The organism is Aquimarina sediminis, assembly GCF_002895435.1.
In the GTDB taxonomy this organism is placed as follows: domain Bacteria; phylum Bacteroidota; class Bacteroidia; order Flavobacteriales; family Flavobacteriaceae; genus Aquimarina; species Aquimarina sediminis.
Genome location: NZ_POYJ01000003.1, coordinates 1 through 57,671, shown reverse-complemented (window position 1 = coordinate 57,671; position 57,671 = coordinate 1). Strand labels below are relative to the sequence as shown.

The 57,671-nt window shown below is 34.8% G+C and carries 38 protein-coding genes and 2 pseudogenes (1 of these 40 running past the window's edge); 2 read left to right on the top strand and 38 right to left on the bottom strand.

The features are described 5' to 3' along the window. The 9 genes from pbpC to C1X07_RS08875 form a co-directional block, all read right to left on the bottom strand. Positions 1-1,993, bottom strand: partial view of a penicillin-binding protein 1C gene (pbpC, locus tag C1X07_RS08915; RefSeq protein WP_241507222.1) — the 5' portion only. Its footprint begins 377 nt before the window's first position; only the first 1,993 of its 2,370 coding nucleotides appear in the window; its start codon is at positions 1,991-1,993; its stop codon lies off the left edge, out of view. Between the two features lie 17 nt (positions 1,994-2,010). Continuing rightward, complete coding sequence (locus C1X07_RS08910) at positions 2,011-2,928, bottom strand: bifunctional metallophosphatase/5'-nucleotidase (protein ID WP_103069663.1); 918 nt, start codon at positions 2,926-2,928, stop codon at positions 2,011-2,013. Then, positions 2,918-3,688 (bottom strand): 5'-nucleotidase C-terminal domain-containing protein, encoded by a 771-nt coding sequence (locus C1X07_RS08905; protein WP_103069662.1) that lies wholly within the window; start codon positions 3,686-3,688, stop codon positions 2,918-2,920. Before C1X07_RS08905 ends, C1X07_RS08910 begins: the two co-directional genes overlap by 11 nt. Before the next feature lie 168 nt (positions 3,689-3,856). Beyond that, positions 3,857-4,147, bottom strand: a complete 291-nt coding sequence (locus C1X07_RS08900; RefSeq protein ID WP_103069661.1) for an antibiotic biosynthesis monooxygenase family protein — start codon at positions 4,145-4,147, stop codon at positions 3,857-3,859. Positions 4,148-4,207: 60 nt separating this feature from the next. Next, positions 4,208-5,434: a DUF4272 domain-containing protein gene (locus C1X07_RS08895; protein ID WP_103069660.1), complete on the bottom strand. Its 1,227-nt coding sequence runs from the start codon at positions 5,432-5,434 to the stop codon at positions 4,208-4,210. Between the two features lie 189 nt (positions 5,435-5,623). Further along, positions 5,624-11,149 carry an alpha-2-macroglobulin family protein gene (locus tag C1X07_RS08890; protein ID WP_103069659.1) on the bottom strand — a complete coding sequence of 1,842 codons (5,526 nt, stop codon included), beginning with the start codon at positions 11,147-11,149 and terminating at the stop codon, positions 5,624-5,626. 118 nt (positions 11,150-11,267) lie between these two features. Further along, a complete protein-coding gene (locus tag C1X07_RS08885) occupies positions 11,268-12,152 on the bottom strand; it encodes a hypothetical protein (RefSeq protein ID WP_128755228.1) in 885 nt (294 codons plus the stop codon). Positions 12,153-12,432: 280 nt separating this feature from the next. Next, on the bottom strand, positions 12,433-13,506 hold the full coding sequence (locus C1X07_RS08880; RefSeq protein WP_103069657.1) for an isoaspartyl peptidase/L-asparaginase family protein: 1,074 nt from the start codon (positions 13,504-13,506) through the stop codon (positions 12,433-12,435). 3 nt (positions 13,507-13,509) lie between these two features. Next, positions 13,510-14,493: a toll/interleukin-1 receptor domain-containing protein gene (locus C1X07_RS08875; protein ID WP_103069656.1), complete on the bottom strand. Its 984-nt coding sequence runs from the start codon at positions 14,491-14,493 to the stop codon at positions 13,510-13,512. Positions 14,494-14,792: 299 nt separating this feature from the next. Here C1X07_RS08875 and C1X07_RS08870 point away from each other — a divergent pair, with 299 nt between their 5' ends. Then, positions 14,793-15,128, top strand: a complete 336-nt coding sequence (locus tag C1X07_RS08870; protein ID WP_103069655.1) for a hypothetical protein — start codon at positions 14,793-14,795, stop codon at positions 15,126-15,128. Between the two features lie 84 nt (positions 15,129-15,212). Here C1X07_RS08870 and C1X07_RS08865 read toward each other — a convergent pair whose 3' ends face one another. The 28 genes from C1X07_RS08865 to C1X07_RS08740 all read right to left on the bottom strand — a co-directional run bounded on the left by C1X07_RS08865 (position 15,213) and on the right by C1X07_RS08740 (position 56,886). Next, complete coding sequence (locus C1X07_RS08865; protein WP_103069654.1) at positions 15,213-16,529, bottom strand: ATP-binding protein; 1,317 nt, start codon at positions 16,527-16,529, stop codon at positions 15,213-15,215. Positions 16,530-16,550: 21 nt separating this feature from the next. Next, positions 16,551-18,113, bottom strand: coding sequence for an eCIS core domain-containing protein (locus C1X07_RS08860; protein ID WP_103069653.1), 1,563 nt, complete (start codon positions 18,111-18,113; stop codon positions 16,551-16,553). A gap of 15 nt (positions 18,114-18,128) precedes the next feature. Then, positions 18,129-18,893, bottom strand: coding sequence for a ParA family protein (locus C1X07_RS08855; protein WP_103069652.1), 765 nt, complete (start codon positions 18,891-18,893; stop codon positions 18,129-18,131). A 245-nt stretch (positions 18,894-19,138) separates the two neighbouring features. Then, the gene (locus C1X07_RS08850) at positions 19,139-20,551 is read right to left on the bottom strand and encodes a vanadium-dependent haloperoxidase (RefSeq protein WP_103069651.1); all 1,413 of its coding nucleotides are present in this window, start codon (positions 20,549-20,551) and stop codon (positions 19,139-19,141) included. 64 nt (positions 20,552-20,615) lie between these two features. Continuing rightward, positions 20,616-21,188, bottom strand: coding sequence for an Hsp70 family protein (locus tag C1X07_RS08845; RefSeq protein WP_103069650.1), 573 nt, complete (start codon positions 21,186-21,188; stop codon positions 20,616-20,618). Positions 21,189-21,259: 71 nt separating this feature from the next. Next, positions 21,260-21,685 (bottom strand): hypothetical protein, encoded by a 426-nt coding sequence (locus tag C1X07_RS08840; RefSeq protein WP_103069649.1) that lies wholly within the window; start codon positions 21,683-21,685, stop codon positions 21,260-21,262. A gap of 40 nt (positions 21,686-21,725) precedes the next feature. Then, positions 21,726-25,769 carry an eCIS core domain-containing protein gene (locus C1X07_RS08835; protein WP_103069648.1) on the bottom strand — a complete coding sequence of 1,348 codons (4,044 nt, stop codon included), beginning with the start codon at positions 25,767-25,769 and terminating at the stop codon, positions 21,726-21,728. Then, positions 25,766-27,436, bottom strand: a complete 1,671-nt coding sequence (locus C1X07_RS08830) for a hypothetical protein (RefSeq protein ID WP_103069647.1) — start codon at positions 27,434-27,436, stop codon at positions 25,766-25,768. Before C1X07_RS08830 ends, C1X07_RS08835 begins: the two co-directional genes overlap by 4 nt. 14 nt (positions 27,437-27,450) lie before the next feature. Next, positions 27,451-30,909: an eCIS core domain-containing protein gene (locus C1X07_RS08825; protein WP_103069646.1), complete on the bottom strand. Its 3,459-nt coding sequence runs from the start codon at positions 30,907-30,909 to the stop codon at positions 27,451-27,453. Positions 30,910-30,987: 78 nt separating this feature from the next. Continuing rightward, positions 30,988-31,692, bottom strand: a complete 705-nt coding sequence (locus tag C1X07_RS08820; protein ID WP_103069645.1) for a hypothetical protein — start codon at positions 31,690-31,692, stop codon at positions 30,988-30,990. A 14-nt stretch (positions 31,693-31,706) separates the two neighbouring features. Continuing rightward, entirely contained in the window at positions 31,707-32,375 is a 669-nt protein-coding gene (locus C1X07_RS08815) for a hypothetical protein (RefSeq protein ID WP_128755227.1), read from the bottom strand. A gap of 61 nt (positions 32,376-32,436) precedes the next feature. After that, on the bottom strand, positions 32,437-32,610 hold the full coding sequence (locus C1X07_RS25000) for a hypothetical protein (protein WP_164914126.1): 174 nt from the start codon (positions 32,608-32,610) through the stop codon (positions 32,437-32,439). Between the two features lie 213 nt (positions 32,611-32,823). Next, a complete protein-coding gene (locus C1X07_RS08810; protein ID WP_103069643.1) occupies positions 32,824-34,455 on the bottom strand; it encodes a contractile injection system tape measure protein in 1,632 nt (543 codons plus the stop codon). A 4-nt stretch (positions 34,456-34,459) separates the two neighbouring features. Then, on the bottom strand, positions 34,460-41,518 hold the full coding sequence (locus tag C1X07_RS08805; RefSeq protein WP_103069642.1) for a hypothetical protein: 7,059 nt from the start codon (positions 41,516-41,518) through the stop codon (positions 34,460-34,462). Between the two features lie 6 nt (positions 41,519-41,524). Further along, entirely contained in the window at positions 41,525-46,138 is a 4,614-nt protein-coding gene (locus C1X07_RS08800) for a baseplate J/gp47 family protein (protein WP_103069641.1), read from the bottom strand. Positions 46,139-46,155: 17 nt separating this feature from the next. Further along, entirely contained in the window at positions 46,156-46,578 is a 423-nt protein-coding gene (locus C1X07_RS08795) for a GPW/gp25 family protein (RefSeq protein WP_103069640.1), read from the bottom strand. Positions 46,579-46,675: 97 nt separating this feature from the next. Beyond that, the gene (locus C1X07_RS08790; protein WP_103069639.1) at positions 46,676-46,966 is read right to left on the bottom strand and encodes a PAAR domain-containing protein; all 291 of its coding nucleotides are present in this window, start codon (positions 46,964-46,966) and stop codon (positions 46,676-46,678) included. Between the two features lie 13 nt (positions 46,967-46,979). After that, a complete protein-coding gene (vgrG, locus tag C1X07_RS08785) occupies positions 46,980-48,767 on the bottom strand; it encodes a type VI secretion system tip protein VgrG (protein ID WP_103069638.1) in 1,788 nt (595 codons plus the stop codon). After that, complete coding sequence (locus tag C1X07_RS08780) at positions 48,764-49,468, bottom strand: CIS tube protein (protein WP_103069637.1); 705 nt, start codon at positions 49,466-49,468, stop codon at positions 48,764-48,766. The genes vgrG and C1X07_RS08780 overlap by 4 nt, the downstream gene beginning before the upstream one ends. Continuing rightward, positions 49,468-49,620 carry a DUF5908 family protein gene (locus C1X07_RS24995; protein WP_164914125.1) on the bottom strand — a complete coding sequence of 51 codons (153 nt, stop codon included), beginning with the start codon at positions 49,618-49,620 and terminating at the stop codon, positions 49,468-49,470. Before C1X07_RS24995 ends, C1X07_RS08780 begins: the two co-directional genes overlap by 1 nt. Before the next feature lie 14 nt (positions 49,621-49,634). Beyond that, entirely contained in the window at positions 49,635-50,108 is a 474-nt protein-coding gene (locus C1X07_RS08775; RefSeq protein ID WP_103069636.1) for a phage tail protein, read from the bottom strand. Positions 50,109-50,121: 13 nt separating this feature from the next. Continuing rightward, entirely contained in the window at positions 50,122-50,589 is a 468-nt protein-coding gene (locus C1X07_RS08770) for a phage tail protein (protein WP_103069635.1), read from the bottom strand. A gap of 51 nt (positions 50,590-50,640) precedes the next feature. Then, on the bottom strand, positions 50,641-51,603 hold the full coding sequence (locus tag C1X07_RS08765) for a hypothetical protein (protein WP_103069634.1): 963 nt from the start codon (positions 51,601-51,603) through the stop codon (positions 50,641-50,643). Between the two features lie 39 nt (positions 51,604-51,642). Continuing rightward, on the bottom strand, positions 51,643-52,542 hold the full coding sequence (locus C1X07_RS08760) for a hypothetical protein (RefSeq protein ID WP_103069633.1): 900 nt from the start codon (positions 52,540-52,542) through the stop codon (positions 51,643-51,645). A 37-nt stretch (positions 52,543-52,579) separates the two neighbouring features. Then, positions 52,580-53,977, bottom strand: a complete 1,398-nt coding sequence (locus C1X07_RS08755; protein ID WP_103069632.1) for a phage tail sheath family protein — start codon at positions 53,975-53,977, stop codon at positions 52,580-52,582. Between the two features lie 27 nt (positions 53,978-54,004). After that, positions 54,005-55,342 (bottom strand): hypothetical protein, encoded by a 1,338-nt coding sequence (locus C1X07_RS08750; RefSeq protein WP_103069631.1) that lies wholly within the window; start codon positions 55,340-55,342, stop codon positions 54,005-54,007. After that, on the bottom strand, positions 55,335-55,979 hold the full coding sequence (locus tag C1X07_RS08745; protein WP_103069630.1) for a DUF4255 domain-containing protein: 645 nt from the start codon (positions 55,977-55,979) through the stop codon (positions 55,335-55,337). Before C1X07_RS08745 ends, C1X07_RS08750 begins: the two co-directional genes overlap by 8 nt. Positions 55,980-56,208: 229 nt before the next feature. Then, positions 56,209-56,886, bottom strand: coding sequence for a LuxR C-terminal-related transcriptional regulator (locus C1X07_RS08740; RefSeq protein WP_206604224.1), 678 nt, complete (start codon positions 56,884-56,886; stop codon positions 56,209-56,211). A 259-nt stretch (positions 56,887-57,145) separates the two neighbouring features. On the opposite strand from C1X07_RS08740, the pseudogene C1X07_RS08735 reads away from it, so the two are divergent. After that, positions 57,146-57,544: pseudogene (locus C1X07_RS08735) on the top strand (PA0069 family radical SAM protein); the annotation flags it as partial. A gap of 21 nt (positions 57,545-57,565) precedes the next feature. Here C1X07_RS08735 and C1X07_RS25505 read toward each other — a convergent pair. Further along, a pseudogene (locus C1X07_RS25505) lies at positions 57,566-57,671 on the bottom strand (IS982 family transposase); the annotation flags it as partial.

Genomic DNA, 57,671 nt, shown 5'->3' with positions numbered 1-57,671 from the left:
TAATATTTGCTATAGGCTCACAGGACGAATTTACTTGATATTGTCGGGTAGTATCCAGATGTATTAATTGATGATATGGGCATGGTTTTGTTCTTACGCCAGACACAGGAACGTACATTTGCTTAGTTGGGCAATTACCACCTGCCAAATGACCACTCTTAGTACATACGGTTACGGTAAGTAGGTCATCATAAGGAGCAGGAAACCATTCAGAGTTTGGAACCAAATTGAACACGTCAAATAAAACAGGAGCGGCGGCATTTAGCCCTGTGAGTTCAGGACGCCCTTCGCCATCTGCATTACCAATCCAAACACCTACTACATATTTTTTACTGGCACCAATTGCCCATGCATCTCTATTTCCGAAACTGGTTCCCGTTTTCCAGGCAATCTCTCTGGATGAATCATAGAATTCCCAAGCCTCATCACCTTCGGGTCTATTTACCTTTTTCATTGCCTCAAAAGTCAACCAAATACTTCCTGCCCCGTATACTGGTTTTTCTTGTATTTTTTTACCAAAATCAACTTTTTTACCAACTATAGTAATGGGTTCAACAAATTCTTTGGCATAATATGCACTAGATGTGCTTTGGTAATGATTTAAAGTTCCTGCAAAACCAGCATAAGTCTTACATAAATCCCAAAGGTTTCCTTCTGCTCCTCCTACAATTAATGATAATCCATAGTGATCTGCCCCATATTTTAGACCTTTGATTCTAAACGCATTCATCTCATCTCTGAATCGCTGCAATCCATATTGTTGCAATAACCGAACTGCTGGAATATTTAATGAGCGAGCAAGTGCTCGATTAGCTGGTGTGGCTCCACTATACCCTTTATCAAAATTTTTAGGTTTATATCCTGAAATTACTGTGGGTACATCAGATACCAACTGCTCTGGTAATAACTCTCCTTTATCCATCATTGCTGCATACAATAAAGGCTTCAAGGTACTTCCGGTACTACGTCCTGCCTGAATAATATCGACATCTTTTTGATGAGATCCATCTGTAGGAGTATTACCAACATAACTCATAACTTCTCTGGTATCTACATCCAGAACCAAAACGGCCATATTATGAACCTCATTTTGCTTCAGTATCTCGTAATGTTTTTTTACAACCCTATTAACTTGTTTTTGTAGTATGGGATCAATTGTAGTCTGTATTCTTTGTCCCGAGTTTTCTTTTGCAAGCCGTTCTAATAAATGTGGTGCAGTTTGCGGTAACATATAAGGCTTTTGTGGTAGTCCTTCACTTATCGACAATTCATAGGTTAATGAATCGATAGTTCCTTCTTTCAAAAGTGTAAGAAGTAATCGATTCCTCTTTTTCAATAATTTCTCTTGATTTTTTCCTGGGTAAATCAATGAAGGTGCATTAGGCAAAACCGCTAGTGTTGCACTTTCTGACCATGACAGTTGATATGCAGGTAGTCCAAAATATCTCCAGGCCGCCATATCAACCCCTACTACATTTCCGCCAAAAGGAGCATGAGAAGCATATAATTTTAAGATGTTTTCTTTAGAAATTCCAAATTCTAACCTTGTGGCTAATAATAACTCTTTTGCTTTCTCAAAATAGGTGCGTTTTTTACCTTTTCGGGCTAAACGAATTACCTGCTGAGTAATTGTGCTCCCTCCTCTTACCACTCTCCCTGCACTTATATTCTCACCTATTGCCTCTATCATTGCAACCGGATTAAACCCAAAATGACGATAGAATTGTTGATCTTCAAAAGCTATTATACAGTGTTTAAATTTTTGGGGAACACTATCGGTTTCTGGAAAACGCCACTGCCCATCGGTTGCAATCTTGGCTCCTAACAACTCTCCCTTTCGGGTTTCTATCACTGTAGCTGTAGGATCATTAAATAATAGACCCGGCATAGAGAAATAATATACCATCAGTAGTAATCCTGCACCTATACATCGTTTTGGGTGCTTTTTGATATAATTTTTTAAGTGTTGAAGCAATACTTTGGTAATTTCCAATCTTTTTGTAAAATAGTTTAAACGGCTATAGATCTCCCTTCGGCGGTCTTATCTCCCAGGGCATCAAAATAGAAATCTATTTGTCCCATATATACCCCACTTTTACCACATTGGTTAATTAGCACTTTTTCTCCTACAGAATTATCAACGATAATGGGTTTTGGTAATAAGGTATGTGTATGCCCCCCAATAATCAAGTCAATATCTTTCGTTTTTTTGGCTAAATGGATATCCGAAACTTTATCTGAGGCATTTTTGTATTCGTATCCTATATGCGAAAGACATATCACAAGATCACATTGCTCTTCCTTTTTTAACACTCTAGACATGTCTTGTGCTATTTCTATAGGACTCAGGTACTGGGTTTCTTTGTATAATTTTTTACTTACTAAACCATCTAATTCTACTCCCAAACCAAAAACTCCAATTTTAATCCCGTCTTTAATTAAAACTTTATAAGGTTTTACCAAACCATCCAGCACTGTGTTTTTAAAGTCATAATTAGCAGAAACAAAATCAAAAGTGGCATTAGGTAATTGACTTAACAGTCCATTGATTCCATTATCAAAATCATGATTGCCAATGGTTGCCAGATCATAGTTGAGTTTTGACATGAGTTTAAATTCTATTTCTCCTCCATAATAGTTAAAATAAGGGGTTCCCTGAAAAATATCTCCAGCATCTAACAAAATAGTATTTGGGTTTTCTTTTCGCACTTGTTCTATAACTGAAGCTCTTCTTGCAAACCCTCCTAGTCCAGGGTATTTGTAATGATTATCTGGCAACGGATCTATCTGGCTATGTACATCATTGGTATGTAGCACAGTAATACTTTTTGACAAAGGTTTTGAACAAGAGGTCAAGCTTAATCCTCCTAAAGTTGTAAAGGCTGTTGCCGAGGCTACTTGCTGTATAAATGTTCTCCTATTTTGCATAACTCATTCTTTTATCCAATTGCACTTTTAAGGTATCTACTGATTTAAAATAATCAATCATTGCATTTCTTAACTTATAATCTGTTTTATATAATTGAATAGGATTTACAAAAAAACTCATGCTATCTCCTCCTTGTTGTAAATAATCCGTTGTAAGCACTAAATACGTTTTTTCTTTATCTAAAGGCAAACCATGAATACTCAATTCTTTAATTTCTTTGGTGTCTTTAGCGAAGCTTAGTTTTAGATTAGCAATAGGATGGGCCCGTTGCCTATCAATCAGATAAGAAATAAGCTCTTTTACTTTTTTATATGACAATTCTACTACTACTAGTTCATTTTCAAAAGGCATTACCTCAAATGCCGTCCTTGCTGTTACATTCCCCTTTAGAATAGGAGACCTCATACCACCATAGTTAAATAGTACAAAATCAATTTCTTTATTGTTTCTTTTTTTGAAAATAGGTATTACTTGTTGCAAGGCAATATCTGCAGTAAGATTACCCAATGCACTTTCTAATCCTTCTCCATGTTTGGTAAAATCGATTGGAGCTATACAAAGTGTAGAATCCAAGGTTTTATTCAAATGGTCTCGAAAAGGTGCTATAAAAGAATCTATCTTTTTATCTACAACTATGGTAGAATCAATTTTTTGTTGCTTTGCTGAAACCTTATTTACCAACATAGGTTGTTGTTTACAGGAACTTACACTTACTAACGCCAAAAAGATCAGAAATAGCTTATAGAATCTAATATTCATTATACATGTATTATTTAGACAATGGTAATAAAAAAAATGATATGTCTGTTTAAGGTTAGGTTAAAATAACTCTTTCCCAAAACTCCATTTATCTATTATAATATACCTACTCGAGATCATTTTGCCTGAACCTTTCATTTCACAGATTATCAGTTTATTCAAGTGCATTTACAAAACAGATTTATAATGTTCTACAACAGGAAATGGGTCATAAAAATGATGTAGTAACTTTTTCCATACTTGGTATTCGCTAGATTTTCTAAAACCAATTTCATGATCTTCTATAGTCTGCCATTCTACCAAAAGTACATATTTATCCTTTTCTTCAATACATTTTAATAGGTCATGCCTAATGTAACCATTCATAGACGAAATGATTTTTTGTGCCTCTTTAAAAGCTTTTTCAAACATTTCTGACTCTCCTGCCTTGATATGTAAATTTGCTTGTTCTAAAATCATTCTATATTCTTCTTAATTAGTTTTACTTAATACTTACTATATCGATGTTACTTCATTTTTTCAGGTATCACAAGAGATATCATCCCAATCCTGATCCATATATTGTATCAACCAATTCAACGCATAATGTCTTTCATAAACAACTCCAGGGTGCATATTATGTACTTCTTCACCCTTTACTCGCGCATCTACACTCGCCCAATCTAGTCTATAGTATAAATCATTTGCATCCAAAATTTCTGATTTTAATCTCGAAGAATCTATACTATTTATAAATAGATTAGGGTCTATATCTTTGCCTATTGGATATTTTTCTGATGGTATTTTATCTAACGCTGCTAGCGTATCAGGAAATCCAAGGTTTTCAACAATTTCTAATGCCCACATTAAAACCCAAATACATTCGCATTTCCAGGTTTCATAACTTTTGGTTTCATCAGTTGGGTTATTTAAAAAATCGATCTCTTTTGGAGTTGCTTTCTCCAAGAGATTATATTTTTCGAGGTATTCTAAAGCTTGCTCTCCAGTAATATTATTAAACGCAACCATATTTGTTGTAGCCAGCAGGGTAACTCTTTCTGCAATTTCTTTAGGGGTCCGAATACTAATGTCTTTTTCAGATTTAGTAAAAGGAAGGTTATTATTTATTTTGATTTGATGCTCTTTCAAGAACACTTCACTTTTAGACTTTCTCTTTTTTTGATCTTCTGAAGGTTCTTTTTGCTCTCCATCAAAATAGACCGCATTAATTTTAACATCCAGATTGTCTATTTCAGAATTTCCATTTGTATCCAAAATCAGATTCAAATCTTTGTCCAAAAAATGCTGAGTTTCTGATTTGCTAATATTGGTATCTGGTTGTGTAAATACGATCCCATCGCAGGACTGGCAAATATTTTGAGTTAATATTCTTAATTCATCATCCAGATTGCCATGAGATAGGATTGGAAATTCACTGTTAAGTGTTTGTATTTTTTGAAATAATAACCCTTTAATTTTTTCATTAGCAGCTGGCAAAGAAGATACAAAGCCAGACATTCCAGATAAATTTTGAGTTAGCGGAGAATCAATTTCTGAAATTTGATAAGAAGGCTTGCTTCTTTCTCTATACGAGATTTGAAATTCTTTCTTAGGCTTAAAAAGCCCATCTTTTATAGCTACTTGTATTACTCTTTGTTCATCCTGTTTTGAGGTAGAAACTTTACTTTTAGGAAACACTTTTTGTATCTCCGGAATAATGTTATCAAAACATAATTCATGTGAATATATGGTACAGTAATTTTTCATTTTTAGTTTTTGATTGTGTAAAATATAAAAGTAAGAAAATCAGCTTCCTATTTTTCTATACTAATTTTAAGAGATTCGTTCATGCAATTGATCTTACTTTAAAAAAATGAATAACTATATTGAAACAATACTATTTACATTTCTATAAAAACAGATCCTATACTAAGGTTTTTCTGAGATGCTTATATTTTACTTCACCACTTCAACCCATTTCCCTTTACTTCTCACCAAATAGTCATTATCATACATGGCTTCACACTGGATGCCTGGCAGATAGTATTTACCTAGATAAGATGCATTAAGCAAAATAGTCATTGTTTTACTTTCTCTTGGTTTTAGATCAAAATAGAAGTTTACTCTATCATCACGTATATCAGTATGTGTTACTGCGTTAGCTTTAAACGATCCAAAATCAGTAAATCGAGTATTTATTATTTCCCATCCAGATGGAAAGATCTCTGTAAGTGCAATATCTTTTACTTTTGATCCGGTGGTATTCGTAATAGTTACTTCTGCTACAAAATCTGTTCCTTGTGTAATTAGAATTGGATTAATAATATGACCGTCTCTGGTTTTATAATCTATAACGGTCTTAAAGTTGTTTTGTATTACTTTTTCTTCACCTACGGGTAAAATTCCACTAGTCGCTATTTGCACAAAAATGGTATTATCTTTATTATTTTTAAGAACCAGCTTATTATCTTTTAATATCGATACATCACCCGATGTAGATAGTGTTTTATTTGTATTAACACTGTTCGATTTTCCATTCAAGGTGTATTTTACATTCACTCCTTTTCCTCCCACATAGGTTGCAAATTTTGCCATTGCCATTAATGCATATGATGTAGTTTGTGTACTCATCCATCTTTTGGAAGATAATTCTTTTGCCAGATTCACTGCTACTTGTTGCGCTTTTGCCTTTTGATCCAGTGCTACCAAAGTTTCTAATGCCATGGCACGATTACGATTAGTAGAGCCATACGTATAATAATCATTTCTTCCAGGTTGAAAATCGATATTTGCGGCATTCAACAATTGATTTGCTGCGGTAGTTTGTCCAACTAGTGCATATCCTGCGGCTAATCTTAATTTAGCATTATTAGACAGGTTTGACACCTCTCTCAATCGATTCATTGACGACAAATCCGGACTACCAGCAAGTGCTAATGTATATAAACGATAGGCTTGCGCCAGATCGTTATTACCACTTCTCCATCTCTTGGCTTGCTGCTGCTGATAGTTTATCCAATTACTTTTAAATCCTATTGGCAATACATACCCTTGCTTATTTGCTTCTAATAAGAAATGACCAGCATAGGTTGTACCCCAATCATTAGGACTACTATATCGTGGCCAATATGACATCCCACCATTTGGTTGAATGAAGCGTTTTAATCTATGGATAGCAGCTTCAACATTTTTCTGTATTTTTTGCTTCTTTTCTGATGATAAACTAAACACATCCGCAAGATATAGTTGTGGAAATGCAGCCGATGTTGTTTGTTCTACACAACCATGTGGATAGCGAATCAGATAGCTCAATCTACTTTCAAAATTCATTGGTGGTAATGACGAAAATTCTATCGTCGCACTATTGCTACCTACGATTCCAAAGGCAGCAAAATCTATTTCTTGTTCACTATTAGGTTCCAAAATAACAGAACTTACTTCTGTAGTCATTGGATTAGGGTTCATAATATTGATAGGAACCTTATACGATGCCTTTTCTCCACCTCCACTGGCGACTACTTCTATATCTGTTATCGAAGCCCCTTCTAATACCTGAATATCAAAATATGTCATTTTCTCATCAGGCTTTGGGAACGATAGCTTTTGTTGTGTTTCTCCGATTACTGTAAATCCTTTATTTGGTTTTATAGTAACAGTCACATTTTTAACTTTATTTTCCATCGCAAAAACGGTAACTGGTATTGTTACTTTTTCTCCCGGAGTAATTTTTCTGGGAATCGAAGTTAATACCATTAATGGTTTACGCACGGGTGTTGTCTTATCTGTACTACCATAGGCTGCCGTTTTTGCATCTGAAGCAATAATCATGGTACGCACAGACCCTATATATTTAGGAATTTTAATTTTGTGCGCTCTCGTTTCTCCTTTTTTAAGTTCAAAAGGTCCTTCAAAAACTACCATTGGTTTAAAGCGATTGGCTTTTTTAGACTTGCTTCCTCCTGCTTCAGCATCTCCACCAATACTAAATACTTGATTAATACTTCCGCCATAGGCGCCTATTACCTCATCATATATATCCCATGTTTTTACTCCTAATGCTTCACGAGCATAGAAACTACTCCATGGATTTGGGGTTTTAAATCGGGTAAGATCTAATAAACCTTCATCTACAATAGCAATAGAGTATGTCATTGCTTTGCCTTTAGTTTCACCTACTTTCAATGTTATTGTTTGTTCTGGTTGAAGTACATCTGGCATGGTTAGCTTAGGTTGTACTCTTGTATTTGGATCTTCTACAGATATCGGAACCACACCGTATAAACGTATTGGCAAGTCATTTGCTGTTGTAGCATGAGGTTGCAATAATGTTATATTGATATATACATTAGGTGTATATATATCTTCTATAGGCAATTCGAACTTAGTTTCTCCTTTTTGAGGTATCACCCATTGCGAAGACAATACTTCTGTCCCATTTTCTACTGTTACTAATGCTCTTCCTCCTTCACTAGATGGAAATGTTATAATTGCCTTTTCTCCAACATTATAAACCTTTTTATCTGTAGAGAACAATAACATTGTGGCTGCAGAAGGATCACTTTTTCTTGATTTCCCTGCCCAACCTGGCCAATCTATGTACATTACTTTACCGGTTGCATGTCCTCCATTTGGATCAACGACTCTAACCAGATATCTTCCCCACTCAGGGTATTTTAGTTCGAAATGAAAATTTGCTTTCCCATTACTAGCTGTTGTTACCTTAGTTTTGAAAACCTCTTCATGATACGAGCTTCTGTTATAAGATGATAAGTTATCTGATGATGTATCCCACCACCATCTCCAGTCTACTTTATATATATAAACTTCAAGATCTTTTGTGGCTTTAGGGCTACCTTTCTCATCGACAGAAACGACTTCAAAATTATGTTTTGTGTCTGTCAATAGCATTCCACGAGCCTTATCTCCTTTTGGAACATTTATTCCAACATAAGTGTTATATGGCGAAAACTCTTTTGAAATTACATCAGTACTAAAATCTCCACCATTTTCATATACTTTGGTAATAAAAGACGCTTTTAGCATTCCAGCTGCTTTATTTTCGAGCCTTGGTTTTAGACTAAAGTTCGCTTTTCCTTCTCCAGAGATTTTACCTTTAAACACTTCCTGTTCTTCTGTTCCAAACTTACGGGTAGGGTCATCAAAGACATATCCCGGAAATGTTTTGAAACTCGTTTTGCCAGGGGTAAACCTAACATTTATATCTGTTTGTAATTTTTTTGCTATTGCTCCATGCAGCCACAATACTTCTAGATTACCTTTTACATTTTTATTGGCAACGAGTATTTTATCATCAAAAGTAGTTTTGATCTTAAGACGGTTTGGCTTTATGGTTTCTATCTTTAGTGTTTTGCTAAAACTTGCCCCTCCTACATTAATTTTAGCTTGCCAGTTTCCGGTAGGTGCATCATCAGGTGTATTAACAACAAATTTGTAAAAATTATTAACTCCATTTGTTTTTGTTTCCTGATTAGTTACTTTTCCATAAGGATCTCTCAACTCAAATTTTACAGGGTGTCCTTTGGGCAACTTGTTTGCATTATCATTAAGCATAAAAGACAAAAACAAAGTATCTCCCGGGCGCCATACACCTCGTTCTCCATAAATAAACCCTTTGATTCCTTTTTGCAATCTTATACCAGACACATCAAATTTACTAACCGAAAGTGCATTACCATCATTAAGTCTTACATAAGTTTGTTGTTTTCCTGATTGCGCAATGGCAAAATACGCCGGGCGATCAGCATCAAAACCTGTTGTCCCTTCTGCATCGGTAGTAACAACGCCCATTTCTTGTTGTTGGTAGTTGTAGAATGTTACTTTTACACTAGACAACGGGTTGGTAGTTACAATATCATTTACTGTTACTTTGTAAGAATTATTAAGACCTTTCTTTATGATTACTCCCAAATTGGAGGCTAATATATTTGCACTAATTTTTTTATCTCTATAGTAAGAATTACTACAAGGGTTTTCTCTTTCTTGCCAATTGTAGCCATAGTAATCATCATAATAATATTGTGAACTATCCCAGAAACTTGGTTCTTCTTCGCTATCATAATTCTCTGTCAATTCGCTAATTGGAGTATCGTCAGCCACCTGACCTTCACATTTGTAGAGTGAATATGCCTGTCGATAATTAAGTTCTATTCTATAAATTGCTCCTGGATCTGGTGTGATTAATTCTTTTAAATCAATTGCAAAAGCATTCCATTTACTTAGATTTAAAGATGCATTCTCTTGAAGATTGATTAGTTTTTTAGCAATTGGTCTTGCAACACTTCTTAAGTCACTAGAACCATTAAGATTATTGTTTTGTAAAAACTGAAGCACATTATCTTGATAAACTTTAACTACCTGTACTTCTACAGCACGAAGATTAATTGCTTCAAAATTAAGCTTCAGATTATCTGAGGTTGGTAATATTACACCACTTTGCAATAAACGAATCTCTGGATTTGGTTGCTGAAAGGATATATTCTCTGTATAGGTATTCTTAAGCTTATAGTTATCTGTACTTTGAATTCCTTCAAAAACTGAAACTTCTAATGTCCCTTTTAGTTCTTGTTTTGGATATACCTTTAATACATTTCCGTTTACTGTGTATTTTAAATTTCTTTCTCCTGAGATCGTTACTAGTCCATCAAAATTTTGGTTTTTCTTTAGCGGGTCAGAAAAATTAATTTCTACATATTGATTATCAGCATTTGCAACAGAAATACTGATTACAGAGAAATTGTTTTTTCCAGGTATTGATAAAACATCTGTTCCTTCTGTATCGATATCAAAAGATTTACCAGACCATTTGATTTCTATTTCCGAATCTTCATCAAAACGTTGAATACTATCAATTCTAAAGCTAAACTGTCGACTCTTATCAAGAGATTCACCAAATTTTACTGTTAGCTTCTTTCCTTTTTGTGTAGCACTAACCAATTGTTTTGCTACATCAAATTTCATTTGATCACTTGATGTAACTGTTCCGTCGATATATTGCCAGTCTTTACTATAGGATTGAAGATTATCTGTAATTACAGAAAACTGTTGTTTTAACGTCTTGACATTAAAAACAAATTCTTCGTCCAAATCTTCTTTAAGATCTTTGACAAGGTCTTCGAGATTTAGCGTAAATGTATACACAGTATCTTCATCAAATGCTTCTTCTGGCTGAAAGGAAATAGTTCTATTATTTACTGCTACAACCTTACCTTTTACTTGTGGAGATACTTTTAGAATCCCCTTGGGAAGTTCTTGGTTATCACCCCAACCTCCAACTGGTGTTTGTAGCACTACATATACATCATCTAAAACAGAAATCACTCCTGAAGATACATCAGAAATATAATCTTGATATTTATTCAATTCTGAAGCATTCGCTTCAGCCAAAGATTGATCGTCTTTTTTTTTACAAGAAAATACTACCGCTACCAATAGTAACAAGTAGAGAATACGTGGTAATTTCATAGAATAGATGTTTAGCTGATTAAAGGTAGTATATTTTTGATTGTATTCAACATTGTAATGGCATACTTTAGATCGTAAATTTCATTTTTGTATTTTCCTATAAGGATACTAAATTCGCTTACTGGCAATTAGTGATAAATATTGGCGTATTATCTACTCTAAACTCGTGATACTTAGATAAGCTTATTTTAAGTGCTTCATATTCATAAATGATTTCCATATTTTCAAAAAACTCCTCTTTATCCATAAACTCATCTCCTTCTATATAACATTGAGGATTAATGTATGCTCCTTTTTCTTTATCAAAAATGTGATTTTCGTTAATATTTCCTTCGAATAAATGATAAGAAGGATTACACAAAATCGTTTTGTTAGAAGCATTTTTACTTGCTACCCTCCTAATAAAATCTATATCTTCTCCTTCTTTTGGTAACTGTTGTTTTGTCGAATACCCATTTTCATCCAGATATAATCTATTATGTTTGAATGTTGCGTAAAAAGGATATGCCTCATCTTCATTTTTACAGAAAAAAGCAATAAAATCATTAAACCCTTTGGTGTTGAAGTCATAAATAAGAGTTTCCATTTCTTCTTTTAGAACCATAAAAGAAATCGTTTCTGTGGTAGATCTAAAGTTCTTTACATAAGGGTAGTTAAAACAATTTGCATTTTCATTAAATACCTTTTTCATAATATGCTTGTCGTCTTTAGTCTTTTTTAGACTAATAAAACTGGAAGCTTCTTCAAAACCTTCAAAAGAGATTCTTACTGTATTACCGATATTTTTATTATATCTTCCATAGAGTTCAAATTCATTTTTTTTAATATCGGGAGTAAATAAGATGGTAGTATTACTAGTCAAACTCCATTCACCAACCTGCACTCCTCCAAAATAAGTAATCACAAATTTTCCATTTTCTAAAACAAAAAGATGATTCCCTCCTTCGGGAGAAGAAGAGCCTAACGAATATAATCCAACTACATCCATATCGTTTTGGGCCATAGTTTTGCCAAACATGCACATCATCACTAAAATTAATATTCTTATCATCTGATAAAAATATGGTGATTTCTTTGCTCATCTCCCCCTGAAAATAGTGAATCTAACACCCCTTGTTTTCAGCTAAAACAAAAGTAATTTACTTACATCAAGTGTTTCTATAGTATTGCTGAGCAGAAAGAAGAGGCTGTCAAGAAAATAAATTTTCTGGACAGCCTCTTCTTGCACTATAAATTAACACTAATTGTATACTTGGTTATCTGCTTAGAAAACCATAATAATTTTATTCTTTTTTATAAATACCTACTTCAAGTTCACCATTGGCATTCATTGTAGCACGATACATTCCTGCGGTATTAAACTCCATGGTTACGTTCCCTTTATGGTCAATTGCTACAATTCCTCCAGTACCTCCCAGATCAGTAAGCTTTTTCTGGATCACTTCTTGAGCAGCATCTTTAAGAGAAAGTTCTTTATACTCCATTAATGCCGAAATATCATGCGCAACCATTGCGCGTATAAAATACTCTCCCCATCCAGTACTAGATACGGCACAGGTAGCGTTATTCGCATAGGTTCCTGCTCCAATAATTGGAGAATCTCCTATTCGATTCCATTTCTTATTTGTCATCCCTCCTGTCGAAGTTCCTGCTGCCAGATTTCCATGTTTATCTAATGCAGCGCATCCTACAGTTCCGTATTTAGCATCTTTTATTACCGGATCATAAAAAGCAGTAGTTTTATTGGCTTCTTTATTTTTTAATTTTTCTTTAACTCTTTCTAAAGATTTCATTCGCTCTTCGGTAAAGAAATATGCCGGATCAACTATTTCCAGATTTCTTTCCTTGGCAAATAATTCTGCTCCACTTCCTGATAATAGTACATGTGGAGAATTTAGCATTACCTCGCGAGCCAAATTAATTGGATTTTTAACCGTTTTTACTCCGGCAACTGCTCCAGCATTAAGAGTACTACCATCCATAACAGAGGCGTCTAGTTCATTTGTTCCTTCATTAGTAAAAACTGCTCCTTTGCCCGCATTAAACAATGGAGAGTTTTCGAGGACATTGATTGTTTTTTCGACAGCCTCCAGACTTGTCCCTCCATTCTTAAGAATGGTATGTCCCACTTTGATAGCTTCTTCTAATTTTGCTTTGTAAGCAGCTTCTTTTTCGGGAGTCATATTTTTTTTCAAAATTGTTCCTGCTCCTCCATGAAGTACGATTCCGAAACTATCTTCAGGTTTTTGAATTTCTTCTTTTACGTCTTCAACAACGGTTGTTTTGGCTGTTTCTTTAGGCTGTTCTTTACAGGCTAAAAACATAATAAAACTCAAAAAGATGGCGACTCTACGCATGACTTAAGGTAATTTGTGTTTATAATAATCTATTAAAGCTATTCTTCCTTGAAAGAATCTAAAGGTTAAATGTATAATATTTCCTCCATTATCTTCTATACATATAGATTTATTTAACTCAAAGCCATACGGTTGGGGTTTTCCTTCTTCTATGGCAATATTATCAGCGTATAACGACACTTTACCATTTGGTTTTAAAACTGGTTCTATCTTACCATTAATCCCAGGTATCTCTCCTGATTTGTTTAGAATTAGAGAGCCATAGTTCTGTGTATTTTCAATCCTTACTTCGATATCTTCTTTTGGGTTAACATTTTTGAACAAGACCGCCGGATATTCTGGGTGTGCTATAAGAACAGTATATAGTTTACGTGTTCGAATAATGAAATGTGCCAGACCTTTTTCATCAGAAAACCCTTCTAGATAAGTTGAATTATTAGCTACTAATACTACTTTGGCATTTTTTATCGGTTCTTTATTCTCATTTATAACATTGATTGTAAAAATAAAAGGTTTGGGGTTGATCATTGTAGAAATTTTTGACCATCTACTTTTTAAATACGCCTGGTCTTTTTTTAGTTTCTTTTCAATCAATCCTGCAAATTCATCTGGGGTTCTATTCTTTAAATCGACATAACCAATTGTTTTTAGAATCCCGGGTATCTCGGTATCATCAAATCTTGCTGGCAAAATATACTCTCTACTTTCTTGAAATGCTCTTGCCTGCATGGACACCCTTTCATGATTAGTCCATAATTTTTTATTATAAAATCCAGAGATAAACATTACTGTATACCTTGCCCTGTTTTGGTAAATTTCTGACAGGTATTCGTATAAATTCTTACCCCACAAATTAGTTTCTTCAAATAGATCATAAAAGACTTTAATCCCTTTCATCTGCAAACTATTTGCCACTTTCTCTACATATGCCCTATTCTCTCCTGCAAAAGATAGCGCAATATCATATTCATAATTCTTGTTCCTCATCACTGACATCTTTTTCTTTTTAATCTAAAAACTGACTTCTTCACTAAAAACTTATAGTACAAAATTACTTTCTTTATTTGGAATATTTCCTATAAAAACTGGAAATATTCCAACAAAATATTTACTTGTAAACCGTACTTTTTTATACAATTTTTCTATTGGTTTTACGTTACCCTGTCGAGCATAACTGGCTGATTTAAAACCTTATTTATCAAAATTCACTGAAAGCAGTGTGCTATTAAAAATTGGTATCTCATACCTTTATTACCTAATTCGAAACCCGTATTCTACCGAAGTATATGGAACATAAAGTATTTAGACAGTTCCAATCTTTTTTTACTCTTGTAAGCTATTTAATGTGCCTGCTTATAGCACCTTCTATAAGTACTTCATGTACATCTGATTTGGATTCCTATGTTCCCATTGAAGTAGAACTTGAAATATTTGTTTCAGAAACTTTATCAGGAAACCCTCGTCAGGGTATTTCTGTTGCTATCTATCATACCGAAGATGATGCAAAAAGAAGAAGAAACACGATTGTATCTTCTTCTACAAATGATGATGGAATTACTAGTTTGGATAATATTTGGAAGCAGGGAAAAGATACTTGGTTAGAATCGATTCTTTACTTTTAAAAGATATAAAACACACGAATGAATTAATGGTCGGATTTAATCAATTTAGAATAAGCATTCTATAATACCATTTCTGACTTAAATTTACCTCATAACCCTTCCTCCTTTTTGGTATTCTCGCTTCACACCATTCAAAATATAGGATTCATATATGGTTTTCTTATTATCTCGTAATGCACATAGACATGCATACTGAACAATATTCATAATCTCTGCTCCCGATAATTCGAATCGTTGCGCAACATTTCCTAAATCTACATCCTTATGTAATTTTACATTAGAAGGAAAAGCTTTTTTCCACAATAGTAAACGTTCCCCTGATTTTGGAAGCGAAAAATGAATAATAGATTGAAAACGTCTTACAAAAGCATCATCTATATTACTTTTAAGGTTTGAAGCAAGAATAACTAAACCTTTATAGTTTTCTATTCGTTGCAAGAGGTAAGACACTTCCTGATTAGCATATTTGTCATGAGCATCTCTTACATTGGTTCGCTTACCAAACAATGCATCTGCTTCATCAAAGAAGAGGATGTTTTCAGTTTTTTCGGCTTTTACCAATAGATTAGCCAGATTTTTCTCTGTCTCTCCTATAAACTTAGATACCACCATAGAAAGATCTATTTTGTATACATCTTTACCGGTGTATTTACCAAGTAAACTGGCAGTTAATGTTTTTCCTGTTCCCGGAGGACCATGAAACAATGCTCTGTAGCCTGGTTTTAGTTTTTTGTGCATCCCCCACTCGTGAAGCAAGGTATCTCCGTGCGTTATCCATGTTTGAAGTTCTTGTATTTGTTGATGCGTTTTTTCACTCAATACAAGATCATCCCATTTCATCTCCGTTTCTATAATCTGAGCAGGAAACTTCATACTAAAAGCCGGTTTACTGGCTTTTCCTGTTACCAAAAGCTCTACATATTCTTGTGAAAAAACTATTTTACCACTCATTCTAGGTTCAGCGTCAGGCGCATCTTGTAACCATAATATACGATGTCTGGCAAAAAAGTGATCAGAACCAAACAATTCCAAAATTTCTTTTCTTTTCTCCACGTCATCACCCGCCAACAAAAAAAGAGCGGTCTCTCCTGTAGGTAAAAAACCACGGAAATTTTTACCTCTTACTCCACCCAATTGAGGGAAATCACCTGTTAAGGATAGTTTTTCTTGTATGATACTATCCAGTAAATTACTATACACATGTGGACATAATGCAATGAGTAATAAACTTTTTTCATCATCTCCCAAATTTGCTTCTTTAACAATACTGGGAATATCTAGTTTCCAATCCTTTATTGGTGGTATCTTGGGCTCTACAACCTCAATTTCTTTGTTAAAGTATGTTTCTAATTGATATTCTACTAGTTTTTTGAGATAATCGAATTCTGGAAAATAGATCATGAAATTTTTGTTTAAACTAGATTAACAAGTTTCCGCCTTTATTTTGTTGCATGGGTTAACTCCTCTTCCTTTTTTCTTTCCTTGATGTTTTAAACGATCACAGCATAATTTTGGTAAAATTTTGGGATCGTAACTAACAACGACTTTGGTTAATCCTTTTACAGAATGATAATTTAGTTGCTGTAATTCCCTTGTATTTCCCATGCTTTTACCTTTACCCCAATCTACATGTACACAGCTATGAGAACCTGTATCTAACCCTCCTGAATGAATGGCTTGACCTCCATTAAAAAAGATAGCATATGACATTGATGAATTTAAATCCTTAGCATATTTTTGTCGAGGTCCCTCTCCTTTGGATCTGTCAAGGTCTCCTCCATCAGATTTTGTATACGGCATATCATTATACCCTACTCCTTCAATTCGGGTCACTGTGAACTTACCTGAATCAGTATAGCCTTCATTGTGTTTTCCTCCGGAAATAGGAAATGAGATAAATTTTGGTATTGGAAAAGGAACTCCAAATGGTGGGATAGGTATCCAGTCCATCGGTTTTATAGAATTCGGGTAATAAAAAGCAAAAAGGTTTCCTGTGGGCATCCAATCCCCATCATCATCCACACTATATCCATCAAAATGTATATAGATCTTCTGAATCCACGGTTTTTTTTCTTTATCTTTCTTCTTATTAAAATTCTCTTCTTGTAACGCTCCTGTATTCTTTTTTTTGGGATCTGTTGGATCGGTATTAAAATTAAAAGCCTTTTTACTTCGGTAAGGTTGGATGATTTCCTTTTTGCGTTTCAATTGATTGTTTTGTTGCACCACATGAGTGAGTTCATGTGCCAACAGTCGTTTCCCTTCAGTAGTATCTGGGCTATATTTTCCCGAATTAAAATACACATCATTCCCATGAGTAAAGGCCTTGGCTCCTAACTCTTTGTTCATATCTACTGCATCTTGATCCGTATGTATATTAACAGTACTAAAATCTGTCCCAAAAGAAGCTTCCATTTCGGTTTGCATAGCTTTGGATAAAGGGTTGCCTTTGCCAGATTTACTTTTGAGCTGTTGCGTAATTTTTGGACTTGCAGTTTGCGCTGTCCCGTCACTTTTTGTTTGTAATGCTTTAGGGTCTTCCTGTTCCTCGTCCATTTTGTTAATCATTTCCTTTTCTTCATCACCTTCCATCTTACTAACCATCTCCTCTTCTGGATTTTCCATTCTCTGGATTTCAGGCTTTTCTTGTACGAGCTTATCTTCTTCCATTCTTTGCTCTGCTGTACCTAGTTTTTCATCCTCCTGTGGTGTTGCTAATGATTCTCTTTGAATACTACTAATCTCTTTATTTTGTATATCGGGTTTTGCCGTTTTATTAACTACGGTATCAGCCATTGAATCGGCTTCTTTTTCGTATTTATCTCCTGGTTGACCAATGCTTAATTTAGTCTGTACAGCACCTCCATTGGACACGCTAAAAAATGGTTTTTTAGCTTCTTTAGAAAAAAAGGGAGCTTCCTTATTTTCTTTTCCTTCATTATTGTGGGGAACTTTATTTCTTCTACTGGAAAATACACTTTTCATCTCTCTACATCTATTTTAATTAAATTTTGATAAAAATTCTGAGGTAAGCTCACTATAATCTTTGGCTCCATTGGTATTTTTATCATAAGTAAAAATATCCATCCCTTTTTCTTGCGCGTTTGCCAGGGCAATATTGCTTCGAATATGTGTCTTAAAGATCATATTTTCTGAAAATTCTTTTTCAAGTTCTTCTCTGACCTGTCGGTTCATTTTTTTTCTTTCATCATACTTGGTCAGTACAAATCCTAATAATTTAATTCTCTTATTTAGTTTTTTAACCAGTTTAAAATGGTTTAAAAAACTTCTCACGCCTTTTAAAGGTAAGAATTCTGCCTGTAAAGGGATTAAAACAAAATCACTACTTACCAAAGCGTTAATCGTTAACATACTCATAGAAGGTGGGCAATCAATAAGTATATAATCATAAGCAGTTAATGGCGCTATCAATTGGGATAAGATTTGTTCTCTGCCATATACGCTGGCTAGTTCTAACTCTGCTCCTGCCAAATCAAGAGAAGAAGGAATCACATCTAATCCCGAGGCTGTAATCAGTACATCTGTAATACTGGTTTTTTCTCCAAAAGCCTCTTTACGTAGCACTTCGTATATTGAATTCTTAATATCTTCAGTTACCCCCAGCGATTGGGTCAAATTAGCCTGTGGATCCACATCGATCAGGAGTACTTTTTTGCCTAGGTTTTTTAACCCCGCCGCCAGATTAATAGCTGTTGTTGTTTTTCCTACTCCACCTTTAAAATTAGCAATCGATATTACCTTCATTTGTCATGATTTTAATTTACTACAAACCATCCTTAATAGATTTAGATTCATCAAGCGTATTACACTTCGGCAAGCTCAGTGTGACAATTATATTCTTTTGTTATTAGTTCGTAGGTCATCCTGAGTTTGTCGAAGGAAGTCGAACCTTTTATTTTCAATTGAACTTCTACAAGATTGGGGTATCAATAACAAGCCTTACTTTCTCTCCTAATTTTTCTCATATGAGAAAAATCGGACACAAGATTTTATCCAAGTTCGGCGTTAAAATACTCACATACTTTATTCCATACTTCACAGCCTACTTTGGTGCCTAGTGTCCTACCTTCCTGATCCCCATCTCTAAAGTGAATCCCTCCGTACAGCCTTGAAATCCCGGCTTCGTCTGCAGCATCCTTTAAGAGTTTCCAATCCAGAGTAAGATCTTCGGCTGGAGTACATCCAGGTTCTATTCGAGATCCGCCTTTGGGTATAATCACTTTTTCTCCGTATTTACCGCTATCGCAAAAACTGGATAGTACTTCTTCTGCTGCTGCACTAAAAGTGCTATGTCCTGATACATATTCTGCAAAAGGAGGAGAAGGAATATAGGGCAACCAGTTTTCTCCTTCTATTTGCTGAGTCCCTTCGCAAGGACCTCCCCAGGCGTCAATACTTTTTCCTCTATATATATCCTGAATGGCAGAAACAGGTCTTACATAGTCATAAAACACTTTACAATCCCAGGCAGCTATACCCGCATCCATTAAGGCGTTAGACAACAAGAAGAACATTTTGATATCATAGGCATTCTTATGCCCATGTTTTTTTGATAAATACCTGGCTTGTCTGCAACATTGCTCAGGAGGGGTTGCCCATCTTCCAGTATCATCTTTTACTGAATCTACAAATTTATCTTCGTGCATCCCCGCCCAGAATTCTGCTATTATTTTTTGTTCATCAGTAAGTCCTTCACTATACTTTAGAACCTCATCTGCCTGCTTTTTATATTCTTTTTTATTGCAGGATATTGGTGCAGGTGGTCTGAATTGTCCTCCCCAACTTAAGGCAAATGGTTTTACCAACCCCCAATGTGCTGTCATAAACTCTTGTGGCTTATGGTTTCTCAATTGTGGTTGCCATCGATCTTCATATTTTAATGGCTGCGGTACCGGAGGATTTATAGGGCAATATCCTGTATAATCAGAGTACTTACCTTCATGCAGGGTTGCATACTGATTGGCGGCATCACCGGCACGGCATTCCAATACCAAAAGCCCGGATAAATTCCCTATCCCTACAGCATTATCGGGCTCCAGATTCTTATCATCGGAATTGTAATCACATTCGCACATAAAATCACGAAACATACTTTTCTTTTCCGGTGGTAAACCACACCAAAATAATGCTTGTGCAGTGGTATAAGCGGCATAGCTATATGCTTTTTCTCGATTCTCACTGGTACATCTACTATCGGGTTGTTTTAACCTGCTCCCAGTAGTCGTACTTACTTCGCATCCTCCGTCATTATAATTAGTCCATGCGTCATACATCGCCGTATGTACGATTGCCAATGCCCTGGATGCAATAGTGGGTGTGGCATTTACATAGTGTATGGCATCGCATACTAATCTGTTCCATACATGGGCTTTGCTGGGTGTATATTTCTTTTTTGCTGTCATTGGTTTTAAGTTTTAATTATTCGTATTTCCCCTTTTACTTTTATTGTTTACTAATATCCATACACTACGGTTTTATATTCGAAAATGCTTTCTTAAATTCTGCTGCTGCTTCCTGAAAGTTATTAAGTTTCCCTTCTTCTTTATATTTTTCTTTAAGTTGAAATGGTATTTCTTCAAAATCTTCGGGTAATTCGTACCCTTTCTCTTCGAAAACATTTTTCATGTCAATCATCTCCTGTTTATATTTTAAAAGCTCAGCCTCATTATTACTTGTATTGATTTTCCAAAATAAGCTCATTGTTTTTGTGGTAAGTTTAAAAAACTCTATTCCTTGAGTAATTTTTTCAAAAGTAGTTTCGTTCTTAGATTTCTCCTTTTTCTCAGAAGTATTCTCGGTACTACTCACGTCTGAAGCTATATTTTTAATCCCATCCATCAGCAAATTTACTTTTCCTTTAAGTTCACCTGTCAACAATGCCATAGCTTCTATATCAGATATCTTAAATGATGTAATTGCACTCTTCTCTACTAATTTCTTTTCTCCTTGGGTAGAATAAATTTCAAAATCACCCATAGGAAAGATATATCCTTTAGGAAACAAATAGTGAACTGTTGGTTTTTTTGTATGGTAGAGCATTTATCCTACTTATTTAATACAGAAAAATATAATGACCATAAACATTGATTAACATTTCAAATTAAGATCCATTACTTTTTCATATTATTATTCAATAACTTACTTAAAAAATCACCTCTCTTTCTTGCAATAGTTGTAGTTGAAAGGGCATGGGGACAAATTATGGTATTACCTGAATCCTTTTCTACAAGAATAGGTAATCCGTAAAATGCAAATTTTGGATCTTCAAATTTTATATCCCATTTACACTCAAGGTTTTTTCTAAAAGTTTCTCCTATATATCTAGAAATCTGATCCCTTAGTATTTTATTTCCTTCCACCATTAACTCTTTATGATCTTCAAAACTATTGAGCATCCAGTTCTCTAAAATATCTAATGAATCGACTGAATAATCCAAGGTCTCTCTAGATTGGTCTTTAAAATTTAATATAAATTTTTCCAGAATATCATCCATATAGAATAACCATTGTTCAAAATCTTCTCTATTTTCTTTCATTTACTTATACTTTATTTATATTAATCAAATTTAGTTAAATTCACTCAAACCTATAGGGGATTCCAGCATCTCGAAGTGCCTTAAGTAGTGGTTGACTGGCTGTACCTTCAAATACCCAAGTAATTTCCCAACCTTGATTATCTTGCAAAATTTTATCTCTTGCTACTTCAGATAAATTATGTTGATTTGCTGTTTGATATCCTGTTTTATGCTCTATTCCTCTCAAAACTGAAGGGTCTGCATCCGCAATGTCTAATCTTCTTGATTGTCCTCCTGCATCAACAGTAACTTCACGCTCTCCCCAACCAAGTTTTTGATGGTACGCGTCCATTGCTGCATTAGCCCTAGGCGCTTGTCTCATATTAACTTCATATTGCTTAGACCACCTTTCATAAGTCCATTCTCCGCCTCTATCCTGATATTCTTGCCATCTCCGTGATTTATGTTCAGGAGAGCCTGGAGCTCCAGGAGCAGGTCTGTCTTCAGTATAACTAGAATCTACTTCATGATCACTAGCAATCATATGAACAGAATACCTGCCAAGTCCTCCTTTTGGGCGTGCTTCAAAATGCTCTATCCAGCGATATTGGGGTTTGATTATACCATTAAGCATTCCAACCGTAACTAATGCCGGGGTATCTATCGCATCCTGCGTTTCGGTTAATGTTCTTGCCGCGGCTATAGCTGCTGGTAATTCTGCTGCTTTTGTAGCATCATCTACCCCCTCGCGAGCACCTCGTTCTCCAGTTTCTTCTCCTGTTTCTCTGGCAGTACGTTCTGCTACTTCTTCGGCAGTCTCTTCTGCAGTTTCCTCAACCCCTTCACGGGCAGCCCGTTCACTAGAAGCCTCAGCTACTTCTCTGGCTGTTCTTTCGGTAGCTTCTGAGGCTGCACCTCTGCCAAAACGCCCAAATAGCTCATCAGAAAACCTCATTAACTTTTCTCCAATTTCTTTGAGGGCATCCATTACAATTCGTAATGCACCCGTAGCATGAGATGCCATCTCCATGATCTTATCAAAGAGTTTTACTATATGTTTTCCAAGTTTTCCTATGATTTTAAATATAGCACCGAGTGCTTCTCCGGTCCAGTCTAGTAACTTAGCAACAGTACTTGCTGCACCATATGCTCCGGCAGTAAGGATACCTAGGACTACTTCAAAAACAATAGTTCCTGCCAACCAACCAACTCCTTCTCCTATTTTACGTTCAGAATCATCAGCCATCATAAAAGTCACCACACTTTCTGCAAGTGATGAACCCGCCCCTCTTATGGCTGTCTCTGCTCTGCTCCACATATCACCAAGTTTTTGAGACAAGGATTCAAAGGTCATACCTTCACCTCCTTCAAAATGTTCAGTAATGGCACCTTGAAAATTTCCTGTGACTTGACCTATAGGTTCTTCAAGCTCTTCACCCATTTCTCTCATTCGAGATGACATCGCTTGTTGAGAACCAGCAGGAGTGCCAGCGGTTTGATCTGTTTGCGATGCATTTTCGGGCGAAGTATCTTGAGTCATTACTCCATAGAACCAGCTTATCAATGAGTTTAATCCATTTAATATTTGATAAATCAGTACAAAAGGATCAGTTAAACCTTCCCATACACCTTTTAGGAAACCTATTACAAACCCAATAATAAAGTCAATACTAGCTCCACTTATGATTTTTGCCAACTTATTAGTTACAGCAATTTTTTCATCGTCACTTCGCTCCCTAAATCCTTGTAAGAAACCAATCACAAATGTTTTTAGTAATGGCCATAATGGCCCCATCATAGGAAGCATTGGTAATGCTTCTAGAAAAGCTATAATTCCATCTAATAAGAAATCTATAATAGGAGGCTTATAACAATTCGGTAATGCCCTCCATGCCCATCCCGCTAAAATAATAGGTATCATTGGAGGATTAAGAATAGCCATTCCTATGGAGGTGATAATCTCCATATACGGTTGAACTACAGTTTTTATCTTATTAAAAATTGTCTTGAAAAAGTTTACTGCACCCTGTAACTTTTCTTGTCCCCAACTAATAAAATCCTGAACTCCTGTAGAAATTGTTTCTACAAAACTTTTTGCCATGTCCAATAATGGAATACCGGTAACCGAACCTATAAATTCTAGAAGTGCTGAGCTTAATTCTACAAACTGTGACATCATCATGTCTACAGCACCACTAATTTCATTAACAAATGCTTCTCCTGCTTCCAAGAGTTGAGGCAAAATACTATCTCCCATTTGCTCTCTTGCATCTCTTATAATATTTGGGTTATCCTTGTTATTCCACAACCATTGTATAGCTTCAACTATTCTTGGACCATACATAATGGTAATATACATCGGTCCTACCGGCGAAATCACCAGAAGGATTGTCAATATTGTTTGCAAGGGACCTATAATAGGTTCAAAAGTAGTTTTAATCTCATTCCAGATATCACTTGCAAATTCCTTAAAATGATTCCATATACCATCTTCTCCTTCACCAGTAAAACCTAGTTGCTCCATTACCCAATCCCATGCACTCTCCATATAACTTTTTACCGTTTGGAGCCAACCCCAAACTGTAGTTGCAATATCACGAACAACAGAAAAAGCCTCTCCCATAAGTTCAATTACAGTATCGAGAATAGGAGCAATTAATAAATCGAACATTTCAGACAGGAAATTTTTCACCTGCGTAAATACTTCTCTAATAGCTTCAAAGAAGGGGTTGTTCATAAAATCTGAAATAAACTCTCTTATTCCCTGAATTGCTTGATTAAAAGCTTCACAAGAAGCTTCGTCTCCATTAACAATACCTTGAAGTATTAAAAAAGCACTTTCAAAATTCCCTTTTAATCCTTCGATAAATTCTCCTATTCCTAATTCGGAAAAAACCCCTGCCAACCAACTCTGTATTCCTCCATTCAACGCCTCACTTATCATTTGGAGAGGACCATTTTCAATTAGTTCAGCCAAACCAGGAGAAACTCTACGTACTATAGCCATAATTGCATCTGCTCCCAATTCTAATGCATCACCTATGGTTTCACCTGCCCAATCAACAGCATCTCCCGCTGCATCACTAACAAAATCAGCACCCGCAGAAAATGCACTCCCAACATCATCAAGAAAAGATGCCTGTAAATTGAGGGATTTTCCTGACATAATAGAATAATTCCCTTTAAAATGACTTGTAGATAAGCTTGGTGATAAATTAATTTTGGGGTGTATTCCTATAGCTCCTTGCTGCACAGTATGTGTCAATTCATGAGCCAATAGATGCTTACCAGAACGGGAATTAGTATTATACTTTCCATCATTAAAATAGATATCACTGCCATTGGTAAATGCCTGTGCCCCCAACTCCCTGTTCATTTGTACCGATTCACTCCCTGTATGGATTCGTACATTACTAAAATCTGCTCCAAATGCAGCTCCCATAGAAGATTGTGTCTCTGATGGTAAAGAGCTACCTCCACCCTTACTTGAATGTAAGCGATTTTGTAAATCCGGTTTTACTTCTCCACCACTATCTATTGATTTTTGTTGAATAGATTCTTCTTCCTCTAATTGCTCTTCTTCTTTTTTCTGCAATTTTTCTTCTTGTTCACAAGAAGCACATTTGGTTTGTACACAAGGAACTAACGGTTTTGTTTGTACATCTATATCAGATTGTTCTGAATTACTTTCAAAAATTGGTTTACGCTGTATCTCTACATCTTCTCCTGATACTTCTTCCTCTTTCTTTTGTAATTTTTCTTCCTGTTCACAGGTACTACATTTTGTCTGAATTTTTGAAACAACGATTGGCTCTGTTTGTATACTGCCTCCTTTATTACTTTCTACAGGAGTACCATTGGTTTCTGTGCTACTCAGTTTTTGTACCACCTGATCCGCCATTGCATCGGCCTCGACTTCATACTTATCATTGGGCTGTCCTATGGTTAATTTTGGTTGAATAGAAGTATGTTCAAAAAAAGGTGTTACTGTTTCATTTGATTTTGAAAAAAAGTTACCCTGCCCCTCTTTGGCAAAGAAAGGTTCTTGTTTAGCCTGGATATGGCTTTTTGCGGTAGTGGTACTATTTTTTTCTGCTGTTTTCACTCCTTATCACGCATTTTTTGAATATCAATAAAATCGTATTTTATGGTATTAACTTCTAGAAAGCACCTAATATCCATTATGATTATACCAATAGTGCTGATTAAAAAAAGTTGAGAAGCATCCCTGTTAAAACCTGCACAGGAATATGGAAATGCTATTTCTAAAATTGGCTGACCGTTATGGTATAAAATAGTATCACATAACAACAAGTGTTTTTTTTCAAAAACAATTAATGCTCCAAGCTCAAATTGATTGCTTTTTTGATATCCATAAAGTTGATCTTCTAATGCAGCGTTGCTCTCTATAATAGAGAGACATTCTTTTGGTTTTAAAATAGGAAGTGCCCTATTTAAATGTAGACCTAAGTTATTAGCAAAGAACACACATAGACCAGATTTTAGGCAAAATACCCCCCCATTATTGTATTTATCAGTTATCCACATGTATTTGCTACATGTACTTCTTATTTTCTTTGAAGGGAAAGTGGCTAACTCATGTAGATAAAACTCAATATCATTTTTATAATCTATAAGTCTTTGTTTTTCTATCTGGTGGGAAAACTCCACATAACTAAACTCTTCAAATTCTCCTGTAAACCATTCTTTAGAATCAACATTATAATGTATAAAATCGGACATTTGGTGCTTATCCTCATCCAAATTTCCAAAAAACTGGATTATTTTTTTTTGTATATTAATATCACACAATTGAAAGCACTCCACTTCTATTTCTGTTTCAATTTTTTGATTTGTAAAGTTGTAAAATATGATGTTATGAGGATACTGAATACATATCATTGACTTGTCTAGGTATAAAACATCAATCGGGATATTCTGCATCTCTTCCTGTATGTCCTCTCTATACAATGGAACATAGATAAATTCATCCAGAGGACTAATGATTTTAGCAATTTCAGTATCATTTTGGTGTGAGTTTACTACTTCTCCTTTTATTTCTCTAACTTGTTTTATTGTAGACCACCTATCATCTTGTAATTTCTCATTTATGCTAACAATTAATTCTTCAAAATACTGTTGCAGTGCTTTATGCGAATTGGCAAAAAATAAGTCCTTATGCCCTGTTACTGCTAATAATTCTTTGCTAATGGTTGATAAAAGCTGATAATTCAAATTATCAACACCTGGTATGGTATGGTCAAAAAGACAAGGTAAAAATGGGCGTTTCTGGATGGGCAACAACGGAATTCTGGTAATCATCAATGACGATGAATCTTTATTTTTGGATTCGAGCATACTTTTTATATGATAAGGACCTGTATTTACAGGTTTATCATACACATTTCTTGTAATTCTCTTGCCTTCTATTATAGCAACTTCATAATTTGCTATCCCGAATAGATCTTTTATAGAGAGGTTTAAAATTTCGGCTATTTCTTTCACGAATGCCGGATGTATTAAAGGAGGGGTTTTTATATAAACTCTATTGGATTCTAATACTTCTACTATATCCTTTTTATCTGAACTAGAGTTTTCATTATGGTTTTTCTGACCAGACTGCCCATAATAGACAAACCTTTTATTATTCAACCCGATTTCATCTAAAGACACAGTATCTTCACTATTTAAAATATGGGTATACGCATTCCGAACCTCCACAAATTTATCGGTTGAATATTGAAAGAATGTATGTATCGTACTACTACTCATTAATTAATTATTTATTAAAATTCGACATAACCCCTTATATTTTTCTCAAAAGGTAAAACCCCTGTACTATCAGAAAAAGGTACTGTATACCCACTTTGTTTAGTTATTTGGTAAATAATCTGCATATGGTCCGCAGCCCCTCTATTTGACACTCTACTTCCTGAATTAGAATCAAAATAATACCTATTTAAAACTTTGGTTCGAACATTAGTAATAATGACATTTTCGCCATCATTACTTACACAAGTAAGGTTTAATACGGCTGTAGATCCTTTTACATGTTGTAGAGAAGCACTTCTAACAGTTATGGTTCCAGCTCTACCAGATCCTACTCCTCCTGTCATTGGGGAGGTTTCTCCATCTATTACACGAACCGATTCTCCTTCACCACTTTCTGAGTTTTCTAGGCCTGGTATTTGTTCGGTTATGGTTCCAAAATCAAAGCTATCTTCAGAGGTTTTGCTTTCTCCAACAATTCTGGCAAAATCCTCTGAGCTCATCTCCTGATCCTGCACATGTTCAATAAACCTATCTATATCTTCCTGAGATGCCGTACCTCCAGATGCCGTAACAATTTCACTTATTAAAACCGAACGGTTTCTTGCTTCCCAGGCGGTTGCTCTAGCCTGATACATATCTGGTGGGATAATAATCCCATGACCAGGATTATACAACCTTGAAGAATGTATTCCTCCTTCTGATGGGGTGCAAGCTGCTACTCCTTCTACATAATCTTCTAAACCTACCATTTCAAATATGCCATTTAAAAACTCTAGCAATGAATCCTTCATAAAATCCTCCATCAAATCACCCACAAGAGGTTTCATAAACTCTTCTTCAAACCACTCTGTTCCAACTACCAAATTTAAAGCTACCTCTATTCCCAAATTAGCTACTAGTCCCCATAAACAACCCAGAGCTGGTGGTGTAAAACATGACACTACTTGTACTCCAACACGAATAAGATTAACAGCAGTAGCAATTATGCTGGTATAAAATGCAGCATCTTTCATTTGTTCTAGAATTTGCTCATATGCCTGCAATTGCTCTTCGTATTTTTCTTCAAGACTTGTAATGAGCTCTTCTAATTCTGCTTTTAATTCGTTTAATTTGGCTTCTAGCTCTTCATCAACTAATCCTTCTACAATTTGCTGACGCATCTCTTCTTCAAATTTTTCGATCACAGCAGAAATACATCCCGCAAATACACTAAAACTATATTCTAAAAATTGTTCAAATGCAACTCCAAACCCTTTGAGCAGAAGTTTTACTATGCGAGCCATCCAACCTTTACTAAAACCAGATGATTTAAGTCCTTTGGCCTTCGTTTTTACATTTCTAGTTCTTTCCTTTAACCCTTCTATTTTTTCTGCTAAAAGATCAAATTTTTCTCCTAATAATATCCTAAGATTCCCAATAATAAGTCCTTTGGGTCCAGCCCAAAATTCAATTTTCTTATAATCTTTTGTAGCTTCATTAAAACGTCCAGTCGCTCCTTCTCTTTTATTGAGTTTTCTGTCAAATTCTACTTTTTCTTCTAGGTATTTTTCAACTTCATCATTTCTTAAGAAAACATTACCATGTGTTCGCTTCCAATTCCCTAAAGACCTATTAAAATTACGCCTTTTGGCGGGCCAATCTGTATTTTTCTGTAATACTTTGTTTGAAGGGTTATGCCTAGAAATAGTACTTTCATTTGTACGCTCTTTACTTTGCTGATTTACTTGTGGTGTATGGTGGTTTTCTTTTTTACCTGGTTCTTCTTTTCTATTTAAATTTCCGTTTGGTCTATTTTGGCGTATTCTATTAAAACTCTCTAATACCTGTTCTCTAAGTTGGGTTATTGCCTGACGTTCCTGTGTTAAAACTGCTGGAGATATTCTATATGGGTGTGGAAGTCGTGCCCACAAGTATACGCCTGAGTCTCCTACTTCTGCTAACCATACTCGTTTTCTTCCTCTTTTTATAAATCCTGCATTTTCTTTATCATACTCACGATTAAACTCATCATAATTAAGACCCTCTGGAATGGAAAGGCCAGTTAATGCAGTTACGGAAGGAGTTTGTATCTGGTTTCCAAAATCTCTTCGTGCAGATGAAGAAAATCTTCTTAATCCTTTGCGATAATGATTTAGTTGACTAGGTGCCATTAATGGATTATCCAAAAGTGTATCTTTTCCTTTAATTTCTCCAATTCTAACTGGAGAAGAAAAATTCCCTGATATAGATCCACTTCCTCCTATTCTTGTGCTGTTTCCTTGACTATCAACTGCAAATCTTGCATATCCATTTAAAGTAGGAGTTGGGTTTTTGGGTCCTTTTGCTTTATCCAGATCTGTAGATCTAATGTCATTATAAATATACTTTGTTTTGCCTGCATGCTCATCGGTTAGTACATCATTGTGAGGAATACCTCTTATTCCTGGGATATTTCCATTACTTTCAAACAAATCGGCATATCCCATTACATCAAATCCTATTGGTGCTACTGGGGATAATCTTCCTCTGGGGGCGGCACCAGGTATAGGAGCTTCTGTAGTGAGAGTTGTATTTGTACCTCGAAGCTTATCCTGAACTTCTTCTCCTATAGGTTTCTTTTGAATCACTTTATTCATTAATTTGGGAGAAGGTCCAACTTTTCCCTGTTGAATGGTATGTGTCAACTCATGCGCCAGCAAATGCTGCCCCGAACTAGAATTGGTATTATACTTTCCTTCATTAAAATGAATATCACTACCGTAGGTAAATGCCTGAGCTCCTAGATCTTTATTCATTTGTATCGATTCTCTACCTGTATGAATACGAATACTACTAAAATCAGCTCCAAAGGCTGATCCCATAGAGGACTGAATACCTGATGGCAATTGACTGCCTCCTCCTCTACTAGAATTTAGACGGCTTTGTAAATCAGAGCCAGAACTACCTTCTGTTGTATCTGATTTGGTTTGAATTTCTTCTTCCTGATCAGAAATATCTTCTTTTTTTTGTATTTTTTCTTCTTGCTCACAAGCAGCACATTTGGTTTGTATAAAAGGTATTAATGGTTTGGTTTGTACATCTATATCAGATTGGTCTGCATTACTTTCAAAAATCGGTTTACGTTGTATTTCTAAATTATTTTTTGGAATCTCTTCTTCTTCCTTTTTTTGCAATTTCTCTTCTTGCTCACAGGTAGCACATTTGGGTTGCACTACACTTACATCATTTGTTCGAGAATACCCTGCGGAGGCAGAAGGATCATTTAATCGCTGCACTACCTTATCTGCCATAGCATCTGCTTCTACTTCAAACTTATCATTAGGTTGACCTATAGTAAGTTTTGGCTGTATCGTTGTAGGATTAAAAAAAGAGTTTGTTGCCTCCTTTGATTTTGAAAAAAAGTTACCTTGCCCTTCTTTTTTAAAGAACGGTTGGTACTTTGCCTGAATAGTGTTATTAGCAGTAGAACTTTTATGTGCTTCGGCAACTTTCATCTATTTTTCTTCAATCCCTAATTATATTTTATTTGATTATACATCTTTTTTCTACCAAAATATTTATACTAATTCGTCCTAAAAGTGACCTGAGAGTCCAACTCCCCCACTAACTCCTCTTATCTGTGTTAAATCATCTGGATTAGCATTCAGATCAAATTGAAAATCCAAATTAACTCCTCTTCCCAAGGGTATGGGGATATCTAACTGAAGTTCTCCATTTTGAAAAAACTCAAACGATTTTAGTCCTATCCCGGTTCCATAAGAGAGTACTGATCCTAATGTTTCGTTAGCTCCCAAAAACCCAAAACTTGTCTGTAAAAGGTTAATCCCTAATCCATATCTTAAAAAAGTGTTCCACATTAACTCATTATTTCCCGGATATAATGATGCCACCCGATAAAAATGATGAGCATTATTCCATAAATTCTCATCTACATCTAGCTTTAAAGCATACGCCAGACACCTAAAGTCCGGGAACTCAGGATTGGTGTAACACCTATTTGTTCGTGGAGTACCTCCACCTTGACTTGTTGTTGTAGACGTACTACTTTCTGGTGGATTATTTTCTTCTGTAACCTGATCTGGTCCATCTTGTTTCTGAATGACATCGGTATTTACATTTTCCTTTTTTTGAATAGTATTTTCTCCAAAAAAAGAAGGTGTATTTTTATTTGTTCTTGAAAAAAAAACTCCTTGTCCCTTCTGATTAAAGAACGGCTCCCTCTTTTTTTGAATTAGGTTTTGGGTATGAGTACTTTTATGTGATTCTATTGCCTTCAACTATTCTTTATATGCTATTGATTTGCCTTCACTACTTTTTTTTGCTGTTGCATTAATATCTTTTGATTCAAGTATTTTTTTGTTTTAGGATTCTGCCTGTAAATCTTATCAATCTGTTCTTTCAAAATGATGGTATCTTTTAATGCAGAAGGGTCGGATTCAATTTCTTTTTGGATGGTAGCTACCGTTTTTATTCCTTGTAGAATTTCTATGTTCGGCAGACCATTAATAAGACTATCCTCTTCCTTATCTTTAATTGGTTCATATATAACATCTTCCTTGTTTTCGATAGCCTTGTTTGTTAAATCAATCGCTTTTTCAGGATTACCAAGCAACAAATTTGCCTCTGCCACTGCTTTTAAATCTTCGACAGTTGTAGCTCTTTTTTCGAGTTTTTCTGTTACCCTTACCAACTCATTATGAGCAACAGTATCATTAGGGTTTTCTATAACTTCATCTGAATACTTTTTTAGTGCGAATTTGTCTTTTTCAATTTGTATCTCCTGTATACTAGGATATGCAATCATAATGATAGGTATAGGGAAAAAGAGCAGTAATTTTTTTAAATCATCTTTCCTGATAATAAAATATACTAAGCCTGCGCAAAGAAGCATAAATAGAAATACTCCCAAAAAAAGTAGCACAATTTCATAAATGTATAGGTTGTCGAATATTGCTTTCATCTCATTAATTTTTATCGTTTCATTGTCATCCTGTCAGTTTTTTAAAATCTGACCCCACTTCTTAAGTACCCCCCGGTACTTTAATTGTTAAAGCTCCCGGTAGTTCTGTCAGTTTAGGTACTTCATTTGTTAAAGAATCCCCTAGTTTTGTTAACTCAGGTGGTTCTTTTGTTAAAGAGCCTTGTAAATTTGTTGATAGATTAACTTCATTTGCCCATCGACGTACAATAATCATAGGCTAACCAACAAATTTTATTATCCTCCCTTTTCTAGGAGAGGTTTTTACATTTTTTAACCAATGTCATTAATTTAAGGGTAATCTAATATCCCTTGTCACACTGAACTTGTCGAAGTGCTTTCAGATTCACATTTTCTAATTTCTTCGACAAGCTCAGACTGACGATTAGCTCCTTAACTAAACGACATTGAATCTTTCATTCATATCATTTTATCTCCATTCGACTTTTAGCAGCTCTTTCATCCATGGGAGTTTAATCATGCTCAGGTTCCATGGTAATTTGTCCAGCAATACATCAATAGCTTTTTGCTCTACACATAATTGCCAACCAGACTGTTCCTTTTTCAGTTTACCTTCGCGTACTAAAAACCCTTCTCTCAAACCATTAGGAGAAGTGCTCCCTAATACTCCCCAATGTTCTATCACTGCTTGTAACAGATGATCGGCTTCTTCTTTTTCAGTTTCAGATAAAACCATTGTATGATCCAACGGTATATTTACCGGCATATCACAAAGAAATTTGGGCAAAACCAAATCAAAATCTATAACCTGATCATTGCCACTTACCAAAAAATGTAAGAGCAAAACAGCTTTAGATTGGCATTGATAATTCTTGAAACGGGATTCTTGTAATAAATCCATTTTTTTGAACAGGTTATTGAGAAAAGGATGTAAAAGTACTATCCCAGCATTTTTAAAAAACTGTGGTAATGCCATTTCAGAAGCCTCTTTTATAGGTTCTTCAACCTTAACATCATCAAGCATTTCTTTTGTATAATCCACATTTTGAGTCTCATCAAACTCAGGGTGAATAGCTCTTTTTTCCTTGGTTTTATCTGCTCTATTATCTGATTTATCTCTCTCTATTTCTTTATCTACAACCTCCTCCAGAAATTCTTTTTCTTGTGCATTACTTTCGTTCTTTTTCTTTATCTCTTTTTTTTCTTTCTTATACTTATTTTTTAAAAACTCGTTAGTCTTTTTATCAAAAGCTTTTAATAAAAGAGGGGTTCCATTTTTAAATTTTTCTGGCGTATCGCTAAACTTCTTTCTTAAGGCTAATATTTCCGGATGTTCTACTAATTGATCGATCAACTTCTCAGTACTCAACTTCTCTCTTTTCAGGATTACTTTTTTGTAGATTGTTTTCCATAAAACGACTTCGAGTTCTCTTATCGTTAACTTTCTTGTTATGAACATATCCTCTTCCCTATACAATTGAGATAACTCATTAAAAAAAACTAGTAATCCATTCTGGGAAAAACCAGTGTATAATTCTACGATGGATTTTAAGTCTGTAGCATTATGTTGTATAATTAAACGTTGAAATGCCGTTGGATGTTTTTCCAGGACTGCTTGTAACTGCAATATGGCTTTATCTTCGAGTCCTAAAGTTTCTAATACCTTCTCGATCCAATTTTCTTTGGGTACAATGGTATACGAAGGCAATGTTCCTCTTTCTAGCCAATATAGCCATAGATTAAAATACTGCTCTCTTGTAGAGAGTTGTTTTTGGTCTTGAGGAGCCTTCAAAATCCCTTCTTCTACATCTCTGGTTGTATACACTGCCTGGATACATTTTTCTGCTAGTAATAGCATTATCTTATCTACTATATCAAGGATATTTTCTTCATCTAAAACAATTGTTCCTATGTCAATTTCTATCCGATCCAGTTGTACTACTTCATCTTCCCCTACCATTCTGTCAAATAACGAATTCATCTCAGGGACTAACGTATTCCAAACTAACTCACTCATACGTTGTTGTACAGCATACGTTTTTTTGGAAGAAGGTATTTCTAACGCTATAATTTGTTTTCCTATGAGATGGTTATTCGACATATAATTATTTTATAATACTCTTGATTTGTTTTACTGTTTTTAAATTGGTGAGTGTTTTTATTTCTTCTTGCTTCCAGTTTTTGGTAACTTCTTTAAGCGAAAGTCCTTTTGATTTCAATCTTTGGAAACTCTTTTTTAGCGCGTCTAAATCCTCTTTATTTACTTCTGCCTTTTTATCAAGTACTAAAGCATCAAGTATATGCCAGGTTGCATTTTTAATTAATTCTAAGAACGCGGAAAGGTTATTATCTTTTTGAAGGCTATATCTACTGAAAAAGTTTGCCAATTGAACATAGCCGTTTATTGTTGGTGCGTTTTTAATGAAAAACTGAACACGTTCATAGCTTTTTGTCTTACGTATCGAGTCGTTTGCTGCTACTTCGATATTCTCGAGATACCTAGGTTTTCTTTGTCTTACCAGAGCTAGCACCTCTTTTTCACTATTTTTGGCTGTCTTTTTTACAGTGGTCTTCTTTTTGGGGGTTACTTTTTTATTAGTTGATTTTACTTTTGGTTTTGTTTTAGCACTTGCTGTCTTAGTCTCTAATCCTGAAGATACAGTACCTGGAATATTATCTTGTGGCATCTGTGATCCAGGGCAATATCCCCAAAACAAAGAGCCTTCTGTTTCTATGGGTAAACAACATGGATCTGTTGATTCTTTATCATCTTCTGGTTCACAATTGCAATCACCTTCTGCTCCGGGAATCGTGGCGCACGGTGGTTCTGAAACTAGATTTTTTATACACTCTACAATTCGACAGGTTGGTGAAAGATCGTCTGGACCACAACTACGTTTTTTAGGATCTTTATTTACTTCCCACTCCAGCCATACCCTATATGCATCTTCAAATTTGCATAAATCTCTTGGGCTTAACCATACTATATTAATTCCTACTAATGCCGGTACTTCTTTATATATCAGTTGTTCAAATGCTTTTCTGGCTTCTGCAGTTCTAAATCGTTTATCCCATGCAGGCAATACCATAGTTGCCCAAAACGAATAGGGATCACTACCCGGGATATAGCAAAGCTCATCGGGGTTAGATTCTGCACATGGATCATCTTTATCCATATCAGGATACCAATCAATTTTACATCCGTAATCCGGGCAGATTGGTAATAAACAGCTTACGGGCTGTCTTTCTCCATTGGCATCAATGATAACGTGGTTACACTCACCATCACTTTTAGGACGTAATAAAATATGTTCCAAAAGATGCATTCCGGTATTTTGTACACATTGCTTGGTTATTTCAATAGCATCTGTTACTTCTTGCAAACAGTTGTACTGCTGGGGATGATCTCCTATTTTTTTTCGAAGATCCACAAGCTGGAAAGAAAATGGTCCATAAGGTGTTTTTTGCGTGCACTCGATGGTCAACCATCCGTTTTTGGACATATTACAAAATTCTACAAATGCTTTTAATGCTTCTTCACAACATGAATAATAATTACTACTTACAAAAACATATTTGTTGTTACAAAGGCTTTCCTTTTCTTGTATCTCATCACTACATCCACAAGGTTGTAATCCATCAGGGGTACTATCCTGATCATTTGTTGGCCAATACAATTGGTAACAGTAACCTTTATCTGTTTTGTATACCGGAAAGTAATTGGCAACCCGCTGCAGGTCTTCTAACTTAATCCCCCCATTTTCGAGAATATTTATAATGTCTTTGTTATCCTTATATATCTTCTTAAGACAATCGATTACTTCTTCTAATCTACTTTTTTGTTTTTTAACATCGCTATCCAAATCATCACCAATGAGGCAATCCGGAATACATTGTAAACAATCTCTTATGTTTTGAACAAAATCACAAAAATCAATACTAAACCCATCCGACACTTCGCTAGTATGAGGTTTCTGAGTTAGAAATCTATGTTCTATACTGTTCTTTTTTGCTCTAGAATTTTCTTTGGTAATATATTTTGTCCAGTCTATTGTTTTTAGAATCGTATTCCATTTATCTTTTTGCTCATTTCGCTCTTTTTCAGAATCATAATTACAATTGTGGTCTGCTACAAAATAATCAGGAGATACTACTTTAAATTTCCAATACTCTCGATCACAATATGCTATATAATTCTTATCTTCTTCTGCAGCATAGACAAACTCTCTAACTCCTTTGGGTACACAAGTACCACATCGTAAGTTTTCGGGATCAGGGAAAGCATCATCCCAGGCTTGTTCCTCGCTTTCAAAATCACAAGAACTCTCTACTAAAACTTCAATCAACCCAACATAATACTTCCCATTTTCGCATAATACTCTACAATTATTTGGCGTACCTGCCAATGTATAAAAATGTTGGTATGCATGTTTGACTTCTTCAATGGTATTGTAACATGATACACTTTCCCATAGTACTTGTTCTCTATAGCTTTTTGTATTGGAATAATTATGAGTTGGGTTATCTACCTTTTTCATCCTGACTACCCTGTACTTATATTTGGTATTACAGACCTCATCATTATTATTTTCTACTTTGAATAATGGAAAAAGACGGGCTAACTTTACGTAAAACTCTTCTACGTTTCCTTTTTTTTCCTTTACTCTTTTACTGATTGCCTCAGGGATTACTGCGATAAAAGAGATATCATCACAAACAGAAGAGTCTTGTTTTTTATACACCTCTTCTACACTTATTTTTCTTCCTTCACCATAATTGGTTATATCTCTTGCAATATCAATTATGTCTAACCAATGATTATCATAAGCTATTTCTGCTTCTTCACAGCTATTGTACCCTTTGTAACTATTAAGAATAAACTCATCTCCTTTATCATCTTTAAAACAAACCTGATAATGATATAAATTTTGGTTTTGTTTTATTTGAACAGCCTTTTTCTTAGAAGGGCATTCTTTTAGTGTCACAGGAGGAATTACATCGCATATTTCAGATTTGATTTTTTCTATTATATCCTTATCTGTATACTGTTTAGGGTTTCTTGCTAAAGGGCTATTTTTTTTATAAAAACGCCATTCATATTTTCCTCTCGGATGTTCGGCTAATGCATCAGCAATAAACTTTTTATTCGGTTCACCTTTTCTCGTATATACCTTTTGAAGATACCCTACTGTTTCTTTGGCTTCTTCTAGTGAAGCTACATGATTGCCCTTTTTATATTGTATGGCCAAAGGTGTTGTTTTGTTATTCTCATATAGTGCAAAATCAAAATTACTGCCCTTTTTTGTTATAGCCTTAAACTGTAGCGCTGGTAGTTTTTCTACAAAACTCTCGTAAGCATTTGAAGCTTCTTCTTTTGATACATATGTTGCCTTGCTTCTAAAAACAGGGTGTAATCTTCCTTCATGATCACTTGCTCCAAATACATAATTGTACCTTGCAATACTGTCTGTAATTCTGAATTCATAACAATGGGGAATAAGTACTTTTAAGTTTCCTTGATTAGCTTCAGCCATTACAGTGGTATCAAAATCATTCTGAGCCTTGAGTTTTGATGAGAATTCGGCAGTAGATTTCAATACTTTTTTATCTTCATCCAGTAATGTCCAAACATATCGACGAGGTTCTTCTTTAACTAAAACTGGCACTTCATTTTTTTTAAGGAACTGTGTTGTTGCTTCTAATGCTTTATCCCGATCTGTTACTGTCTCTAGATGATCCGGAGGTAGTGCCAAAAATGTGTCAAACTTATCTCTTAGAATAAAGTTATATTCTGGATTACCTTCATCTCCTGATTTAAGAAAATTCTTTTTTTGTTTTCCTTGCTCAAAAGCTTCACCAATACACTGCAACGCCTCCTCCTCTGAATCATAACAGCAATAGCTCATCAGTAAACTTGCGTTATCTTTCTTTTTTATACTAAACCCATATTTTTCCTTTACTTTTTCATACTTAGGTTTAGTATTTCTATTGCCGCAAACTTGTGCAAATTCTTCTATTAGTGTACCTAATTCTAATTGTGCTTTTGATATTGGGTTTGAAACCGCAATATTTTTCCCCTTTTCATTTTTTAAGAAGACCAGGACGGTATTCCCTTTTTCTTTATAGGTATAATTCTTAGGGTCAGAGCCTAGCATTTTGGCTTGTCTCCATATAGCAACTGCTCTATTTTTATCTGCATAACAATGTATCCCTTTTAGTAAGATATTGCCTTTAATAATCAGTTCCCATTGAAATGCCTGCTTGTAAGGGACAATACATTTTTGAGATTCCGGTTCATCTATTAGATGTTGCCAAGCTTTATCCTGATTTTTAAATACCAGATCGCTTTTTACCTTTTTCTTTGCTTTTTCTTCGTATTTATGCCATTTCCAACTGATCAAAGTATCAATATGGTAATTTAATCTCTTTGTATTTATATACCTATTCTCCCGGCTTAAAGGAAGTAAACGAAACTCTGACTCGTCTTTATCTTTCTGAGTTCCTGCATTAATTTGATCTATAAAATGATCTTTCTTATCCAGAGCTTCTTTATTAGATTTCAACTTTACTTTTTGGTCATAAATAACGACATCTCCATTATGACTAAGTAATTGTTGGTGATATTGAAACTGTGCTGGTATTATGTTCTCCTCTTCAGGTTTTTTTGAAAATAGTCTTTGAATCTCTTCACTCTTAAAACCATTCAATCTTTTCTCTAAAAGTGTATACTTTTTAGAATCTCTCAAATCCTGTAATAGTACCTCTGCAGCACTGCTTAATTCATCCTTGCTTTGATAGCTTCTGTTACTTCTGAAAAAAACATTCCCCTTTGGTCCTTTTAATTGTAATCTGTAACACCGTACTACTTCAAAATTGCAAAGATTACGTCTGTTATAGTTAGATACTCCCGAAAGAAGGGATATCCGTTTTTCGAAACCAGAAACATTATTAGTATTCCAGGATGTGTTTGTATAGTCAAATGCTTTTGCTCTATTTCTACTTACTTCGGCAAACTTATTGATATAAGAAGATTGATCAGCAATAGTTTGTTGTTTGTTGTTTGTCTGGTCTACTTTATTTTGATATTGAAGTATCGCATAATCTGTAAATTTTTCTCCAAATCTAGCTAATAAATGATCCAAAAACTGTTTTCTTCTTTCCACATACTCCTGAGGCGTTTCTGTAAGACTCTGAATAAGATTTATATACGAAACGGGATTATAACTAAGGTTAAAGTAATGTTGATCTGTATTGGCATTGTTCTGAGACACATCCGATACTACCGAATATGTTTCTTTTAATGCACATAAAAACGCAACATTTTTTGCTCCATTTACAGCATCATTATGAGTAGCATACCTTTGTATACCAACTAAAACGACATCACCAGGAAAATCAGGGCAGAGCGTAAAGAAATACCCTCCCCGGTCATGTAAAACCTCTATTGTATAGTTATTACTAAAAAAAGCATCAATCAGTTGATGAATGTAAATGGTTCGAATAGCAGACGAAGAAAAGGTAAGTATTCCGACATCATTAGAGTTAGCATCACAATAATTTTCTATTGTTAGTCTGCTTCGTGGATCTGATTGTAAGCGGGTTATTGTTTGATGCCATTTTGTATCACGGGCTACAGGTATTGCCAACCGTGCACCTTTGGGTATCTGTTCATTTTCTTCATAAAGTTGTAACACTTCTTCTAATCCCGGTACCTCTTGCGGAAGGTCAGTAAAATAGGTTCGTTTAGCTGATACTTCTTTATCTGCCTCTGGAGTTAAAGCAAACAACGACCTTATTTGGGATAACTGCGCTGTATAATTTGCTAACATCTGATCATAAAACATAAGATACCCTTTTAATTGCAGGGCTTGCGTTTTACGTAAGAGAGTAGCATTATCAGAGAGACCGTCTTCTCCGATTCCATATACTACAGGAAAATCATTTTGAATAGATTCAAATGTTTTAAGATCTTCTCTATATCTCCCCAGAGGAATTTGATTATCCAACTCTTCATCGGGCAAGTGAAATTTTTTGGCAAATGAAAAAGTTTGATGAATTTTGGAAGTGTTTAAAGGAATAAACCCCTCTGCGCTATATAAATCAATACATGTTTCTTTAAGAGAGAATACTGGTACTTCTTGCTTTGAGATTTTAATCCCTGTTGACCAATAACTACTATCCCCTTTTTCCTTACAGTATTCATCAGAACTGACGACACTACCTCCCTTAAAATGGGCTTTTTTCACTCGTAAAACACCTTCGATACTTAGAATGACAGAATACAAATCTGATACATAAATTTCGTCTCTGTTTTCAATATTTTCTAATTCTTCAGTATCTACAAACCCAAAACTCTCTTGCAAATAGGGTCTTCCTGCAAAGATTTCATCAATCGTTTTTCCTTTGTTAAGTAATTCTTTTAAGGTATAATAGGAAATCTTTGGTTGTATAAAATCTCTTGTTCTTTTTATAATTTGCGCATATATTCTTTCTGGGTCGTATCCTGTTTTGATTTCAACTTCTGCACAAACTCCAATATTGTGAGGTTGTAGCACGCACACATCTTCTACAAAATCTTCACATAAATTGCGATGCGCTGCCAATAATGATTTTACTTCTTTGATTAAGGCTTTTTCATTTCTATTATCCTGGATGATATCAATATCCTTTTCTATGTATACTTTGTACAACCCATTTAACTCAATTTCTGGGCATCTCGTATTTCCCCCTCCTTTACAGTTAAGTTGATTCTGATATTCATCAATATATAATTTCACTTCCTGATGGGTTGGTTCTAACCATGCATTACGTACTCCTTTAATCTCTAATAGCAGTTTTCTATAATCGGTTATTGTAACAGGGTTGACCGTTAATATTTCTAAGGGGGTTAAAAAATTATCATCTGTATCTGATTCATCCTTTAGAGCAATAAGGTCTTTGAAAGGAAGATTTGTTTTATACCCAAGATCCATTAATGCATATACCAACACTTCTAAAATGGTGATTCCAGGATCATGAGCATTATGATCTGTCCATATTTTTCCTGAAAGCGCACCGATATGCTCTAACCCTTCTTTCCGAAGCGTTTTAAAATCCAAAAAATCGGGTATATTAGGATCTTTTTGAGATAGTACCGTTATTTTATTTTCTGATGCTTTTGCCATTTTAAATCAATTCGCTTGTTGTGCTATTTTTTTTGGGGTTGCGCATTTTTCTTCATCTATTTCGACACAAACATTTCCTACTGTCAAAATTGATCGTGCGGTCATTGGTTGTATGACCACTCCACTCTGCTTACAAGTCCCATTAAGTCTTAGATCTACGATAAAATCTACGTAGTCTAATTGTTCTATAAATCCAACTATATCCGAAAAACGAACCTCTTGCCCAAAGGATAGTTTTTCTGTGTCACCCAAAAACCAGGGAGCCAGAAAAAGAGTAATATCTTCTTTGAGTTGTTGAGCATAAAAACTTGAAGATTTTCCTCGATATAAACGTACCGCAATACATACGTCTACATACTCATATCTGGGGTTTACAACTTTTAACTTTGCAAAAGGTGAGGTTTTTTTTCGCAGATAAGTGGTTACTTTTTCCAAGACACTTACCGGTGCCTTGGGCTCTAGTAAGTTTCCTGCCATTAATTTTGTCAAATCGGGTATTACCGCTACGATTACAAAACCAGGAGCTATTTCCAGATCCCGATGGTATTGATTTGCTGAGAGTCCCATCGTATGAGATATACATTTTACTTTGTAAATCTCTGTAAAACCTTCGAGCACAATTTTTTCATAATCATTTGCCATTAGTGCTCTTCCTTTGTGTTTTAACTGTTCACTAACTCTGGTATAAAAATGCCCTTCTGCTTCTGGTTTTCTCCCCTCAAAAGAAGGATACAATTGTTCTACTTTTTTTATACTAAAATCTCCTTCAACCAATTTGCTAATACTTCCTGGTTGCAATGGAGTTTCTAATCTATTTGTATCATTGGTAGTACTTAATCTTGCTGATGTCTTTGCTGCCTGAGTGTGTATCCCTATTGTTTCTGCAATTGCTCTTACATTATTGGGAGCCGATACTTTTATCCAATACAAATTTGAAGGCATTATCGTGTTTCCAATGGTACTAATCCCATCTGGCACAGCAATGGTAACAATCCCGGAAACGGTCAAACTATCGGTTTCATCAGAGATCACATCAAAATCAGGTCGCAATTCAATCCATTCATTATTGCTAAGGTAATACCAGTCAATTGTAGCTCTGTTTTGTTCTGAATCTGCTGTTGCCTCTGCCAATTGAAATAATAATGATAGATTAGCTCCAGGAGTTAGATTTTCTATACCTATAAACAAGGTTCCTTCATGATCAAAATATGGGAATAGTGTTGGATTCAGTTCTATTTCTTCTGCTTTGGAAGTATTCTCGAAAGGATAAAGGTGTACTATTTCTATGTCTTCTTTAATCGCCTTGGCAGTATAATCCACGTATAAATTTTTAATAATAGGTGTCCAAGGTTCATTAGGTATTAGTGCCTGAAAACCATTCCCATATAAAAATGCAAAAATTCCTGTAGCACTCAATAAATTATCAAAATTGGTAAATGCCTGTTGTACTTGTATCACCAAATCATCAACTCCATTAGGATCTGTAAATCTATCTTTGAGCTCATCAAAAAAGGTGTTTAAATTATCTATAGTAGTTTGTACACTCCCTGAAGCTATGGTACTCATCGTATCAAGGATATCATCTCGTTTGCCGATAAATGTAGCGGCAAAATCGAGTACTGCCCCAACCACATCGTTAAAATAATCTGTCAGATCCGTATTAAAAGTAGTTCTGGCATTTAGGACAGTTGTTTTTATAAACTCTGCATCAGCAATCAATAGGTTATCATTGAGTTCAATGAAATCAAAAATATCTTCAATAGCAGTTATGAGATCAGTAGATAGGTTACTCACTTTTTCTATTATCTCTTTCTGGCTTAGAATATCATCAAGTGGAGAAATTACAATTTTACTTGAGTCATCAACATAGATTGCATCTGCAAGTTTTTTACCACTACTATCCCCACTAAAGGCATAAGCCAACATCTGTCTTGCCAAAACAAAAGGATATTCTTTATGCAAAAAATCCTGATCTGCTAAAGTAAATTTCAAAAATCCATTTTGAGCGTTTTTAAAAAATTCAAGGGGTTCATCAAATGATACAAATCTGTCTGTAATTGCATTAGTTACTTCCCATCCGTATTTGGTAATATTACAGGCTAATCCTCCAAAATTTGGGTCTGTCTCATCAAACAATTCAATTTTTGAAATATTTGACCAACTCCCTTTATCTAACAGATCTATTTTTACTTTAAAATCTCCCTCAGACAATCCAAAGTTTTCGAGTGCTGGAGGCGCATTGGTATCGGGTCCATGCTTAAGATATGCTTTATAATAATCATGAAAATCTTTTGGTTTTTCTTTCCACTCCATATTAACCCGTACTTCTTCCCACTTTTTGTATAAAATCTCTTTACTACCTATATAAAAACTAGGTCCTAAAAAAAGTTCTGGATGAGACACAGGATCTGCTGGCGTACCCAAATCTACTTGATTCATGGGATCAAAACCCGGAACTTCAGGTCTCACCCCAAAAGGATGTATTTGGCTATTAATGTCTAGCGTACCATCGTCATTTTGTACAATAAGATTTTTTACACCACATACGTCTACATCGATCCGGGCATTTACTAGTTGAAGATGTTTCAAAAAATGATAGGGTGATATTGACAATTGATCCTGTCCATTAGGTTTTTTTAAAGGGCACAAGCATGGATCATATGTATCTGATATACTATCACATTCAATTTTAATTTCATCATTCAATTCTATTTTGACTACTGGAAAGTTATCTTTTAGATCTATTTTTTCTTTTAAGTTTTCTTCATCATAAAAAACTATAGCTGGCTCTTCGGGTAATAGTGTAATGTCAATTTTAAAACGTACATCTGCATCTACGGGGACCGTTCCTGCCACAGGGTTTTTGACAATTGTAATTGTAGATTTTGCCTTAATCCATTCTTTTTCTCCACTAAACCATATGTTAAACAATGTATTCTCACTTTCCTTCTTTGTGGATTCAAACGTTTCTAAACAGGTTCTTAAGTTTTTCTTATCCTTATCATCAAAAATAGGTAAGCAACTTATATTATCTCGTACCTTAAAAAAGTTCTCTAAATCATTAGCATCACCTATTTCATAAGGATTTTGCTTGATCAACAGAGTAGAGAGATACGTTTTAACAGGTAACGACAAATCGCATGTTTCAAGAATTTTGTCATTTAAGTAGTACGTTATTTTTTCAGAAGGAATTGCCAATTTTGTGGTCAAATCATCGAGTAAACTGGCTGCCTGATTAGCAGAAAGAATACTTGTATTAGATATATCACAATCCAAAAAAATGGTAATATCTCTTTTACCTTCTTGTAGAAGTAATACCGGAGACGATAATATGAATCCTAACCTAGCATGTGGATGTTCATTTACAATCAAACGGTCTCCTGGGATAAACTTACTCTCCTTTGACCCCAGAGTATACCAATTACCAAGTTGGTCTTTTTCAAATTTCTTTCCTAAACCATCCATAGAATTCGCTATCGGAGCTATGTATGCCCCTTCGATATATCTGTCATTATGGTTTTGTATCGATTGTAATGCAAATGTTCGAAGATCTTGTATCTGTGCTTTATCTAATATGATTTCATGATCCAGACCAAATGCAACATCTTGTTTATTTGCATCCTTACCATCTAGTAACAACAAATCTTTGGGCAATGGATATGTTTCTAGATGTTTTGCTACTTCAAAAACTATGTGAGCTTTATCGGGCACAGCTTCTTTGGGTATCATTTTTAATACTTCCTCATAAAAAAAGTCAAGATGCTTTTTCCCCAACGTATTAATATCTCCCTGAAAGTGTTTGAAAATTTCTAAGAAGGTAAACATCAATCCAAGGTGTGGTTGATGATTTTGTTGTAAAGATTCTTCTAATGGGCGTATGCTTTCATCAATATACTGAGGTGCTTTATCTATAATTTCTTGCATCCCACTTAGCATTTGATAGAAAATAGAATGTACTTCTTTTGCCGCAATGAAATACCCTTCTTTTATTCCTTTTTTGACCTTTTGTATACATGAATTTAAAGCATAAATTTCTTCCACTCCTAATTTCCAGGGGCTCTCCAAATACTCCTTAAAGTTCCTTTTATCAATACATAAAAAAGTAGCGCTTGAATTATATGTGCTGATATAGCACTTTAAAGGTTCTACAAAAGCAGATCTTATAATCGCAAAAAGAGGTGCCGAAAAACTATTCTCTGCAAACACTACGGTCTTATACAATGTATCTACAGGAATAATAAGTTTATCCAAAACGAAACTAAACAGAGATTCTAATAGCTGTTTTGATGGATTTTCACTAAATTCTTTATATCGCAATAAAAATTGATGTTCTAGCTCTTCTACAGAACTTTTACTTAGTTTGGCTAATTGAAACGGAAGGCTTTCGTTAAAGAAGATTGACCATGTGTCTAGTTTTTGAGACTCCCCTTGTTCGTTATCATTATGATATTCATAAAAATTCATATGTCTCGCATACTCCCCAATCATATGTAATCGATCTGCTAATATTTTCCCTTCGATTGGAGCAGATTCTGGATCCAATGCTTCAATAATTCGAGTACGTTGACTTGTCCCTTTACGGTTTTTTAATGGATGTGCTATGTTAGTTACTTTTTGCATTTACCTATTGGTTTTTATCAAATCCTCTGATCAGCTTCTCTCAAATAAAAATCATACACATAATTATACCTGGTGTTTGTTCCTCCGATCTCATAGTGAACATTAATTTTTAAAATTCCTTCTAACAATTCTAAGGAGTCTGCTTCTGTAATATCAATTCTTTCTACCTTAATTCTAGGTTCATAAAACAGTATAGCTCTTTCGACCAGATCTTTTAAAAACCCAATAAGAGAATTATTCATACTTTCGAACTGATAATCTTTAAGATTACATCCATAATCAGGAAGCATAACTCTTTCGCCCAAACTGGTAGAGAGCAATATTTCTAAGCTCTGTTCTATATCTTTTTCGGCGCTAACCAGCGTAATGGTTTTACTTGTTTTATCAAAATCAGGAGGAAAAGACCATCCTGTTCCTAAATAAGCTTTGTTATTATTCATTTCATCTGTTTTTTTGTTGTTTTAGAGGTCAGATGGAATTCGCCAATAATCATACTGGTGGGTATCCACATAACTGTTATGGCTTATTTCATATCTTTTAGCCTCCAATCATTACAGTTGGAAATCCTTGTACAATTACTCCTCCATGGGCTGTGGTATCTCCCATACGAGCTGCGGGTTTTCCTCCAATAAAAACGGTACTTGAGCCTTTTACTATTGTATCCGGAGGCCCTACGCAAACACACATATCTCCAATAACTGCTGCCGGCTGTCCTCCAATTAATACATTGGGTACCGAAGGTCCTACAATAGGTCCTCCTACGTGAGGTACAGGTCCATTAAACAATGGACATGTATGCATATCTGATATTCTTGCTGCTGGTGGCATTATCTTTATTTTTTTAATTTATATTTACTAGAGAACCTTTTATCTCAGTAATCCCATCTGATGAAAGCTTGGCAGTTGCTCCTTTGACTTCTATACTGGTTTGTGCCGAAATAGCCATTTGAGCGGCACTCATGGTAAGCCCCATTCCTGCTTTTATATCAATTTTTCCTGAAGCTTCAATTTTTATATCACTGGGACTTTTAACTTCTATCCCAGAAGAATTCATTTTTGTAAAATTTCCGTTTTGATCTTCAATTGTAATCGAAGTACTACTTTCATCTAGTATAATACTATTTCCTGCCGGGGTATCTATAGTTATAGTTTTGGTATCATCATTAAAGTGAACTCTCATTTTTGAGCGGGTTACAAATCCTTTTTCATGATTACTATCTTGTGCATTAATAGAAGCTGGGTATTTGCTACTATTCACCATTCCTAGTACGACTGCATCTCTAGGGTCATCATTAATAAACCCTACAATTACCTCATCTTCAATTTCGGGAAGAAAAAAAGATCCTCTACCGCCATTGGTTTCCCCTTGTCCTGCGTCTAGTGTTGATACTCTGGCCCATACTCCTCTAGCTTTGTTATCTATAATAGGTAGTCTTACTAATATTCTGTTTTCACCTTCGGGATCTTCCTGCAGCTGTACTACTTTTCCTATCTGCAAACCATTAATTGCCGGTACCAATCCTGCAGCCGGAGTATCAATGATATCTTTATTAACCTGAGAAAAACAATCTGGTTTTAAACCGAATTGAGCCTGAGTATACCAAGACCCATTATATACATCTTGTCGTACTGCCGATACAAATGCTTTTCCTGTAAATCTAGCACCCACACCTTGCAGGTCGATTAGTTTGCCTGGTTTTAAATCCCCAAAACCAGTAAATTTTGCTCTACCCTGGATTTTTGACAATCTACTAATCTGCATCATTGCTTTTGTCCATTCTTGTAGCTCTTCTACAATAGCTTGTCCAGAATGTCTAAGTTCATATTTTTGAGGACTTAATGTTTCTGCCAATTGTGCTCCACTAACATTGCCTAACTCACTAATATTAACACTATCTGTAAGGTGTTCATACAAATTTTGCCCGGCATAATCCCATGATTTTGCTTCAACCGAGGTCCATTGATTACGTCCATCCATTTGAGCTTCAAAATCGATTAGTGTTGACCCAAAGAGCACAGAAACTGCTGCACTTTCATTAGTTTGCGGAGACTGAACCCCTATTTCACCATCATCTACTATGACCAATTTACCATTGGCTTCAGCTCGACTTAGCAAAAAATCCCAATCTGTACAATGATGTTGAACCATTTCTCGATGAGAAGTACTGGTTGGATCGACATCATGAGATAATCCATTGTATTTATTGATTATCTCTTCTATTATCTCACTGTCTTTTTTGTTTTCGAAATAACAATTATGCCTTCCCAAAGTCATTTTTACAGCTTCATCCCTGCAGTCCAATATTAGCTCTGTCTCTCCACTTTCTTTTACCTTAATACCATGCTTTACAATAACCCCTTTAAATAATTGTTTGTTTTCCCGATCACGTCCTACCTTAATCCTAATTGATTTACCAGGTAAAAATTCTTCTTCTTCACTAATTTTGAAAGATTCTTCAGACGAATCTCCATCTTTTAATACAATTTTGGCAGAGGGTATTTTGTTAATTTCCTTGATTATAGAAATAGAAATTACCTGATATCCAGGATCCATCAGTTGATCATCGATCAAAACATCAAAAGTAGCAACATTATGGGTCGTTTCTATTGGGATTTCTCTATCTTTCATTGCGCTGTTTTATCTAATGGTGGAAAGACCAGTTCTGATCCAGGTTTTATTTTTCGAAATGATGTCAAATCATTTGCTCTTGCAATTTGAGTAACATATTTAGGATCTTTATATATTTTATGTGTGATTAAATCCAATCGCTCACCGGACTTTACCTTTCTTACATGTGTTAAATCAGGAGATTCTTTTCTCTCACGTGCTACTCTTTCTTTTTGTGCTACATAATTGAGAAAGGTAGCACTTGCTTTGATGCGCAACGGATCTCCATTGGGCTTAAAAAGAGTATAATTGAGATCTAAGTTTGACAAAATACAAGGAAACAAAAACTCTCCCCATTGTACTTTTAGGAAATGTGGTCGATGAATTTCTCCATTCATACTATAGACAGTATTCATAAAGATCTTTAATTGCGATTTTACTGAATGATCATCACTATTGTATGCATATCCCTCAATTGTTTGTGTACCATCAAAGGTGAAATCTAACTTTAACTCTTCTGGTTTTGTTCCTTTATAATCTGGATTTGTACCTTGATTTCCTTGTCCTTGTTGCTGATTTAATTCTACTTTAAAATTTTGAGTAAAACTTTCTGGATTTACTGGCAGCGATATCGGATTAGGATCTAATTTGGATAGCGTTTGAAAATCTTCATCTTCAAATGCATGTATCAACACCTTTATCAATTGTCCATTATCTACCATTATCTTTCTGATTTCTCCTTAATAATTTCAAGCACTCTATCTACTATTTCATTAATATTTGTTTCTCCAGAGGTTTGACCTGTCGTACTCACATTTGATGAATTATTGCTAACAGTAGCTTTAATCACCAACTCTCTGATTTCTAAAGGCATAATTGCATTATTTATTAAGTTACGGTTACAAGCTTATAGTAATTATAATTAAGCTCAATGGTTTCAATAAGCACTTCGCCCCTTTCGGCGTTTAATTCTCCTATCTTCCAGCTTACCGGCCATACATGGGATAATTCCCATTGCATAAGGATATCATGATTTTCATTAAGTAGTTCTATATCCACCCTGCTAAGTGGTTCAATACTTAGTTCTTGAAATGCTTTTTGGCACCAGGTTGTTAATCCAGAATCTTTAGGAGTTAACACTCCTCTTTTTAGCGTAAGCGGACTATATTTTCTTCGTCCGGGAATATTATGCTCAAACCTATTCTCCCCTCCTTCTTTAAGGGTTTCTTTTTCTATTTGAACATCTAAACCTGAAATAGATTGAAACTTTATATCTACTTCTTTTTCTCCTGGTAAATCGAAAAAAAATACGCTAAAGTGAAAACCAACTATTTGATGAGCCGTACTTGAAGCTAATTTCATAAATCATGTTTTTTTACTTTGCTTCCAAAATGGTAAGACCTTCGTGAACAAGCTCCATAGTCTCTATAGCTACTTCATTAGCATCTGCTTTTAAATCAGTAGATTGCACTTTGCTAGGCCAAGCATTTTCTAATACCCACGTAATAATAGGCTCATGCTTTTCATTTAGTAACTTAATAGTTACTGCTCTCCTGTATAATGACCCTGTATCATTACCTTCCTGGAAATAATATGTTTTTTGCCATTCTGTAAAAAAGTCAAAATCACCTTCAAAGGTTCCTCTTTTCATCGTGATATTACTATACTTTGTAAGTCCGGGTTGTTTTGTTTTGTTGTATTTTTTACTACTTCCTTCTCTATATTCAATGACTTCTGTTTCAAAGTCCAATCCACTAACTTCAGTGAATCCAATTCGAAAATCACTTCCCCATTCTACCAAAAAGTGAAACTTTGGTAACGGATAATCTCCCATTGCTGCCATATTTTTATGAATTATATATTATTATTTTGTTTTTTAATCGTATTGCTTTACCTATTTCCCAGTATTTAGAGCTTCTGCTACTTTTATGGCTTCTGCAAGACTTGTTTTTTCTGATAAGGTTTTATCACTGATTTTTTTACTATCAACCCATTGGTCTTTAAGAGATTTGGTCATATTCTCGGCATCCTTAAATTCCCCTTTTATCTTTACATAGTATGTATTTCCACTTGCGGTATCTGTATCGGTAGTTTCATCCTTTATAGGAAATTCAGGCATTGGTTTTGCTTTTTTATGATCACAGGGGTATTGAGGGGTATCATGATCCTCTTTTTCTTCTGAATCATCACAATCACCTTCATCATGGGATGTTCCACTTAGAATATTACGTATTCCCTGAAGTTTATTTTCAAGTCCAAGTTCTCCACAGATATAAGCCCATAAAAGAGTAGCACATTTAAGTGTTTCTAATAACTTGGTAAGTACTCCTTCCTGCAATTCGCAAACAAGTTTGATTTTTTCTTCGTAAGCTTCTATACATGCGATAATCTCGTCTTTGTCTTTATCATCAAGATGTTTAAGACAGTCTATCAACTCTTTGAGTAAAACAACTTTCTTTTTTAACCCTTCTTCTCCTTTTTCATAGGTATATAAATAGTCAAATATTGTTTTCACCAAACAGGTTAACTTTTGTAAGACCTCGTAGGTACATTTAGATTTTACACATACAGTGCCTATTTGTTCTAACAAAAAATCAAGTTCAGTAACAACAGCTTTAACTTTTCCGTCGGTAGCTTCAATAAGGTTACACCAATTTTTAAGTTTGGTCTCCCATGCTAGAGAGTTTTCGTATGCTTCTTTTAGACGCTCTGTTTCGGCAGCTTCTACGCTGTATTTATTACAAACTTCTTCGTGTTCAATTTTCCATTTGTCCAGACAATCTTTTGGTTCAGATCCTCCATTCCCCCCATCGTCCTGGCAACAGTTACTGTTTTTATCTTTTATGAAACTTTTCATCTGTTTTATTTTATTTTTTTTTAATGATTAACATTGACCTTAGTCATGGTCCTTTGTCTTCCCTTGTTTTTTCTTAACGGGTTCCTGATCAGAATCTCCACAACAATTATCAAAATCTGCACAAAGATCGAGGCAGTCTCCATCACAATCTTCGTCACAAACAAAGTCAATCACGGATTGTAAACCTTCAATGGTTGTAGCTTTAGAAGCCTCACTACATTCTATTTCTGCAAGTTTTTCTACTACAGCATTTAATTCTTCTCTGGAAAGCTTTATCTCTTCTTCTGTTGACTTAATATTTGATTCTATACACACTTTAAAATCAGTCATTTTAGTCATCATATTTGCTGCAAAATCTTTGAGGCTAGCTGTATTCGTAAATGTTTGAATCCCTCCTATTGTGACTACTGATTCTACAGCATTTTCTGCTTTTTCTTTGAGTGTATTCGTTTTGTTATTGATCTTTTGCAGGCATTGTTTTACTTTTTTTGCCTCATCACTATCTTTATCTACTTTACTGGATTTAGAAAACACCAAATTATTTATGCAACTGGTCATTGTACACAGCTCTGAATCAGCCTCTACAATTTTGGTACATAGATCACTTATAAGCGATGAAGATTCTGCAATAAGTTTTTCGATTTCATCATCTTTTTTAATGTAATCATCAATATTTTTCTGAATAATTTCAGTTTTTTTATATTGTCCTAAAGCGACACAACTCATAAGATCCTGATAGACTTTATATGTTTCTTCTGCCCTATCGAGACAACATATTTTATATCCTCTAGCGGCTTCTTTTGACAGGCGAGTTGTTTCATCGGCCATCTTATCACTTTTGGCTGTATTTTGTTCTTTTTTGATATCGGTAAGACTTACGCAAACCACTGTATCAGGAGTTTGAGAATTACCACTATCATTACCGTTCTTACTTGCCATTTCTATTTTTTTTTAATGGTTTTAATCTATACTGTATTTATTCTGATAGCATTTTATGGCTGAATCTTAAAATGATAAATTCAGCAGGTCTTACTACGGCCATTCCTATTTCTACTATCATTCTTCCTTCCCAGATATCAACTTCATTCATAGTTTCATTGAGTCCTACTTTTACATAAAAAGCCTGTTCAGGAGTTGTTCCCATCAGTGCTCCTGCTCTCCATTGCTGTACCAGAAAGTTATCAATCATTGACTTCACCCTAGACCATGTATTGATATCATTGGGTTCAAATACAAATTGAATTGTTGCTTTTTTTACAGATTCTTCAACCATGTTAAAAAATCTTCTTACCGGTACATAACGCCATTCATTACTGTTACCTGCAAGTGTTCTTGCTCCCCAAATGATCGCAGGACCTCTTCCTACAAAAGAGCGAATTACATTTACAGATTTTCCTGCATTTACATCAACATTTAGTCCTTGCTGCTGCTTATCCGTAACTTTCATCATAGGTCTTACCACTAAATCCATACTGACATTAGCGGGAGCTTTCCATACTCCTCTTGATGCATCTACACTGGCATACAAACCTACCACACCGGGTGATGGTGGCATCTCTAATGGAAAATCTCTAATGGTACTTTGTACTCTAAAATAAGTGGCATTATTTACGGTCTTGAGATCTGCCAGCGTACCACTAAAAGAACCTGTTATAGTTACATTTCCATCTCCATTGCCTTCTCCTCCGTAATAGTAATTGATGATAGTTTCTAGATTAGGAAAATACGTAGCACCGTATTTAAGTTTGTTTTCTTCTGCACCTATAGCCGAAGATCTCATTGTATCGATATTAGCCAACAAATCTGTCTGTGCTGGGTCTTGCCAAATATCCATAACTGTAAAGCGATCTTTTAATTCTTCACACATATCCAGTGACGCTTTAAACAAATTGTAAAAATTTGTTGAGAGTTCAATCCCCTGAGCATCAGGATATACATACAATGTTATTTCGTCTACTTTTTCGGTTGCCTCCAACCCTCCATTGAGTTTATCAAAATCAACCAAACCTGTATCATAATTGCCTACAGATACTATCCAACAAGGCCCTCCTCCATTGGCAAAAAACATCTGTAGTGCATAATGCATTACGTATTTGGATCTGTCTTGTATAGAAGCTATCACCGAGGTTGGGTTGTTAATGTCTCCGGTCACATTTACTGTGAGTCCTGTTTCGATATCAGGATCTCCAAAAAAACGTTCATATTCTAGCAAAGAGGTTATTCTCTTAGGTTCATTTTCTAATGAATTGCCTCTCTCATCTTCTGCTTTCTCTGTATATCCTATAAAAGCTGGAATTGCAGTTTCTACCTGGGCAATTGAAGGTGGAAGTTTTGGAATTTCTTCTATATAAACTCCTGGTGTTTTGTAATTCATAATGTCATTTTTATAAAAGTTTAATTTTTAATTATTTAACAGCCTATTTGATGGATTGATAAAAACCTCTGAATACATTTTCCTCTTATCTACCCGTAAAGAAGATGGTTTGGGTTGAGGTAATATTAAAGTTGTGCCCGTTGTAATAAAAGGTACTGGTGCCTCGGTTAAGGCTTTGGGCACAATAGAAACCAATTTCTTATTTGTAATAGTTTCAGGAACCAAATATTCATCGGTATCTGTAATCTCTCCAGCAGTAAAAACAGTATCACTATGGTATCTCCAATATGTTTTTCGGTTTTTGAATCGTATTTCATATACTGGATGAGGTATTTTGATATCTCCTGGAATAGCAATTCTTGTTTTAATATAACCGTCTGCATCCAAAAGACTATAAGGAGAATCAAGCTCATCAAATCGAATATCAATTATTCCCAATTGATTTTTATCATACAATTCGTCATTGAGATATATTGAGTATACTATTTCGGGACCTCCATTCGTTGTAATCTTGAGATTATACATCCCAGAAGAAATATCACTAGAGTTAACATCCGTTTCATCCTCTTTTGAAAAATTCACCGAAATGGTTTCTATAGGATTACCGCTACTGCTTTTGGTAATCGTTTTTATCTCTGTACTGCTTTCATCTTCTAATACAAATACAATTTCGGTAACGGCATCTTCCTGTTTTAATGAATACAAAAAATTATGAGGTAACAGAATTCGATCTGCATCACTTACAAATCTTCTATTTTCTATATCTTCCCAATGACTGGGGTCACTCCCGTCAGTTTGCAAAATTGCTTCTCTTAGCGTTCCTCCAAAATCAATAAGCGCTCCCATCTCATACTGCATCCCATTTTGATGTTCCTGCAATTCATTGGTCAACTGAAGAGATTGATACACTGGTGCTGTTGCTTCGTTTAACTCTAATTTTTCTTTATTTGTAAAGTAATAGATTGAAGGAAAACTGGATTTAAAACTTAATGCTGTAATTGTTTTAAAAAAAGGAATCTTAGGTCGAATAGAAAACCTGAGTTTAACATCTTCTGGGATACTTAACTTAGGTCTATATGCCCTAGCTCCAACGATATCTTCTGTTTTTACTTCAACTCCAATGATAAACCCAAGTGATGTTTTAGAAATAACCATATTATACTCGTTCATCTTCACTTTAGTATTTTCTAGAGGCTGAATTATGAACTGTTCACTTATATCATATATACTACGTTCTGTTTTTTTTAAAAGTATTTCCTCTTTTTCTTCTTCATTATGTTTAAAAAAAGAAGTACCATCTACTTCGGTTAAGTAGTAATCATGCAAAATTCTAACCTCGAATAGTCTTTTAAATTCTCTACTCATCACATTCTGCATTTATCATGGTTTCTACAGTTTTAATAGTTTCGATTACAGGAGCTACCTCGCCAGAATTCTCCTTGATACTTACTAATCTAACTTTGTACATTGCAAATGGCACTTGTTTACCTCCTAATGAGCCCCATAAATGATTTATTTGTTCAAAGGTTAATGTATACAGTTCTACATTCAGTTTCAATTCATCTTTTGTTTCCTGGTCAATATTGTTATCACTAGAAATGGTAGAAAATGGCGAATTCTTTATTGTAAACGTTTTTTTTGCCTGAAAAAATTGGATTACAAGTGATAATCTACTTAAAGCAAATTCATAAGCATCCTGAAGATCTTGTCCCAATGTTGATGATACAAGTATGTACAGGTTTAAAAAAACAGGTGGCTCTACATACTTTATCCCTCTAGAGGTTTTTAATACATTACTATTATTCTTCAGCGTACTTTCTTCTTCTGTATTGACTAAAGTGATTACAATTTTATTATTTAAATCGCCTTGGTTGTCACTTTCCATTAATGCGATATTATGTAAGATGATATCATCCTGAGTGATTAGGTCACCAGGGGTTCTGTTTTGAAAAACATAACTACTCAATTCATCTCTTAGTAGCTTTAACGCTAATCCGATCATCGATTAAATTCAAATTAAATTCAAAAATTCTTGACTGATGTGTAGGGTACAACACCATGCAACCTCAGCATAACATATCTGAAGTTTTTGCTCTTTACTATTTCTCTATGGATAAACTTGTTTCTAAGGGAAGTTAAAGTTTGAAAAAAAAATGAAACAAATCAATCCCTCAAAATGGGGATTTTGCCTTCTAAACATAGCGTTAACACATTGTTAATCAAATCTTAAATTACAACTCTAATACTTTGGAAGCTACCTTTATAAGCTGAGCTGTGTTCTTAACCTGAAATTTTTGAATCAAATGTTTTCGATGAGATATGGCCGTGTGATTACTAATAAAAAGTTTATCTGCAATCTGTTTTGAAGAAAACCCATCGGCGATAAGTTTAAGCACTTCTTCCTCTCTTGATGATATTGGCGTACATTGTTCTTTTAAGAAACTTCGATCGCGATACCCTCCATTAATCTTAACACAACGTTCTATCTCTTCCTTTTCAGAAATATCAAAAAAATAGTTCAGTGCAAACACCTTCTTCTTTAATTTATAAATTAAGATTTCATGCTTTATATAAATCCTATTTCCTATACAATCAACAATATGATATTGAAGTGTCATCACATCCTGTTCAAAGGGAATAGTAAAAAAATTAAATATTTGCCTTTTTACTTCTAAAACTTCACAAGGGCTTATTAAAGAAAACCAAAAAGACCAACCTTTATTGACAAGCTCATTTGAACTAAAACCCAAAAGTGTTTTAAAAACTCGATTACAGTATAAAAACTTATCCTCTTCGATAAGATACATACCAATCATTAGGTTTTTTAGGTCATCACAAGTGTTTAATATTTTGGATATTTCGGATGTAAAAATGGGTTCCCCTGAGTAAAATTCGTGGTTAAGATTCATAAGAGTATGATAGTTTAATGTGAAAAATTGTGGTTTTAATGAACTATCTAAAGTTCAAAAAATATTTAACCAAGTACAAGGGGGGTTTACCCCGTTTTTATACTTTAATACTGTAACACACCCTATTTTATCTCTAAGCGAGCATTGTATCTACAAATTTGAAGTAATGTAGACTGAATTACTATTGGAATAATTCCATTTATAAATGGAATTATTCCAAAAATAGTACATACTTTTATAGCACAAATTTTCCTAAAAAATGAAAATCAAAAAACATATAAAAGGTAGAGGCGCTCAAGAAAAATCTCATAATAGGTTTTTTGAAAACCATCATGAGATAAGAGACGATTTTCTTGATTACTGCCTTAAACAAGGAGAGGCTATCAATTCTTACAAAACAACCTACATTGAAACTTTTCCTAAAACAATTGTAAATAAAGTAACTAGTCCTGATGTGGGCATGTTATATTCTCTAAATCCTTATCAAGGGTGTGAGCATGGATGTGTTTATTGCTATGCTCGCAATTCTCATGAATATTGGGGTTATGGTGCTGGTCTTGATTTTGAAAGTAAGATTTTGGTTAAAAAAAATGCTCCAGAGTTATTAGAAAAAAAACTGAGAAGTAAAAGATGGAAGGCTTATCCTATCTCTCTTTCAACCTGAATTCGATCTAAGTATTTAGCAGAATAGTGCTAATTGGTTTGATTTGATAGTTTCAAATTTGATTTCTGGTTTCTTTTCTTGAAAAGAATAAGCAATAAGACTAGCTACAAGATTAGTAATA

Excerpts from the sequence above, each read along its gene's own strand:
- C1X07_RS08910 (WP_103069663.1), bottom strand. The coding sequence starts at position 2,928 with ATGCAAAATAGGAGAACATTTATACAGCAAGTAGCCTCGGCAACAGCC.
- C1X07_RS08905 (WP_103069662.1), bottom strand. The coding sequence starts at position 3,688 with ATGAATATTAGATTCTATAAGCTATTTCTGATCTTTTTGGCGTTAGTA.
- C1X07_RS08900 (WP_103069661.1), bottom strand. The coding sequence starts at position 4,147 with ATGATTTTAGAACAAGCAAATTTACATATCAAGGCAGGAGAGTCAGAA.
- C1X07_RS08895 (WP_103069660.1), bottom strand. The coding sequence starts at position 5,434 with ATGAAAAATTACTGTACCATATATTCACATGAATTATGTTTTGATAAC.
- C1X07_RS08890 (WP_103069659.1), bottom strand. The coding sequence starts at position 11,149 with ATGAAATTACCACGTATTCTCTACTTGTTACTATTGGTAGCGGTAGTA.
- C1X07_RS08885 (WP_128755228.1), bottom strand. The coding sequence starts at position 12,152 with ATGGCCCAAAACGATATGGATGTAGTTGGATTATATTCGTTAGGCTCT.
- C1X07_RS08880 (WP_103069657.1), bottom strand. The coding sequence starts at position 13,506 with ATGCGTAGAGTCGCCATCTTTTTGAGTTTTATTATGTTTTTAGCCTGT.
- C1X07_RS08875 (WP_103069656.1), bottom strand. The coding sequence starts at position 14,493 with ATGAGGAACAAGAATTATGAATATGATATTGCGCTATCTTTTGCAGGA.
- C1X07_RS08870 (WP_103069655.1), top strand. The coding sequence starts at position 14,793 with ATGGAACATAAAGTATTTAGACAGTTCCAATCTTTTTTTACTCTTGTA.
- C1X07_RS08865 (WP_103069654.1), bottom strand. The coding sequence starts at position 16,529 with ATGATCTATTTTCCAGAATTCGATTATCTCAAAAAACTAGTAGAATAT.
- C1X07_RS08860 (WP_103069653.1), bottom strand. The coding sequence starts at position 18,113 with ATGAAAAGTGTATTTTCCAGTAGAAGAAATAAAGTTCCCCACAATAAT.
- C1X07_RS08855 (WP_103069652.1), bottom strand. The coding sequence starts at position 18,893 with ATGAAGGTAATATCGATTGCTAATTTTAAAGGTGGAGTAGGAAAAACA.
- C1X07_RS08850 (WP_103069651.1), bottom strand. The coding sequence starts at position 20,551 with ATGACAGCAAAAAAGAAATATACACCCAGCAAAGCCCATGTATGGAAC.
- C1X07_RS08845 (WP_103069650.1), bottom strand. The coding sequence starts at position 21,188 with ATGCTCTACCATACAAAAAAACCAACAGTTCACTATTTGTTTCCTAAA.
- C1X07_RS08840 (WP_103069649.1), bottom strand. The coding sequence starts at position 21,685 with ATGAAAGAAAATAGAGAAGATTTTGAACAATGGTTATTCTATATGGAT.
- C1X07_RS08830 (WP_103069647.1), bottom strand. The coding sequence starts at position 27,436 with ATGAGTAGTAGTACGATACATACATTCTTTCAATATTCAACCGATAAA.
- C1X07_RS08825 (WP_103069646.1), bottom strand. The coding sequence starts at position 30,909 with ATGAAAGTTGCCGAAGCACATAAAAGTTCTACTGCTAATAACACTATT.
- C1X07_RS08815 (WP_128755227.1), bottom strand. The coding sequence starts at position 32,375 with ATGAAAGCAATATTCGACAACCTATACATTTATGAAATTGTGCTACTT.
- C1X07_RS25000 (WP_164914126.1), bottom strand. The coding sequence starts at position 32,610 with ATGATTATTGTACGTCGATGGGCAAATGAAGTTAATCTATCAACAAAT.
- C1X07_RS08810 (WP_103069643.1), bottom strand. The coding sequence starts at position 34,455 with ATGTCGAATAACCATCTCATAGGAAAACAAATTATAGCGTTAGAAATA.
- C1X07_RS08805 (WP_103069642.1), bottom strand. The coding sequence starts at position 41,518 with ATGGCAAAAGCATCAGAAAATAAAATAACGGTACTATCTCAAAAAGAT.
- C1X07_RS08800 (WP_103069641.1), bottom strand. The coding sequence starts at position 46,138 with ATGCAAAAAGTAACTAACATAGCACATCCATTAAAAAACCGTAAAGGG.
- C1X07_RS08795 (WP_103069640.1), bottom strand. The coding sequence starts at position 46,578 with ATGAATAATAACAAAGCTTATTTAGGAACAGGATGGTCTTTTCCTCCT.
- C1X07_RS08790 (WP_103069639.1), bottom strand. The coding sequence starts at position 46,966 with ATGCCACCAGCAGCAAGAATATCAGATATGCATACATGTCCATTGTTT.
- vgrG (WP_103069638.1), bottom strand. The coding sequence starts at position 48,767 with ATGAAAGATAGAGAAATCCCAATAGAAACGACCCATAATGTTGCTACT.
- C1X07_RS08780 (WP_103069637.1), bottom strand. The coding sequence starts at position 49,468 with ATGGTAGATAATGGACAATTGATAAAGGTGTTGATACATGCATTTGAA.
- C1X07_RS24995 (WP_164914125.1), bottom strand. The coding sequence starts at position 49,620 with ATGCCTTTAGAAATCAGAGAGTTGGTGATTAAAGCTACTGTTAGCAAT.
- C1X07_RS08775 (WP_103069636.1), bottom strand. The coding sequence starts at position 50,108 with ATGAAATTAGCTTCAAGTACGGCTCATCAAATAGTTGGTTTTCACTTT.
- C1X07_RS08770 (WP_103069635.1), bottom strand. The coding sequence starts at position 50,589 with ATGGCAGCAATGGGAGATTATCCGTTACCAAAGTTTCACTTTTTGGTA.
- C1X07_RS08765 (WP_103069634.1), bottom strand. The coding sequence starts at position 51,603 with ATGAAAAGTTTCATAAAAGATAAAAACAGTAACTGTTGCCAGGACGAT.
- C1X07_RS08760 (WP_103069633.1), bottom strand. The coding sequence starts at position 52,542 with ATGGCAAGTAAGAACGGTAATGATAGTGGTAATTCTCAAACTCCTGAT.
- C1X07_RS08755 (WP_103069632.1), bottom strand. The coding sequence starts at position 53,977 with ATGAATTACAAAACACCAGGAGTTTATATAGAAGAAATTCCAAAACTT.
- C1X07_RS08750 (WP_103069631.1), bottom strand. The coding sequence starts at position 55,342 with ATGAGTAGAGAATTTAAAAGACTATTCGAGGTTAGAATTTTGCATGAT.
- C1X07_RS08745 (WP_103069630.1), bottom strand. The coding sequence starts at position 55,979 with ATGATCGGATTAGCGTTAAAGCTACTAAGAGATGAATTGAGTAGTTAT.
- C1X07_RS08740 (WP_206604224.1), bottom strand. The coding sequence starts at position 56,886 with ATGAATCTTAACCACGAATTTTACTCAGGGGAACCCATTTTTACATCC.